The sequence below is a fragment of the Alistipes sp. AF48-12 genome (genome assembly GCF_003477565.1).
Classification (GTDB): domain Bacteria; phylum Bacteroidota; class Bacteroidia; order Bacteroidales; family Rikenellaceae; genus Alistipes_A; species Alistipes_A hominis.
The window spans coordinates 173015-230685 of record NZ_QUDJ01000003.1 but is presented as its reverse complement, the minus strand read 5'-3'; the positions used below and the strand labels follow the sequence as shown (position 1 = coordinate 230685).

The window sequence follows — 57671 nt, the reverse complement described above, 5'->3', positions numbered from 1 at the left end:
ATTCTCGTCTTCTTGATAATAGATTTTGGTCAACGGTTTGTCCGATTCGTAGCAGGCGACCGGATTGCCGTTCCAGTCGAAGACCATCAGGTAGTCGCAGTCGTCGACGCCGGCCCGGTGTTTCTCAATGGATTTACCCGAATAGATGGTGCAGAAACGGTCGTTCCCCGCCGATACGTCGTAAAATCCGTTTTTGTTGGTGCGGCGTATGCTGACTATCTCGCCTTCGATCACGACGTCCGCATAATGGAAATCGAGGCTGCATACGTTGACGATCGAGTCGTTGCGGATCGCGCTGATGTCGATCAGCCCGCCGTTGTAGTTGACGTAGACGAGACGCCGGTGGTCGGGGCTGATGGCGAGCCGACCGCTGAGACAGATCCTGCTTTTGATGTGGTTGTCCAGTTTTCGGTACTCTTCCCGCACCGGGTATTCGCCGAAAAACCGGACGCTGCTGTCGGCCGTATTATAATACAGGTACATTCCGCCGTCGACACATCCCGTGAAGATAACGCACCGGTCACCCCCGACGGCTGACGAATAAGGGCCGTATTTTTTCGGTAAAAGGGAAAAACGAGATGCAGAGTCGCTGTTTGCCGGAATTTCGATCAGGAATCGCTTGTTGCTTTCGACGGCCGTAATTTTCCCGTCTCCGGATGGAGAGAAAGCCGACATTTGCAGGACTTCGCCCGGCCCGTTGCCTTTCCGCAGCAGCACTTTCCGAGTGTTGTCCCTCAGATCGACCGAAATAACGACGTCCTTCGACCCCTGACACTGTACGAAAACCACCGAATCCCGTACGGCGATGGCTTTCGGCAGGAAAGCCTCGCTGCTATCCAAATCGAGCACTTCGGTTCCTGTAATCGGCATGACGGAACCGAAATACTCGACGGGGCTTCCCGGAAGCCTTTTATCGTTTTGACAGGCGGAAAATAAGGATGCGCACAGACCGGCGCAGACGAGGGTACGCAGGGTGATCATTTGTTTCGCATGCCTTCAATGAGATCCCCGTCATGTCCTCCTGTCCCATATATTACGCAATAACCAGACACATTTTCACATTCTCCGGAACCACCGCTCTCCGAATCGGCCAAAGCCTCTATATTTTTATGGAGCAGATTAACTGTTTCCGTGCTCTCATCCGACGAAAAAACGAAATAGGATACGACGGATACTACTAAGAACAAACTAACGATAGCTAAATACCAAGTTTTTTTCATTTTTTATTAAAATTGCACTACAAAAGTGCCTAAGACTCTGATCTTTTTTTATTCCTTTTTTGTTCCTTTTTTATGCCGTTCGGAATTTATATTATTACATTTGTCCTCACAGATATTATCTAATAACTTAAATATATGAAAATAAGGTTAAGAATAAGTTTAGTCGTGGCTATTATTGCCGTTGTGGGATTACTGTACCTGCAATATGTTTGGATTCAAAAGTTGTATTTGTCTGAACAAAAGCGTATTCGGATTACAGCTATTTCTGAGTTGGATGTTGTGATGGCTGATGAACTTATAAATAGTAGTCTCGAATGGCAAAAACGGTATTTTGACAGAGGTGAAATTCCTCCGCGCTCTACAATTTCTTATGACATTGAGGGTTTGGAAGTCGTTGTAATTCGAGAAGGTTTTCCTAAGATTAAGAAAAAGTATGAGTCAAAAGAGGAATATCTGCGTTTTCAGAGGTGGAGTTTGGCTAGATATAATATCAGCGGAATAAATCTTTCCCGATTGGATTCTGTTTATGCAAAACATTTGGCAAAGTACGATATCAAACTGCCGTATGTTATCGAAAAGATAGACTGTGCGACGCAGAAGCCTATCGGGGCGACTGTCAGTCGGGAGGTCAGCAAGAATTACGGGCTCGTGACCGATTCGCTGCCGTTGGGGATCGACGGCAAGGCCGCGCTGGTCGTCCGTTTCGACAATTCGTATTCGGCGATGTTCCGCCATATGCAGCGTTTTCTGGTGTCGTCCATCGAGATCGTCGTAATTCTCATTCTGATCCTGTACTTCTTGATCTATACGATATTTTATCAGAAACGGGTGTCCGAACAACTCAAGAACATGTCGCACGAGATGAGGAATCCGATCGCGTTCTTACAGCGGGTGCTGGATTCGCTGCCCGATGCCCAGCGGCGGAGCAGGCTCGTGAAGGTCGGCGAATTCAAAATCACGCTGGCCAATCTAATGCTCGATAAGTTGTTGACGATCAAGAAAGCGAGAATCGACATACATCCCGAAGAGTTCAGCGTCCGGCAGTTGCTCGACAACGTGATGATGCAGTACGAACTGATGCTGGAACCGACCGGCAAAATCAAGTTGGAGTACGAGACGACGCAGGAGTTGATCACTGCCGACAAACTGTGTTTTCTGAACGCGATCGTCAATCTGGTGGACAATGCGATCAAGTATTCGTCGGGAGCTCCGACATATTCGTGCGGTGCTTCACGGCCGGCGATTACTTGTGCGTTTCGGTGACCGATCACGGCGTCGGCATTCCGAAGAAATACCTCAAACGGATCTTCCGGCGCGAGTTCCGCATCCCGAAAGGCAAGACGGTACGGTGCACCGGATTCGGTATCGGCCTGAGCTACATTAAGATGATTGCCAAAGCCCACAAAGGTAAGATCACGGTCAGCAGTATTTACAAAAAAGGTAGTACCTTTACGCTATCGATACCCAAAAATAGATAAGGATTATGGATTCTCAAATTGCCAGTTATTCGTTATTGTATGCGGAAGACGACCAATGGTTGGCGGAACCGATTATCGCCAGTTTGCAAAAGGACGGGTATGAAGTGATCTATGCTCACGACGGTTTCGATGCGCTGGCCAAATACAGACGGTTGCATCCCGACATCATTTTGCTCGACATACGAATGCCCGGACTGGACGGATACGAGGTCGCCAAGGAAATCCGGAAGGAAGACCCCGGAGTGCCGATTTTGTTCCTGACCGTTCTGTCCGATCCGAAAGATGCGATCAAGGGATTGAGCGTCGGCGCAGACGATTACATCCGCAAGAGCGTTGCGGTGGAGGAATTGAAAGCCCGTCTGATTTCGAAACTGCGGAACCAGCGTCCGAAGTTGAAACGGATTCTCGATATCACACCGCGCACGACGCTCAATACGATCAGTCACGAGATTACCATCGACGGCGCCGTTCACAAGCTGACGCAGAAAGAATACGAGTTGATTTACCACTTCTGCCATCACATGAACGTGATTCACGAAAGACCGGCGTTGGAAGATCTGCTGTGGCCGGGAAATACGAACGGAAACAATTACCTGAATAAATGCATTTCGAGCGTCCGCGGGATTCTGCGCCGCGACGATGCGATCCAGATAATTACTTACAACCGGGCCGGCGTGATGTTTTGCATCAAGGATTCCGAAGAGACGGAGGAAAAGCAGGAAGGTTGTCTACAGGAGTGATCGGCTTGCGGATATAAAAATAAACGATACGGACGACGCGCGCGTCGTCTCGTTATTTCGTAATCGTTCGGTTTAATATTCCTCTTCGTTGAAGAAAAAGTCGTCTTTGCTCGGGTAATCGGGCCAGATATCTTCGATGCTTTCGTAGATCTCGCCTTCGTCCTCGATCTCTTCGAGATTTTCGATGACTTCCAGCGGGGCACCCGAACGCGTAGCGTAATCGATCAATTCGTCTTTAGTGGCAGGCCACGGAGCATCTTCCAGTTTCGACGCCAATTCTAATGTCCAGTACATGATCGTATGAGTTTTTGGTTATATATTCGGATTTTAGTTTGCAAAATTAAAAAAAAAAAAATTCATTTATCGTACACCCAGAGTATTTCTTTTACGTTAAAATCTTCGGTGAGCCTGCGGCCGAGGACGTAAAAGTAGTCCGATAAACGATTGATATACTGTCTAATGTATTCGTTCACAGTGTATTGTTCAGACAGGGTCAGGACGATCCGTTCCGTTCGGCGGCAAATCGTGCGGCAAATGTGGCACAGCGATACGGCCGGGTGTCCGCCGGGCAGCGTGAATTTCGCGATCGCCGGCAGCGTAGACTGCATGGCGTCGATCCGGTTTTCGAGAAACAGCGCTTTTTCGGGGCCGAATTCCGGCAGGTATTTAGGCGCTTCGCCTTCGGTCGCCAGGTGAGAGGCAGCCCGCATCAGATGGTCGAGCACCGCCAGCAGGTCGTCCCGGTAAGGCGACAGGCGGGGCGTGTCGTCCAGATTGTCGCGCAGGTAGGCGGTAAAGGACATCAGTTCGTCCACGGTGCCGTATGCCTCGAGGCGGGGGTGGTTTTTGGGAACCCGCTGGCCTCCGACCAAGGAAGTGGTTCCTTTGTCTCCTTTTTTCGTGTACACTTTCATCGTTCGGAATGTTTAATAGGTTATATGCGGTAGTGTTGGGGCGGAAGTTTGGGGTTGAAAAAGTAAATCGTCATGACGCGCCGGTCTACGCTGACGCACGGGTAATGCTGCCAAATCTGTTGCGCGAAGCGCCAGTGGCGCGCGCTCCGGTGCGGAGACAGGATGATCATGCAACCTTTGTCTTCCGAGACCCGGTGCGCCGTCGCCGCGATGGTTTCCAACGTCACGTCCGGAAGCAGTATGCAAAGGTTGCGCCCGGATGCCGGTTTCGGAGGGCCTACGTTCGGGATCAGCGTAAAACTGTCCAGCCGGCAATGCGTGTAAAGGTTCTGGATTTTCACCGCGTGCCGGTGCCCTACCCGCTTGCTGCGCAGCGCGTCGTAAAGCGTAGTATCGCAACCGGTAATCCGGTCTTTCATAAATACGTTCCGGACAATGCCGTACATGAACGGCGAATGGATGCCGTGTCCTCGCCAATGGCGGACATGGATGTGCGCCCTGACCCGGAAGTAGCCTCTGAAAAGGCGTTGTTTTATCTTTTTAATACCGTTCATAGCCTTTATTTATTTCCGAGCATCTGTCCGGCCAGATGTCCGGTCGAATAGGCGATCTGCAGGTTGTATCCGCCCGTATCGGCGTCGATGTCGAGTAATTCGCCCGCGAAATAGAGCCCTTTTACCAGACGCGATTGCATCGTTTGCGGATCGACCTCTGCGGTCGAGACGCCGCCGGCGGTGACAATGGCCTCCTCGAACGGGCGATAGTCGCTGATCGGCAGCCGGAAAAGTTTCAGTTGCCCGACGATTTTATCGAGTTCCGGAGCTTTTACGGCATTTAGCGGCAGCCGTTCGGGTATTTGCAGACTGGCTGCGAACGGACGGATCAATTGTGCGGGAAGCAATTTGCGCAACAGACTGCTCAGCGGCGCCTGCGGGCCGAGTGTTTCGGCTTCCCGGGCGATCCGTTCTCTCAACTGGGTCGGGTTCAGCGCCGGTTTCAGATCGAGGTCGACGGCGACTCGCTGTCCGTCGATTAGCGCGTCCACGGCCTGACGGCTCATCCGCAGGGTCACAGGGCCGCTGACGAAAGGGGTGAATTCGAGTTCGCCGAATTCCTGTTGAACGTAGCGGTCGTCGATCGCCAGGCGGGCGGATATGTTTTTCAGGCGCAAACCTTTCAGACTCTCCGCAAACGGGAGCGACGTTTCGAGCGGAGTCAGCGACGGCCGGATTTCGACGATGGCGTGGCCGAGCCGGTGCGCCAGCAGGTAGCCGTCGCCCGTGGAGCCGGTAGCCGGATAAGAAGCACCTCCCGTGGCGAGCAATACGCAGGAGGCCGTCACCCGTTCCGAGTCGTTTCGGGCCGTGCTTAGCGTAACTCCCGAAACCCGGCCTCCCGCGGTGTGCACTTCGGTCACCCGGGTATGGCATACGATCTGCGCTCCCTGTTCCCTGCTCCACCGCACATGGGCGTCGGCAATGTCCCAGGCGCGTCCGCTGGCGGGGAAAACCCGTTCTCCGCGTTCGATGGTCAGCGGAACGCCGATCCGTTCGAAAAAAGAGACCGTTTCCCGGTTGCCGAACCGTGCCAGCGCAGGGGCGAAAAAGTCGGAAGAGCTGCGGACTTTTTGCAGGAATTCCTCCGGCCGCCGCATGTTGGTCAGGTTGCAGCGGCCTTTGCCGGTGATCCGGACTTTCCGCTGCGGCTTTTCCATCTTTTCGCAGACCAGGACGCTGAATCCGGCCTGTGCGGCTATCCCCGCAGCCATGATCCCGGCGGCCCCTCCGCCCGCTATGATAAGGTCGAAATTCCTCAATTCCGTAAAATTTTCCACAAAGATAAAAATTTCGGAGTGTTTCTTTCCGGTTCCCGAAAAAATCCGTAGATTTGCGATCCCCAATAGCTCTAAGGAAGATGTTAAGCAGAAGATTATTAAGGATTAAGATTGTCAAAGCTCTTTATTCGCATTTTAAGTCGGAGTCGGACTCCCTGATCGTTTCGGAAAAAAATCTGCTGTTCAGCATCGATAAGACCTACGAGCTTTACCATCAGTTGCTGTGGCTCGTCGTAGACGTGGCGAATTACGCCGAAAACCGGATCGAACTCGGGCGCCGCAAAAAACTGCCTACCCCCGAAGAATTGAATCCGAATACCCGATTCGTCGATAACCGCGTGATCGCGGCGATCCGGGACAGCGAAGAGCTGACCGATTACCTGCAACGTAAAAAGCTGGGATGGGTGCAGTATCCCGAACTGATCAAGAAGCTCTATATACTGTTGATCGACAGCGATTTCTACCGACAGTACATGAACGGTTCGACGGGGTCTTTCAAAGGAGACGCCGCTCTGGTCGAAAAGTTTTATACCCGGATCGTTTGCGAGTGCGAGGCGCTGGAAGAGGTGATCGAGGAGCAATCTATTTTCTGGACGGACGATGTCGATTTTGCGACGATCATGGTGCTGCGCACGTTGTCGGACATGCGGGAGGGCCGGCAGGAACTGCCGTTGCTACCCCAGTATAAGAGCGACGACGACAGGGAGTACGTCCGGGAGCTTTTCCGACATGCGCTGGTGCACTTCAGAGAATACGCCGAATACATCGGCCGTTATACCAGCAATTGGGAAGTGGAGCGGATCGCATTCATGGACAACGTGATCATGGTGGCCGCGATGTCCGAGCTGATCGCTTTCCCGTCGATTCCCGTAAAGGTTACCCTGGACGAATTCATCGAAATAGCCAAATATTACAGTACGCCGGGTAGCAGTACGTTCATCAACGGCGTGCTGGACAAGGTGGTCGAAGCGCTTACGGCCGAAAAGCGCATCCAAAAGACGGGACGCGGATTGCTGGACAAATAGCCGTGAATGGCACTCATATTGCTTCCGTTCTCATGCGGAAACCGATCGTCGTGGAAAAACAGTTTTTGATCATAGGTTTGTTATGCTTCGCTTGTTCCTGCGGAACGGGCGGCAAGAAGGTCGTCCCGGACAAAGCCGGTGCGACTGTGATCGCGTTGACCGATTCCGTAAGAACGGATACGGTCGATTTGGGGCGGATTCACGCCGGAGAAGTTATCCGCAGGGATTTGTCGCTGCGTAACGGGAGCGATCGTCCGATGATCATTCTGTCGGCGGCGACCAACTGCGGATGCACGACGGTTGATTTCGAACGGGAACCGGTGCAGCCCGGCGCGGAGGCGGGATTCGTTTTCGAATTCGACAGCAAAGGCTTCTCCGGATACCAGCTCAAACACATCACCCTGCGTACCACGCTGTCCAAACAGCCTTTTACGCTGGTCGTCATCGGGGAAGTCGAATGATTTTCCGGATAAATAAAGCTGAATTTGTTCCGGAATAAGGTTGCGAAATTCCGAGAATCCGTTAACTTTGCAGAAAACTTTTAATATTGATTATTATGAATTTGACAACAATTATGCTCCAGGCTCCGGCTGCCGGAGGATCGGGCGCGTCTCTGCTGATTATGATGGTGCTGATTTTTGCGGTGATGTATTTTTTCATGATACGTCCGCAGCAGAAACGGCAGAAAGAGCTGGTGAAATTCCGTAACGCACTCGAAAAAGGACAAAAAATCATCACCGCCGGCGGAATCTACGGTACGGTCAAGGAGGTGAAAGACGTATATGTGTTGGTCGAAGTCGACAACAACGTGACGATTCGCGTCGACAAAAATATGGTGATGCGCGATCCGGCCGATCTGGCTCAGCAGGGCAAATAAGCGGGTTTTCCGTATAAAATACAAAAAAGCAGGGGATTCCCTGCTTTTTTTGTAAAGAGCGATGACGGAACCGTAATTCTTGCGAAGGGGCGTTTCATGCGATCGCCTGCCGTTGTCCAGCCAATAAAAACAGGGAGGCAACCGTTCGTTGCCTCCCTGAAAAGCAGATTTCGAAATCCTATTCCATTTCGATCATCAGCGCGTGATTCGGAATATTGTCTCCTTCCTTCACGTCGATCTTTTTCACTTTGCCGGCGAAAGTGGCTTTGATGTTGTTGTTCATTTTCATTGCTTTGAAAACGATCAGCAGATCGCCGACTTTCACTGCCTGTCCCTCGGCTACGCATACCTTCACGACCGTTCCCGGGATGGAGGATTTGATGTGCTTCGGGTTCTCCGGCTCCCACGGCTTACGTGCCAGATGCTTTTTGGTAAGCGTCGTCTGGAACGTTCCGTGCATGGTTTCCAACGTATCGTAATGATTTTTTTCCATACTTACCGGGGTTTAGAACGGAGGATTGCCGTGCTTTTTGTTGGGCTGCGAACGGTTCTTATGAGCCGATACCTTCAACGCGTGTTCGATGAACATGCGGGTTTCGGCCGGGGCGATCACCGAGTCGATGTAGCCCTTTGCCGCCGCAACGTACGGATTGGCGAATTTCTCCTTATATTCCTGAATTTTCAGTTTACGCATTTCGGCCGGATTTTCGGCGCCGACGATGTCTTTCTTGAAGATGATGTTGGCGGCGCCTCGGGACCCATCACGGCGATTTCGGCCAGCGGCCATGCGAATACGAAGTCGGCGCGCAGGTGGCGCGACCCCATGGCGATATAACCGCCGCCGTAGGCTTTACGCAGCACGACGGTGATCGACGGAACGGTCGCCTCGCTGTACGCGTACAGCATCTTGGCGCCGTGGCGGATTACGCCGGCATGCTCCTGGTCCACACCCGGCAGGTAGCCCGGCAGGTCTTCGAGCGTTACGATCGGAATATTGAAGCAGTCGCAGAAACGGATAAAGCGGGCGGCCTTGTCCGAAGAGTCGCAGTCGAGCACGCCGGCCATCACCAGCGGCTGGTTTGCGATGAAACCGACCGTTTCGCCGGCGACGCGTCCGAAACCGACCACGATGTTGGCTGCGAATAGTTCCATCACTTCGAGGAATTCGCTCTCGTCGACCAACGCCTTGATTACGTCGCGCACGTCGTACGGTACGGTCGGGTCGTTCGGAACGATCGACGTGATGTCGTACTGCGGCAGCGGAGCCGCCGGAGCGATCTTTTCGGCTTTGGTCGTGTTGTTCATCGGGATCATCGAGATCAGCTTGCGGATCTGGACGAAGCACTCTTCCTCGCTCGTGGCGAAAAAATGAGCGTTGCCGGTCATTTCGCTGTGTACGCGCGCGCCGCCGAGTTCCTCCATCGAGATCTCTTCGCCGAGCACGGTTTTGATTACTTCGGGGCCGGTGATAAACATTTTCGAAATGTTTTCGACCACGAATACGAAGTCGGTCAGCGCGGGCGAATAAACGGCGCCGCCGGCGCAGGGACCCAGGATCACCGAAATCTGCGGGATCACGCCGCTGGACAGCGTATTGCGGAAGAAAATCTCCCCGTAGCCGGCCAGCGCGTTGACCCCTTCCTGAATACGCGCTCCGCCGGAGTCGTTGATTCCGATCAACGGAATGCGCATGTTCAGGGCATAGTCCATGATTTTGGTGATCTTACGTGCATGCATGAAGCCGAGCGAACCGCCGGCAACCGTAAAGTCTTGTGCGAATATGGCGATCGGTTGGCCGCAGATCATTCCGGTGCCGATAATCACGCCGTCACCTGGAAGCGATTTGTCCTGCATACCGAAATCCCGGCCGTCGTGTTCCACGAAAATGTCGTATTCATGGAACGATCCCTCGTCCAGCAATGCGATGATACGCTCACGCGCGGTGAGTTTTCCCATCGCCTTTTGCTTTTCTATGGCTTTGGCTCCGCCGCCATAAAAAATTTTCTCTTTCCGATGCTGGAGTTCGAGAACTTTTTCATCCTCTACTGACATAGAATAATTGATTAGGTTAATACTGTAAAGTCTCTTTCAAAATAAACCAATTCGTATGTTTGGGCGTGGCAAGTTTACGAATTTTTTTCCCAAATCGAAAACTTATCCCCGCTTTTCGCATTCGCTCAGATCATATCTTCCTGATATACAAACATTCCTTCGAATGCCGGTAGATCCGGCGTCCGCTCTTCGAAAATTCCGTAGACGGCAGATCCCGAACCGGACATGGAAGCATAAAGAGCCCCCGCCCGATAGAGTTCTTCTTTGATCGCCGCGATCGTCGGATGAATGCGGAAAACGGATGTCTCGAAGTCGTTGACGATGCGTCCTTTCCATTGCCGGAGCGGCAGCCCGAACAAATCGCCGAGCCGGCTTTCGGGCCGTGCGGGCGCGACGCCTGCGTAGGCTTCGGCCGTACTGACCGATTCGTCCGGTTTGACGATGACCAGCCTGTGTCCGATCGGCGAACCCGCTACGGGAGCGAGGATTTCTCCCCGGCCGGTAGCGAGCGTCGGCCGGCCGTCGATAAAGAACGGAACGTCGCTTCCCACCTGCGCCGCCAAACGGATCATCTGTTCGGCCGTCAGCGGAACGCCGAACAGTTCGGCCAGCCCTTTGATCGTAAGAGCGGCGTCGGCCGAACCTCCGCCGAGACCCGCTCCCATCGGGATCGTCTTGTGTAGGTGCATTCGCACGCCGCCGATCGGACAGGCTTCGCGGAATGCCCGGTAAGCCCGGACGCAGATATTGCGTTCGGGATCGACGCCCGTTTCCAGTCCCGACGAAGTGAACGAAATGTCGTCCGTCGCATCCGGCAGTATTTCGAGGGCGTCGCACAGTCCTCGCACCGGGTACATGACGGTTTCGATATCGTGATAGCCGTCGGTCCGTTTCGCAACGACGCGCAGGCCGATGTTGATCTTACAGTTCGGAAAAAGTAGCATATCCAGACATTTTGGGGTAAAAATAGGGAAAAGTATCCGGAAACGGGCATTTCGTCCGCCGTTTTTCCTACGGAATTTTGCTATCTTTGTAACACGATTGTCGTACTATGCAGTTTCGTACACCTATAAATATAACACCGTGCGGTTTCCGAATCGGGTATGCGCAGCGGGGATTGTTGCTCGGCTCCTGTTTTGCGGAAAATATCGGGATGCGGATGAAACGTTATAAGTTGCCCGTCGTCTTCAATCCGTTCGGAATCCTGTTCAATCCGGCTTCCGTGGCCCGGACGCTGACCCGTCTCGATTCGGGGAAGCTTTACGAAGCGAACGACCTGACCCGAAGCGGCGACCTGTGGGTCAGTTTCGATCATCACGGTTCGCTGGCTTCGGTCGACCGGGACGAAGCGTTGAAAACGATCAATCAGGCGGTACAGTCCGGCGCCCGGGCGCTGCGCGAGGCGGGATATCTGATCCTGACGTTGGGTACGGCATGGGTTTACCAACTCCGGGAGACCGGAGAAATCGTTTGCAACTGTCACAAACGACCGTCCGGCGAATTTTTACGGCGGCGATTGTCGGTCGACGAAGTGGTCGGGGGGTTCGTCCCGTTGCTGGAAGGGCCTTTGAAAGACAAGCCGGTAATCTGGACGGTCAGCCCGGTGCGTCATCTGGGAGACGGCCTGCCTGAGAACGCGCTGAGCAAATCGACGCTGATCGTGGCCATTCACCGGTTGATCGAACGTTATCCGCAGTGTTGTTATTTTCCGGCTTTCGAAATCATGACGGACGACCTGAGGGATTATCGTTTTTATGAAAAGGACATGGCCCACCCTTCGGAAGTAGCGGTCGATTATATCTGGGAACAGTTCTGCTGCGCGGCGCTCGATCCTTCCTGCACGGGGGTGTTCCGGAAGATCGATGCGCTGAATCGAGCGCTCGCACACCGTCCCTTGAACCCGGAAAACCCGGCCTATCGAGCCTTCCGGCATCAGAAAGCCGCGGAAGTCCGCGCATTGCAGCAGGCGTATCCGGATCTCGATTTTTCCCGCGAATTAAATTTTTTCGAGTCATGAAACGCAGCCTGACATGTCCGCAGTGCGGCGCCAGGGTGCGCATACCCTGGTTCTGGGCGATCGGGATCGAAGGAATTTTCCGTTGCCGGCAGTGCCGGTTGCCGTTCAAGACCGGTTACAAGACGGGCGCTATCCTGTCGGCGGTTTCGCTGAGCCTGAGCATGGCGCTCGTACAACTGATGGTATACGTATTCAGCATCTATTCAATGATTTTTTTCGCGCTGCTGCTGATTCCGTTGTGGATTTTTATCGCATTTCACCTGCGCCGCGCATATATGATCCGCAAAATAAAAAGAAGGATTAAATCGATTGAAAAACAGAGTGTTGATGCTTCCGAAGCGTCCGGCTTCGAATAAACGCCGCATTCGTGCGTAAGACAGCGTATCCGATTCGGAAACTTTTTATACTTTTGTGAGTCTAAACGATTTTCCGGAGATGAAATTAAACCGATTTTTTATTCCCGCCTGCCTGATCCTGTTGGTTCATACCGGTGCCGCCGCCCAGAGCGTCGGAAAACCCAAATTAGTGATCAATATCGTTATCAGCCAGATGCGGTACGAATACCTGGAACGTTTCCGCGATAATTTCTCGGAAAACGGCTTCCGCACCTACCTCGACAGCGGGGTCAACTTCACCAATGCCCGTTGCAATTACATGCAGACCAATACGGTCGCCGGACTCGCCACGCTTTCGACGGGCACCAATCCGGCCGGGCACGGAGTCGCGTCGGAAAGTTGGTACAACTATACGACCAACGACAGCATTAACCTGATTGCGGACGACAAAGTGAAGGGATTGGATTGCGAAGAGGGCGAAAACCGCTTTTCTCCGTTGAACCTGACTGCCGCCACGTTGGGAGACCGCCTGCATGAAAGCGATCCGAAATCGAAAGTCGTGGCCGTTGCCGAAGATCCTTATTCGGCCGTAATCAGCGGCGGTTCGACCGGGAGCGCTTTCTGGCTCGATCCGGGAAAGGGGCAATGGGTGTCGAGCAGCTATTATTTCGAGAACCTGCCTTTCTGGGTCAAGAAATACAACGAAAAACGTTTCGCGTCGAGCCTGCTCGACCGGGAGTGGGTGCCCGACAAATCGTTCGCCGCATATAAGAATACCGATACGACCGTGCTCAATTTCAGCGCCCGGCCGTCCGGTTTCAAGAATTTCTTCCGCAGCATCTTGAAGATATTTAAAAAAGAACCCGAAAAGTACGATCTGCCTCGCTGCTCTATACGCCGTTCGGCAACATGTTGGTGACCGATTTCGCGCGCGAAGCGATCATCCTGGAAGAACTGGGCAAGGACGACCATACCGATCTGCTGACCGTTTGCTACGATTCGCCCCGGTTGATATGCGAGTATTTCGGACCGCAGTCCATCGAAGTGGAGGATATGTATTACAAGCTCGACCGGGAAATCGGCGAACTGACGGGCTTCGTACAGGCGCAGTTCAAGCCGGGAGAGGTCGTGCTGGTGCTCACTTCCGACCATGGGAGCAGCAATACTTACCGGGAGCAGAGCCGGATCCCCGGGGGACAGTTCAACGTCGATCAGTTCAAGCTGATCATGAACGGTTTCCTCAGCGCTCAGTACGAACCGGGCAACTGGATTCTCGGATACAGCAGCAGGCAGTTGTACCTGAATCGAGAAATGATCTATAAGTACGGATTCAATCTGGCGGAAGTCCAGGCGCGCGCGGCAGCGTTCGCCCTGCAGTTCCGGGGCGTATCCGGCGCGCTGACCTCGACCGATCTGCAGAGCGGCGCGTTCGGGAGAGGATACGGCGAAAAAATTCAGAACAGTTTCTACCCGAAGCGGTCGGGCGACGTTGTGATCAACTTGATGCCGGGCTGGATCGAACAGCGCGAGCACGCCGTATCGTTGTCCGGATCGCTTTATGAATACGATACGCACATTCCGTTGCTGTTTCTGGGTAGCGGCGTTCCGGCGGCGGCTGTGGAACGGGATGTGGAGTTGTCCGACGTCGCGCCTACCCTGGCACGCATCATGCAAATTCCGCTTCCGGACGCCGTAACGGGAAAAGTGCTCGAAGAAGTTGTTAAATAGTTTGAAGAGATGACGATTAACGAAATGCAGGACGAGATCGTCGAAGAGTTTTCCGTATTCGACGAGTGGCTCGACAAATACGAGTACCTGATCGAACTGAGCCGGGAGCTGCCGGCGATCGACGAGAAGCACCGGGTCGAACAGTATCTGATAAAAGGATGTCAATCCAGGGTGTGGGTCGACGCCGAGTTGAAGGACGACGGACGGATCTATTTCACCGCCGACAGCGACGCGATTATTACCAAAGGGATCATCGCGCTGCTGATCCGGGTGATGAACGGCCGGACGCCGGATGAGATCATCGACGCGGATCTTTATTTCATCGACCGGATCGGGTTGCGCGAGAACCTGTCCCCTACCCGGGCGAACGGGTTGCTGGCGATGATAAAGCAGATGAAACTGTACGCGCTGGCGTACAAAAGCAAAATGTAAGTCAACCGTTATGACGACACCTCAGGATATCATGCGGATGGAACAGGATATCGTTCTGACGCTGAAAAATATTTACGATCCGGAAATCCCGGTCAACATTTACGACTTGGGGCTGGTTTACGAAATCGACGTCGAGCCGGACGGAACGGCTAATATCCGAATGACGCTGACGGCTCCGAACTGTCCGATGGCGGATCAGTTGCTCGAAGAGGTCAATGAAAATGTCGCCAAAGTGGAAGGAATCACTTCCGTCAACGTCATTCTGACGTTCGATCCGCCTTGGGATCGCAGCATGATGTCGGAAGAAACCCTGCTCGATCTGGGCTTAATGTAAACCGGCGTTATGGCATCGTCCGCAGGCAAAATCGAAGAACTGATCCGATTGGTCTGGTGCAGGCAGCTCTACACCGGCGTCGGGGGGCCTACGTTCGGCGTCATCGGGCACGGCAGGGCCAATCCCGACGAAGGGATGGAGTTGCTGGACGTTCGGTTCGAATTGGACGGAACGGTTTATCGTGGTCCCGCAGCGATCCATGAATACGCTTCGGACTGGTATAAGCATGCCCATCACGAAGACCCCGGTTACGATCACTGCGTGTTGAACCTGGTCGTTCACGACGACGCAGTTATCTGTCGCGCCGACGGTTCGGTGATTCCCAACGCGGCGATCGTTTTCCCGCGGGAACTGGCCGAACGCTACGAACGGTTGCTTGGCGAAAGCGGTTCATACAGGTGCGGCGCCTTGTTGGCCGGAATGCCGGAGGTAAAGCGGTACAACCTGCTTACGGAATTGACCTGCGAGCGTCTCGAGCGTAAATACGACGAGTTTCTGCAACGTTACCGGCAGGCGGATAACAACTGGAACGAAGCGTTTTACGTTTCGCTGTTCAGGGCGGTCGGGGCCGGGTCCAACCGCGAATCCTATGAGCGACTGGCGCGAACGGTATCTTTTACGCAAATCTGTCGGGTGCGGGAGTCCGTCGCGTCGGCCGAAGCCCTGTTGTTGGGTGCGGCCGGATTGCTGGAGGCGGAGCCTTCGGACGACTATTCCGATAAACTGCGATACGAATTCAAACATCTGAGCCGGCGTTTCGGGATCGTTCCGATGCACCGCAACGCATGGAACCTCCGCTCGGGACGTCCCGATCAGAAACCGGTGTTGCGTATTGCCGAACTGGCCGCGCTGCTGGTTTCCGGCGAGTTTTTTTTCTCCCGTTTGGTCAATTGCAAAACGCAGCGCGACATCCGGCAGGTCTTTTCGGCCTCCGCTTCGGAATACTGGACGACTCATTACTGTTTCGGGCAGCCTTCGGGACGCAGTGTGAAACGGTTCGGCGATATGATGCTGGATAACCTCGGTATCAATCTGGTCGTCCCGATGATTTTCGCATACGGCAAAATCACCGGAAACGAAGAGCTGAAAGAGAGGGCGATCGGGATTCTGGAGGAGATCCGCGCAGAAAACCATATCCGGATCGTCAGGGAGTGGAAAACGCACGGCGTCGCCGCCGACAACGCTTTTTTCTCGCAGGGGTTGCTCGAACTGACCCGGGAATATTGCGAGAAAAAACGTTGCGCGTACTGTAATATCGGGAGAATCGTGCTGTGTTCTCAATAAAAAACATTAAATTTACGCGTTATTTTTCAACGTCTTAATCAATAAGAAAGGAATATGAGTGTAGTAACCGGATTAATTAAATTGTTTTTCGGAACGAAGAGCGAGAAAGACCGCAAGGCGATTCAACCCTATGTAGACAAGATCAAAGCGATATATCCGTCCATCGAACAACTTACCGTCGATGAATTGCGAGCGAGAAGCGCCGGCCTGAAAGCCGCCATCGCCGAATATATCAGCGCAGAGGAACAGCAGATCGCCGAACTGAAAGTGCAGCTTGAGAACCTGGACACCTCTTTGGACGACAAGGAGCGCATCTCGAAACAGATCGATACGCTGACCGAAGAGATCGACCGCAAGATCGAGGAGAAACTCGACGAAATCATGCCGGAGGCTTTCTCCATTATGAAGGAGACCGCCCGCCGGTTCAAAGAGAACGAGGAGATCGTCGTGACGGCGACCGATTTCGACCGGGAGCTGGCCGCCGCCGGCAAGGATTTCATCCGGATCGACGGCGACAAGGCCGTTTACAGCAATTCGTGGGTAGCCGGAGGGAACAAGATCGTGTGGGATATGGTGCATTACGATTGCCAGCTTTTCGGCGGCGTCGTGCTGCATAAAGGAAATATCGCCGAAATGGCGACCGGCGAAGGTAAGACGCTGGTGGCGACGCTGCCCGTGTTCTTGAACGCGCTGGCCGGGAAGGGCGTGCACGTGGTGACCGTCAACGATTACCTGGCGCGCCGCGACTCCGAATGGATGGGGCCGCTGTATCAGTTCCACGGATTGTCGGTGGATTGCATCGACCGACATCAGCCCAATTCGAAAGCGCGCCGCAAGGCTTATATGTCCGATATTACGTTCGGGACGAACAACGAGTTCGGTTTCGACTACCTGCGCGACAACATGGCGTTCTCGCCGGACGACCTGGTGCAGCGCAAGCACCACTATGCGATCGTCGATGAGGTCGACTCGGTGTTGATCGACGATGCGCGGACGCCGCTGATCATTTCTGGGCCGGTTCCCAAAGGAGACGACCAGATGTTCGAGCAATACCGCGGGGCGGTCGAGAACCTGTTCAATCTGCAACGGAATCAGGTGACTCAGCTCGTCGCCGATGCGAAGAAGCTGATTGCGGAGGGTAAAACCGAAGAAGGGGGTATTCTGCTTTACCGGGCCCATAAAGCGCTGCCGAAGTACAAGCCGCTGATCAAATACCTCAGCGAACACGGTATCAAGGCGCTGATGCAGAAGACTGAAAATATTTACATGCAGGATAATAACCGGCGTATGCCGGAAATCGTCGACGACCTGTTTTTCGTGATCGACGAAAAACTCAATTCGGTCGAGCTGCAGGATAAGGGGCAGGAAGTGCTGTCGAAAAGCGTCAACGAGGAGAAATTTTTCGTGCTGCCCGATATGGGTTCCATCGTCGCCGACATCGAGAAAAGCGATATGAGCCCCGAAGAAAAGGCGGCGAAAAAGGACGAGGTGCTGAACGACTATGCGATCCGTTCGGAACGTCTTCATACGGTCAGTCAGTTGTTGAAGGCTTACAGCATGTTCGAAAAGGATGTCGAATACGTGGTGATCGACAACAAGGTGAAGATCGTCGACGAACAGACGGGGCGTATCATGGAAGGCCGCCGTTATTCGGACGGGCTGCACCAAGCTATCGAAGCGAAAGAGCGCGTGAAGGTCGAAGCTGCCACGCAGACGTTCGCGACCGTTACGTTGCAGAATTATTTCCGTATGTACCACAAGTTGGCCGGTATGACCGGTACGGCCGAAACCGAAGCCAGCGAACTCTGGAATATCTACAAGCTGGATGTCATCGTCATTCCGACCAACCGTCCGGTGATCCGCGACGACAAGGACGACGTAATCTATAAAACCAAGCGGGAGAAATATGCCGCCGTTATCGAAGAGATAGCCAAATTGGTCGAGGCCGGACGTCCGGTGCTGGTAGGCACTACTTCGGTCGAGATTTCCGAGTTGCTGAGCCGTATGCTGAAACTGCGCGGGATCAAGCACAATGTTCTAAATGCCAAGCAGCACCAGCTTGAGGCGCAGGTTGTGGCCGAAGCCGGACGCAAAGGACAGGTGACCATCGCCACCAACATGGCCGGTCGCGGTACCGACATCAAGCTGACCGACGAAGTGAAGGCCGCCGGCGGTCTGGCAATCATCGGTACCGAACGGCACGAGTCACGCCGGGTCGACCGTCAGTTGCGCGGACGTGCCGGACGTCAGGGAGACCCCGGTTCGTCGCTGTTCTTCGTATCGCTGGAAGATAACCTGATGCGGCTGTTCGGTTCGGAACGGATCGCCGGACTGATGGACAGAATGGGATTGAAGGAAGGCGAAGTGATCCAAGCCGGTATGATGTCGCGGGCGATCGAACGCGCGCAACGTAAGGTAGAGGAGAACAACTTCGGTATCCGTAAGCACCTGCTCGAATACGACGATGTGATGAACGCCCAGCGCGAAGTGATTTATACCCGCCGCCGCCATGCCGTTTACGGCGAGCGGATCGAGGTCGATCTGAACAACATCATGGTCGATTTCGCCGAAAGTTTCGTCGAGACGTACGGCGACGGCGAATACGAGGACTTCAAGTTCGAGATGATCCGCCAGGTGGCCGTGCAGCCTTCGTTCAACGAGAACGAGTTCGAAGAGGCCAAGAAAAAGCGCGAGGTGTTGGCCGGTATGGTCGTTAAGGATTTCCAGGACGCCTATGCCCGTCGCATGGCGAGCATTGCGGCGACTACCTATCCGGTTATCAAAAACGTGTACGAAAAGAACGCCGCTCAGTACGAGAATATCTACGTTCCGGTGTCCGATGGACGTCGTGTGTTCAATGTGCCGGTAGACCTTAAAAAAGCTTATGACAGCGAAGGCAAGGAGGTATTCAAGCATTTCAGCAAGGTGATCATGCTGGTCATCATCGACGAAGACTGGAAAGAGCACCTACGCGAAATGGACGATCTGCGCCAGAGCGTCCGGAATGCTTCGTACGAGCAGAAAGACCCGTTGTTGATCTACAAGTTCGAGTCTTACAACTTGTTCAGCAAGATGCTGGAAAAAGGGAATCGCGAAATTCTTTCGACGTTGTTCAAAGCTTTCGTTCCCGTCAAGGAAAATCCGGACGTGACCAAGCAGCAAATGCCGCAGCCCAAAACGGATCTGTCTCAGTTGCAGACCTCGCGGAACGAGGCGGCCGCAGCCGCCGGTTCCAGGGAGAAAAGCAAGCCTGCTCCCGTGCATGTCGAGAAGAAGGTGGGACGAAACGATCCGTGCCCCTGCGGCAGCGGGAAGAAATACAAACACTGCCACGGCAAGATGGAAGCCTAAGCGCGCTTCCTTATTACGAACAGAGACGATCCCCTTTGGGGTCGTCTCTGCTTTTATATGGCCGAATCGGGAAGTTTTCCCGCAAAACGGGCGGCACTTTACAAAAGGGGCCGCCCGTTTTCGAAGTATGTTTCGTTATTGCCTGTCCGATAAAAATCGTTTGAACGTATCGAAGTCGGACGGAAGTCTTACCGATAGTTTCTGCCCTTTCATGAATTCGGCCAGCCGCTGCGGAACGGCAACAGGCTGCCCGATGATCGGCTCTACCGTATCTTTGAATTTGGCCGGATGCGCCGTTTCGAGGAAGACGCCCGTTTCGCCCGCTTGCAGTCCCTCTTTCAATGCCTGATAACCGCAGGCTCCGTGCGGGTCGAGCAGGTATCCGGTTCGTTTCAGCGTGTCGGCCAGGATCGAACGGATCCGGTCGTCGCTGTACCGTGCGCCGCTGATGTCGGCCCGGATCGCGTCGATCGACTGGCCGTACAGATCCAGCACGCGCACGAAATTACTCGGATCGCCCACGTCCATCGCATTGGCCAGCGTAGCGACCGACGGCCGCGGCGTGTAAACGCCCGTAATCAGGTATTGCAGGAAAATGTCGTTGCTGTTGTTGGCCGCGATGAAACGTTTTACCGGCAATCCCATCCGTTTGGCGAACAGGCCGGCGTGATGTTGCCGAAATTACCGCTCGGAACGCTGACTACGATCTCCCCGTTCTCCCCTGCCCTGCGCATCTGCGCGTAAGCGTTGAAGTAGTAGAATGCCTGCGGCAGGAAGCGGGCTACGTTGATCGAATTGGCCGAAGTCAGCCGGAAACGTTCATTCAGTTCCCGATCGAGGAAAGCGCTTTTGACCAGCCGTTGGCAGTCGTCGAACGTGCCGTCGATCTCAAGGGCCGTAATGTTCCGGCCGAGCGTCGTAAACTGTTTTTCCTGGATCTCGCTGACCTTGCCTTTCGGGTAGAGCACCACGACGTCGATGCCCTCCACGCCGAGGAAACCGTTGGCCACGGCGCTGCCGGTATCGCCCGACGTGGCGACCAGCACGGTCACCCGACCGTTGTCGCGACCGATAAAGTGGGACAGCATTCGGGCCATGAAACGGGCTCCGACGTCTTTGAATGCCAGAGTCGGCCCGTGAAACAGTTCGAGCGAATAAATTCCCGGTTCGACCCGGACGACCGGCGTTTCGAAACTCAACGTATCGCAGACGATCTTTCGCAGCGTTTCATGCTCGATGTCGTCTCCGAAAAACGCCTCCGCTACACGGCAGGCGATCTCGTGGAACGACATGGATGCGATTCCGTCGTAAAACGAACGGGGCAGTTTTTCAATTCGTTCGGGCATGTAGAGTCCCTTGTCGGGAGCCAGGCCGCGGACGACCGCTTCGCCGAGCGCAACTTCCGGCGCCGTATGGTTCGTGCTGTAATATTTCATCGTTTTTTGCTTTTACCGACGGCCCGCTGGCCGCTTTTCGTACTATTTTCTTAAAATAAATCGTTCCATAAACTGATCGCCCGAAAGGTCGCCATAGCTGCCTTTCCGGGCTGCGAATTCGTCGAACGCCTGCACCTCGTCGCCCGGTTCGTTCGTCCGGTAGATCGTGAACGGGATCGGTTTCGACGTGTGGGTGCGGAGCGCGCACGGAGTCGGGTGATCCGGCAGGATGGCGATCGAAACCGGCTCGTTCCAGGTCGAAACGGCGTCGAGGATCGGTTTGACGATGCGCCGGTCGAGGTATTCGATCGTTTTCATCTTCAGCGCGACATCGCCCTCGTGCCCCGCTTCGTCGCTGGCTTCGATGTGCAAAAATACGAAATCGTGCGTGCGGAGCGCTTCGATGGCAGCCTGCGCTTTCCCCTCGTAATTCGTATTGTAAAGCCCCGTAGCGCCTTCGACATCGATCGATTCGAGGCCGGCATAGACGCCGATTCCTTTAATCAGTCTACCGCCGAAATCACTACGCCGCTGCCGATTCCGTAACGCTGCATCAGCGTCTGCATCTGCGGGCGATAGCCCGGCGACCATGGCCAGATGCTGTTCGCCGGATCTTTTCCGGCCGCTTTGCGGGCCAGGTTGACCGGATGGTTTTCCAGCAATGTCATCGAACGTTCGATCAGTTCGTTCAACTGCCGAGCGGTCGGCTCTCCGTCGGTGTCGGCGGCCCTGACCAAAACGTCTTTGTAAGGAGTGCCCGGCACGTCGTGCGGAGGCGTCGTAACGATGCGTTTGCTTCCTCCCTTGATTTTCAGCAGGTGCCGATATGAAACTCCCGGAAAGAAGTTGACGTCCTCGCCGCCGAGTTCTTTTTGCAGGAAGGCGATCAGTTCGGCGGCTTCCGCATTCGAGATGTGTCCGGCCGAATGGTTTTTGATTTTTCCGTCCTCGATCGTAATCAGGTTGCAGCGCATGGCCATTTCCCCGTCTTCGATCTTGACTCCCATACTGGCGGCTTCCAGCGAGCCGCGTCCCTCGAAAACTTTCGGAACGTCGTAGCCGAGTACTGACAAATTGGCGATTTCGCTGCCCGGAGCGAATCCGGCAGGAACCGTAGCGAGCATTCCGCTGCGACCGTGCGCCGCCACCCAATCGATGGCCGGTTTGGAAACCGCTTGCAGCGGAGTTTTGTTTTCCAGGGCTTCGATCGGCTCGTCGGCCATGCCGTCGCCCAAGACAATGATGTATTTCATATGTCGTATTTTAAAATTTCAAATCATTCGGGGCTAATGAACTCCGTCGAAACGGACATCAACCGGACGTCTTTCAGCGTTACGAATCCGAACCGGAACCCTTCCTGCGGCAGCGGTGCCGTGAAAGTCCCCTTTTCGCGGTTCAACGTCCCCCCGACCGTGTGCCATACCCGGTGCGCGTTGTCCGACAGCGTATCGTTCGTATAGTAAAACTCGGCCGAATAGGGAAATATGCCTGTGCGGAACGAAACCCGCAGACTGTCGTCCAGGCTTACGTCCGTTATCCGGATCGGCGGATATCCGTCGCCGACCGCGCTTTCGAAAAAACACCGGATTTCGGCCGGTTCCCACCCTTCGTAATGTCCGTGCCGCATACCGGGACGGATGCAAACTTCGCGGAAATGTTGCGGAATCAGGCGGCAGCTTTTCTGGTACTGGGGCACATCGAAAGCGGTATCGGTGTTTCCGTTGACCATCAGCATCGGGATGCCGACGTACGGGAGATACACGGACGGGTCCAGATCGCGTATCCACCGTGCTTTTCCGTCGGCCGACAGTTTGCTCATGCCGTAGTCGAAGAATTTCAGTTCGTCCATGTATCCGCATCCGTACACCGGCGCCGCGGCTTTGAAGCGGTTATCGAGCGCGGCGACGATACAGGTCAGGTAACCGCCCCAACTGATGCCCGTCAGGCACGTCTTGTCCGCGTCCACCTGTTTCATGGAAAGTAGCAGCGAGTGCGCCAGAATTGCGGACGAGACGGCGTGATAAGTCCACGAACGTTTCATGTCTCCGTTTTCTGCCTGCATGAATACGGCTTCGTCGTCGCCGAGATTCGGCCCTCCGTCGGGCAGCGGCCGGATCTCCGGCCCGTTGCCGCACAGATCGATCGCAATGGCGGCATACCCTTCGGCCGCCCATTTTTCGACCCATTGTCGGAAAGCCCATCCGGCGCCTCCGTGAAGCAGTACGACGCCCGCATACTTCTTTTTCCCGTGCGGGCGGTTCGCTAGTAAATCGGGGTCGGAGTAATAAGCGAAAACCCGGGTCGGTTTGCCCTGATAATCGACACTGCGCAACAGCAACGAACGCACCGCGTCGCCGGGCGCATCGTCCAGCCACTCGACTTGCGGAACCCGACTCAACAGGGCGAGGTCCCACAGCCGGTTAACCTCGCCCACCGGTTCGTTGTCGATAACAGGAACCGTTTTCCCCCCCGCAAGGCCCGTGCTCAAGCACCCCAGCAGCAATATGGTAAAAAACGCTTTCATGTCGGCTCGTCGTTTTCGTGATCGTTTTAATCCCGGCGTATCATTAACGCCGACGTATCGGCATCGATGCAATCGGGGGCGGGAGTTACATGGAAATTGGCGGCGATCCGGCACACCACATCCGTAGACGGCGCGCAGCGCATACCGCCGGCGGCCATTGCCTTCAGGTAGATACCCGCCGCCTTGTCGGCCATGTGGATCAGGCCGAACGCCGCGTCCAGGTTGCGTCCCCGGGCGAATACCCCGTGATGCTGCCACATGGCCATCGACCGTTTGCGGAAGGCTGCGGCCGTAGCGTCGGCGATTTCGTCGCCGCCGGCCATCATCCACGGGATGAATTCGATACCCTGCGGAAATCCGACGACGCACTCCACATGCGACTGCCAAAGCAGTTTGCTGAGCAGCGGGGTCGTCAGCTCATGCAGGTAAGTGAGCGCGATCAGGTTCGGCGTGTGAGTATGGATCACGACGTGATCCGCTCCCTCCGAGACCTCTTTGGCTACGCTGTGCGATTTCAAGTGGGCTGGCAGTTCGCTGGTGGGCCGTCCTTCCGGTTCGAATCCCCACAGTACCCGGTAGTTCTCCCCCTTGGAATCCATTTCGATCACGCCCAGGTTTTTTTCGGGAGCGATGCTGATATTCCTCAAAAAACGGGTAGTCCCCGAAAACATGAATTTTTCGCCGGCCAGGTTCGGCAGCGAAACGCGCGCCGGGGTCCAGTCCGATTTGACCGCGAGTGGTAGGCCCGCCATCTTGTCGGGTTCCAGACGCTGACTGATATTGCCGCCGTTGGCTTCGCACCAGCCCAGAAACCACATGTCGGAACTGGTTTTTATCGCTTCCTTTATGAATATCGGATCATTCGTCGTCTTCATATCATTCTTCGTATTTCTATTTATTCAGTACTGCGGAAACCGGTTTGCCCGTTTCGTCGAACTTCGGTATTTTCCAGTATCCGTATCCGATGTGCCGGGGCGTATGCCCGATCGAATTTCCTTTGATGGCGTCGTAAACCAGCAGTAGGGTTTCGTCGTCGACCCTGAGCACCGAAGGGAAACCGATCGCTCCGGTCGCCCATCCGTCTTTGGTGCACTTTGCATCCACGACTACGGCACTGTTGCGGTCGTCCCAGTGATCGACGTCTTTCGTCCAGTACACGACGTTGCAATCGGTCGCGTTGTAGCTCTGGTTGAATTGGTTGGTGAACAGAAAATGGTAACCCGAAACGGGGTCGAAATAGTAATTCGCATTTTCGGGGGCCGTCTTGTTCTGACGGTCGTTGGGAATCCTTTCCCAGCTCGCCGGCACGCCGGCGAATCCGCCCGGGATCTCGATCAGGGGTCCCAGTATCGGCTTGTCGACCCGCCATCCTTGCGGATTCGGATCGCCGTCCCAATCCTGCACCGCTTCGAGGTCGTTCGAACGGACAATCGCGATATTCGCCCCGCAGGTCGCGAACATCATGTATTTCAGGTTGGCCGTATCTTTTTTGCCCTGCCATTTCGGGTTTACGATCACGGGGCCCGGAACGGTGATCCCCTGCGGGAAAGTGCCGTTAGTGCCTTTGTAGAAAAGTACCGATTTCTCTTTCCCCGGTTCCCTGTTGATTTGTTTCCATTCGCCTTCGATTCCTTTCGGGCCTTTGGTTTCGGCTTTCGCCAGACAACTCGAATAATAGACGGCCGGCGTCCCTACGTCGTCCCCGACCGGGGCGGCTCCGTCCGCCCCCAGGTAGTAGGCGTACCAATACTTCGTGTCCCGGTCGTAATAGAGCCATGCGCTCGATGCGCTCCAAAAGTCCTTGTAGCCCTTTTCGGCGCCTTGCGGATCGTCGTCGACGCCGCATTTGAGTTTCGGCCCCAGCCGTTCCCAGTTTTTCAGATCCTTGCTTTTGGCCAGGTGGGTACGCCACAGGTGATTCTCCGCATCCGTATCGCCCGGCTGATGTCCCTCGTGCGTAGCGGCCCCATCGTAAAACAGGTAATAGGTGTCCCCGACCTTGTAGATATTGGGTTCGCGCATACCCCGACCGTCCGATTCGTAATACCGCTCGCCGGGCTCGCTCGGCGAAATAAGGATTCCCCAGTCGTCGATAGGCATCCGGTAAGTGGCCACCGCGTGCTGCCCGAACGAAACGCCCGGCATCAGCGCCCATACGAATAAAAGAAAACGGAAATTACTCATCATCTGTTGCTCTGTTTACCGGATATTCGCAATGCTGATAATGTCCGCGAAGACGCCTGCGGCAGTCACTCCGGCTCCGGCTCCGTATCCTTTGATCTGCATCGGATACTCCTTATAGCGTTCGGTTGTCAGCAGGATTACGTTGTTGCTGCCGGCCAGGTGGTAGAACGGGCTTTCGCTGTCTACCTCGCGCAATCCCACTTCGGTCTTGCCGTTTTCCATCGTGGCGATGAAACGCCAGCGCTTACCGCTCGCTTCGAGCTTTTTGCGGCGCTGTTCGAATTCGGCGTCGATCTCGGGAATTTTACGCCAGAAATCCTCGACCGATCCTTCGAAATATTTTTCGGGGATGAACAGGTGCTTTTTCACGTCGGCTTGTTCGACTCGGTACCCGGCTTCGCGGGAGAGAATCACCAGTTTGCGGATTACGTCCATGCCGCTCAGGTCGATCCGCGGGTCGGGTTCGGCATAACCGGCTTCCTGTGCCATTTTGATCGCTTTGCTCATCGGCACGGTCGCGCTCATCTCGTTGAAAATATAATTTAGCGTTCCGGAAACCACCGCTTCGATTTTCAGGATGCGGTCGCCGCTGTTGATCAGATCGCTGATCGTATTGATGATCGGCAGGCCCGCTCCGACATTCGTTTCGAATAGGAACTTGACTCCCCGTTTACGGGCAATCGATTTGAGTTCGTGATAACGGTCGTATTCGGACGACGCCGCGGTCTTGTTGGCGGCCACGACCGAAACGTTGTGCTCCAGCAGATCCTTGTAGATATCCGCAACCTCGGCGCTGGCCGTGCAGTCCACGAAAACGGAGTTGAAAATATTCATCGACAGGATCGCATCCCGGAATGCCGCCGGCGTCGAGACGTTTTCCGAACGCCGGAGTTCGTCGCGATAGGTCTTCAGGTCGAGACCGTCGCGGTCGACGATATACCGTTTGGAGTTGGTCGCGCCGACCACCCGGATCTGCAAGGAATTTTCCTTCATCAGCTTGGCCTGCTGCAGGCGGATCTGTTCCAGCAAGTTGCTTCCGATCAGCCCCACTCCGGCGATAAAGATATTCAACACCTGGTAATCGGACAGGAAGAACGAATCGTGAAGCACGTTCAACGTCTTGCGCAGGCTGTCGAGCGACACCACGAACGAAATGTTGGTTTCCGAAGCCCCCTGCGCGCAGGCGATCACATTGATCCCGCTACGGCCGAGCGTGCCGAACAGTTTTCCGGCGATACCCGGCGTGTGTTTCATATTTTCGCCGACGATCGCGATCGTGGCGAGATTCGGTTCTTTTTTGATCTTATTGATTTCCCCCAGCGCGATTTCCTGCGCGAACTCTTCAGTCAGCACTTCCATCGCGAGATCCGCGTCGTCGTTGCGCACGCCGATCGAGGTCGTATTTTCGGACGCCGCCTGCGAGACGAGGAATACGCTGATTCCCGATTTGGCGAGCGTTTTGAAAATCCGGTAGTTGACGCCGATAACGCCGACCATGCCCAAGCCCTGGATCGTGATCAGGCAGGTGTCGTTGATCGACGAGATTCCTTTGATCGCCCGGCTGGCATCCCCCGACGACTCCCGGGAAATGGCCGTGCCTTTCGAATCCAGGTTGAACGTATTGCGGATCACGATCGGAATATTTTTGTGGTAAGCCGGGAAGATCGTCGGCGGATAGATCACCTTCGCTCCGAAATTGCATAGCTCCATCGCTTCGACGTAACTCAGGTGTTCGATCACGTACGCATCGTTGATAACCTTCGGGTCGGCGGTCATAAAGCCGTCCACGTCCGTCCATATCTCCAGCGCGGACGCTTTCAGCGTCGATGCGAGGATGGCTGCCGTATAGTCCGATCCGCCTCGGCCGAGATTCGTCGCGTCGCCGTTGGCCAGGTCGGTTGCGATGAAACCGGGGACGATCGCCACGTGAGGCATCTTTTCGAAACGGCGTTCGATCAATTTTTCGGTGGATGCGAAATCGACCACATGGCGGTTGAACAGCGGTTTGGTTTTGATGAATTCCCGCGCGTCGTACCGAACCGAACCGGCAACCGCGCCGCATACGATCTCCGACGAAAGCCGTTCTCCGTAGCTGAGGATCATGTCGGTCGTTTTCGGGGAGAGATCCCGGATCAGGTAAACCCCTTTGAAAATATTGCTCAGTTCGTCCAGCAGTTCATCCAGCCGGTTTTGAACTCCCGGCCGGTTTTCGGGCAGCACGATCTTTTCGACGAGTTCGTTGTGGCGGGCGATCATGGCCGTACACTGGGGCATATAAGCTTCGTCGCCGGCAGCAGCCAGACGAGCCGTAAGCAACAGTTGATCCGTTATGCCTCCCAAGGCCGATACCACTACGATCACATCCTCGGAACAGGATTCCACGATTTTCTTTACTTGCGATAGCCCTTTTTCGGAACCGACCGAAGTCCCGCCAAATTTCAATACTTTCATCGGTTTATTTTTCATAAATTACGTTTAGTCTTTCGGCACCAACCGGACGATCCGCCTTTTTGCCGTTCGGCGAGCTTCCGGCGCGGAAAATTTCTCCGCGCTTTTCAACCTGCAATAATAGGGAAAAAAACCGCAAAAACCTAATTTCGACACCGATCCGGGGGCATTTTATCGGTTTGTTTCGTGTGCCGAAGGCTCGTTTACTGGGGCTCCGGTTTGCAGCGACAGCTCCGCAACGAAACGGCGTTCCCCGGGAAAGCCTCGGGAGCCGTCGCTGCGAACCGGTATGCAAATTATAGCGAGCGGATGTTACCGGAATATTTAATTTGTGCGACATTTCCGAAAAGCAATGCATTTTCGGTTTTTTATTGTACTTTTGGAACCGCAAAACCAAAAACAAGTTTTATGAAGTTGAAAGATGTTCTGGCCATCTCGGGTCAGGGAGGATTGTTCAAGTTCGTGGCGCAGAGCCGCAACGGCATCATCGTCGAATCGCTGGCCGACGGAACGCGCACCTGCGCCCCGGCGACCGCAAGGGTCAGCTCGCTCGGAGAGATCGCTATTTTCACCGACGGGGAAGACATGCCGTTGGCCGAGGTTTTCCAAAAGATTTATGAGAAATGCGAAGGTAAGCAGACGATCGATCCCAAGTCTCCCGCCGAAGCGCTGAAAAAATATTTTGCCGAAGTGCTGCCCGAATACGATCGCAGCCGGGTTCATGTTTCCGACATGAAAAAAATGGCGACGTGGTATAACCTGCTGGTCGCTTCGGGAATGACCGAATTCAAAACCGGGAACGAAGAGTCTCAAGAAGAATCCGGCGAAAACGGCCAACAATCGTAACGCGGCACACCCGGATGTTATAAAACGAAAACGGATCTCGTCGAGATCCGTTTTCGTTTTTTGTCGAGTGTTCACTTCCCCGTTTCTCGGGCATATTTTTCGTTGTATTCCCGGATCAGGCCGAATAGGTACTGTCCCCGAGGCTCCGTCGCCGTGAAACTATGTTCGACATCTCCTCTCAACGCGAAATTCCACAGCAGGGTGAGTTGTACTCCCGCGTCCAGGAAAGCGTCGTAATACTTGCGGTAAGCCTCTTCGGACTGCAACACGCCTGCGAATTCGCCGACCACATATGCTTTGTTGAGCGTTCGTGCGGCATACATCGCTTCCCGGAGCTGCCGGTCGAGCGACACCTTTCCGCAGTCGGAAAATTTTCGGCCGGTTTCGTAAACGTGTTCGGTTACGGTATTGATCGGATACGGATTGAACAGGTTCGTAATCGCACGGTACTGTCCGGTATCGTCCGTATCCCAGGAGTTTTCGACGTACTGATGGTACTGGGAAGGCCTGAGGGTCGCGTTGCCCGACAGGATCATCCGCGAGTCGGGATCCTTCGCCCGGACGATATCGGCGAAAGTACGGAATGCGAAATGAATGTCGTCCCCTTTCGTCCAATTGGCGGGATCTTCCGTATCGAACCGCTCCTGCCAGTTCGGCAGGTCGGCCTGCAAATTCAGTTCGTTGCCGAATTCCCAACCGAAAATACTCTTGTATTCCCGCAGAGCCGTTACGACGTCCTCGGTGTACCGCATGAGGAAACCGACTGTCCGGCTACCTGCTTTTCCCCAGCAGCGGTAAGGTTCGCCGTAGTAGAGCGAAACGGCCGAGTAGTTCCAGAAAAAGCTCGGGATCAGGCCGATTTCGCACTGCTGGGCATAAGCGGCGACTTTGCGAAGCGCAGCCAGGTAGTCGTCCCGGTGATCCGTATAGGCGGGGAGTTCCTCGCTGTAAAAGACGCCGCAATTGAAACGGACGACGCCGACGCCCTGTTCTTTCAGTATATCCAGCGAAGCGTAGGCGTCGGTAAGGTCGATTCCGCCGTCTTTCAGGCAATACGAAAAAAGGCCGTAGCAGTTCACTCCGGTAGCATGGTATTCCCGGCCGGCCAGGCAAATGACCGCTTCCGAAACGGCATTTACGCCCGTTGCGGGCACATTTTTTACATAGAGTCCTTTGCGGACGCTTTCGTTGTTCCAGTAACGGGTTTGCAGGTCGGAAATACCGGCTCCGTTGTCGGACGGACGATTGCAGCCTGCGGTCGACAGTACGGACAGCAGCAGTAGGGCGGATCGAAAAAATCGTTTCATAAATTCGGGGTTGGATTGCACCGGCAAAAGTAATATCCCGGTCGGAAAATAAAAAATTTAACCCGTATTTTACCGGTAAAGGCCGGCGGTTCGCACCGTCGGCCTTTACGTTTTGTCCGGAATGATCCCGGTCGGTTACCGGATGTCGACGACCAGCGGAGCGGCGAGTCTGGCGGATTCGTTTTTCACCTCTTCGAACCACGCTTTCGCATCTTCCGTACCGGCTTTGCTCCAGCCTGCGCCGGTGTAATAGGTGAACGGTTCGTTCGCTTTTACGGACGTAAGCGCCAGCAAGTGACCGCAGTTCTCGACGCTCTGCGCGATGCCCTCGGGAAATACTACGCCGATGCCGGTATTTCCGTCGTTACCGGCCGCCGGTTCCCAATAGGCGATGCAATGTCCGTCCTGCATCCGTTCGCCTCCGTCCCGCAGTACGATGCCCGCTGCCGCTTCCATCGACCGGTCGTAGATCTCGGTCACCCGGTTGAAGCGGGTGTTGGCATCCAGCGAGATGATCCGCTTTTCGGTTACCGGCCGGTCGCCGACCCGGTACGGAGCGTAGGTCAGTTCGAACGTGATCCGGATCGGGCCGTTGTCCAGAATCCTGGATTCGACGAAATTGTTTCCGAGCCAGACCGTATCGTTCAGGTAAGGAGCCATCGCTCCGGCGCCGAGCGTCCGGCCTACTTTGTAGCAGTCGAGCCCTTCTCCGTGGTCGGTGTGGTAATCGCCGTTTTTATACCATTTATCCACGACCAGGTCGCGCGTGCGTTTTTGCCAGATGTCGATCCCGTTGCTGATCTCGCCGGTTGCCTGCAGGGCCGGACCGTACATACGGAAACCGATCAGGTTGTTTTCCCAGGCGAAATCGTCCATTCGTTCAGGCACCAGTCGCCCGAATACCTGCGGTGTCGGCGGAGCCGGACGACCTTTGCGGATCTGGTATTTTTCCGAAGCGTCGCCGATCAGAGATATCTGGAAAATCAGGCTCTGCGGCGTTTCTTCGCCGAGCGTCACGGCCTGGCACGGCAGCGTATCCCCGTCGGGCGTCAGTACCACGACTTCCTGCGGCGCGACGCCCGGCAGCGCGGATTCGACTTTTGCCAGGGAATTTCCACCGTTTCGTAAATTCGTTCCAGACCGGTCGGATTCGTTACCTCGACGACCAATTCCCGCGTGCACGACGCCCATGTCAGCGCGCACGATGCGACAGCCAATAAAATCAGTTTCATATGCGATATCATTTTAGTTTTCATTGGCGGCCCGCCCCAGCGAAGCCAGGATACCGCCGTCGACATACAGAATGTGTCCATTTACAAAATCCGACGCCCGCGATGCGAGGAACACGGCCGCTCCGGCCAGGTCCTCCGGATCGCCCCAGCGCGATGCCGGGGTGCGGCTGACGATGAATTCGTTGAACGGATTACCGTTCACGCGGATCGGCGCCGTCTGTTCGGTCGCGAAATAGCCGGGGCCGATGCCGTTGACCTGGATGTTGTGTTTCGCCCATTCGGTTGCCAGATTTTTCGTCAGCATTTTCAATCCTCCTTTGGCCGCGGCGTAAGCCGTTACGCTGCTGCGCCCGACCTCGCTCATCATCGAACACATGTTGACGATCTTGCCGTGTCCGCGGCGGATCATTCCGGCGGCGACCGCCCGCGACATCAGAAAAGGCGACGTCAGGTCGGTCGCAATTACCTCGTTCCACTCCGGCAACGTCATTTCCAGCGCCGGAATCCGCTTGATAATCCCCGCATTGTTGACCAGGATATCGATCGGGCCCGCTTCCCGTTCGATCCGGGCGACACCTTCGGCGACGGCCTGCTCGTCGGTCACGTCGAACAAATAGCCTTTTGCGTCGATTCCTTTGTTCTCATATGTTTTCAGCGCCTTGTCGAGCCGGTCGGCCGAATGTCCGTTGACCGCCAGCGTAGCCCCGGCTCCTGCCAGCGCCGTCGCCACTGCCATGCCAAGACCGTGTGTGGCTCCGGTTACCAGCGCCACACGTCCTTCCAGGGAGAAAAGTTTTCGTATATCCATCGCTTCGTTATTTTAGATCGGTTACGGCGCAGGTGTCCATATCCCCGTAATCGAGGTTTTCGCCGGCCATGCCCCAAATGAACGTATAGTTATGGGTCGCGCAGGCCGAATGGATCGACCAGGCCGGGGAGATCACCGCCTGGTGCTTCCGCATCCAGATGTGGCGGGTCTGTTGCGGCTGCCCCATAAAATGGCATACGGCCGCGTCCGCCGGAAGTTCGAAATAAAAATAGGCTTCCATGCGCCGGTTGTGCGTATGGGCCGGCATCGTGTTCCACACGCTGCCCGGTTCGAGTTCGGTCATTCCCATTTGCAACTGACAGGTCGGAAGCACCTGTTTGACAATCAGTTTATTGATCGTACGCGCGTTCGAATCTTCGAGCGAGCCCATTTTGGCGACGACCGCGTCGGACTTGGTTACTTTCCGATCGGGATAGTTCCGGTGGGCCGGTGCGGAATTGATGTAGAACAGGGCCGGTGCGGAAGCGTCCGCAGAACGAAACGTTACCGTCCGGTCGCCGCTGCGAGGTAGAGAGCCTCCTTGTAATTCAGTTCGAACGTGTTGTCGCCGGCTTGTACCGTGCCTTTTCCGCCGACGTTGATGATCCCGAGTTCACGGCGATGCAGGAAAAAGGGAGCTTTCAGCGGGTCGATCGGCGTCAGTTCGAGCGGTCGGCCGACTGGCATGATCCCTCCGACGATCAGTCGGTCGTAAGCCGAATAGACGAGCCGGATATCGTCCGGTTCGAACAGTTTTTCGATCAGGAATTCCCTGCGGAGCCTGTCGGTGTCGTACCCCTTCGCATCGTCCGGGTGTGCGGCATAGCGTTCTTCGTATTGCATATCGTTTTTCAAATAATAAATTTGTTATTCGGTTCTTTTCCGTTGCGAGGATTCGCGGACGATCAGTTTAGGGGGAATCACGATGTCCATGTAAGGCCCTCCGTCGAGTTTATCCAGCAGCATCTGCGCGGCGGCGCTTCCCATCCGGTAACCGAATTGTTCGACCGAAGTGAAACTGGGGGTGATCAGCTCGCAGAACGGTTCGTTGGCAAATCCGGCCAGCGCCATGTCGTCCGGGACGCGGAGTCCGTGTTCGCGCAGCGACCGGTAGGCCCCGAGAGCCGCATAATCGCCGGCGAAGAAGACGGCTTCGGGCAGCGTCTCCCCGGCGGCAAACAGTCGTTCCATCGCTTTATAGCCTCCTTCTTCGGTCGTCGCACCTTCGGCGATCCAGTCGGAGAGCGGTTCGATTCCGTGACGGCGCAGCGCGTCCTCGTAACCCGTCCTCCGGTTTTTCCAAATGCTGACGCGTTGCGATCCGGCATAGTGATAAATCCGGCGGTATCCCTGTCCGATCAAGTGCTCGACCGTATCGAAGGCCCCTTTGTAATCGTCCAGCAAAACGGTGCCCGCGTCCAGCCCGGGAGCGTAACGGTCGAAAAGCACCAGCGGCATACCGTAACGGGATAATGCCCGGTAATGCGTATAATCCCCGGCGCCCGATGCCAACGAGGCGATCACGCCGTCCACCTTGCCGTGCAGAAAACTGTTCAGTATCCGCACTTCCCGTTCCGGATCGTTCCGGGACTGGTAGATCATCACGTCGTATCCCCGCTGCGAAGCGGCTTCCTCGATGCCGTCGATCGCCACGGAGAAAAAGTTTCGGCTGACCATCGGCACCACGACCCCGATCGTTCGGGTGCTGCCCCGCTGCAAGTTGACGGCGAATACATTGGGTTTGTAGCCCATTTCTTCGGCCGTTTTCCGGATCCGGTCGCGCATTTCGACGCTGATCGCGGGGTTATCCTGCAGCGCCCTCGATACCGTGGAAGTCGAAACCCCCAGCTTCCGCGCGATGTCGTAAATCGATATTTTTTTCGTCTTCATAAACGGTTTCTTCGCTTCTTTCGTGCAACCGATTGCAAATATAATCATTCCTTTTTACAGATCGTATCTTTCCCCGAATTTATTTGCGCTACACGCTTTGTTGTTACTATGCTTTCCCGATATTTCCTACCGGAACGGTTTGCTTTTCCGGAAAAAACGCTTTACATTTGTGCAAACGGTTGCATTGGCGGCCGAACAGTTGTAAAACCGAAAATCTGACCTGAAACTATGAAAAAGAACAAATGGGTGCCGCTGCTCGGCATCGCGGCTCTGCTGTCGGTGAATGGCGCATGCTGCAAAAGCAAATCGCCGCGAATCGATGTGAAAAAATATACGGAATCGGCGGCGCGGCAAACGGCCGGACTGTATGACAAACTGATGGCTACCGGCGAACGCAAATCCCCGCAAAATTTCCAGAACGGGGTGAACCGTTACTGCGCTTACGAAGGGTGGATCAGCGGTTTCTTCCCCGGTTCGCTGTGGTTTCTGTACGAGCTGACCGGTGATCCGCAGTGGAAAACGCGCGCGTCGGAACAGACCGAACGACTCGAACGGATCAAAAACCTGACTTCGGATCACGACATCGGATTCCGAATGGGATGCAGTTACGGCAACGGTTACCGAATCACCGGCGATCCGGCATACCGGGACGTGCTGATTCAGTCGGCGCGTTCGCTGGCGACGCGGTTTCAACCCGAGGCCGGCGTGATTATGTCGTGGAACCCGAACAAACGCTGGAAATGCCCGGTTATCATCGATAACATGATGAATCTCGAACTGCTGTTCAACGCTGCGATTTACAGCGGCGATTCGAGTTTCTATAAAATTGCGGTGTCGCATGCCGATAAAACGCTCGAAAACCACTACCGTGCCGACCACAGCTCTTTTCACGTCGTCGACTACGATCCGCAGACGGGAGCCGTGCGGATGAAAAATACGGCGCAGGGATACGCCGACGGTTCGGCCTGGGCGCGCGGACAGGCATGGGGACTGTACGGATTCGTGACCTGCTACCGGTTCACCGGAGACGAACGTTATTTACAGCAGGCAGAAGCGATTGCCGACTTTATTCTGAATCATCCGCGCCTGCCGGAAGACATGATCCCCTATTGGGATTTCGACGCTCCGAACATTCCGGACGAACCGCGCGACGCTTCGGCCGGAGCCATCGCCGCTTCGGCTCTGTACGAACTCGCTTTGTACAGCGACCCGAAGTATGCCGACGCGGCCGACCGGATGCTGGCTTCGCTCTCATCGGACAGTTATACGGCCCCTGTCGGGGAAAACGGAAATTTTATCCTGATGCATTCGGTGGGTAGCAAACCGGCAAATTCGGAGGTAGATGTTCCGATCGTTTATGCTGATTATTATTATCTTGAAGCGATTTACCGACACCGGCAGTTCAAGAAGTTGAAAAAGCATTTATGGGACGGGCGCCTACCTGCTTTGGGGAAATAATTGACATTTGTAAATGTTTAGGGACAGGTTTTCCGCCTACGGAAGATTCGGTTCCGGTACACAAACAACAGGAATTAATGAATAAAAAATCTCGATGGCTGGCGTGGTTCGTCGCGATCGCAGCGACCGCCGGCCTGTGATCGGATACCATGAAATACGACGGTAACAATCAACTTTTTATTGCCCGGTTCGAAGGCGGCGTTTGGAAACGGATGCGACTGATCCGCTGGAATTGCCGTTGGCACATTCAGGGCTGGGATTCCAGGCCGACCGAACTGGGCATCGGCACCCCGAAGGTTGCCGAAGACAGAAAAATCGCTTTCGGATACGATCATATCCGGGAAAGGAAAAGCCGGGTGCTGATCGACGGGAAAAGCCTGCAGCCGGTCGGAACCCGGGAGGTTTCGGATCGGGTTTCGGCGCAACTTCGTGCCGTCGCGTCTTCGTTCCCGGGTATGCGGGTACATACGCTTCTGCGCGACAATCACCTATTGCGCTGGGAGACGTCGCCGACAAACAACGACCGCAAGCCTGCGGCGATTCCGCTGCCTTCGGAGTTGGTGCTCTATAAAATTCGTTAAAATTCAAAATCGTCCAAAATGAATGCGAAAGGTATCGTACTTGTAGTCGTAATTTCTTTCTTTGCAACGTTATCCGGCGCCGATAATAAAGTTTCGATAGATATCGGGAAACTTCCTCCGCATCCGCGCATTCTGTTATGCAAAGGGGCCGAGAAAGCTTTGAAAAAACAAGCGAAACTGCCGGTATGGAACGGGTTGTACGAATCCATTTTGCAGGCATGCGATACGATGCTCGGGCTTCCCGTCAACGAACGGGTCGTCGTGGGACGGCGTTTGCTGGCAACCTCCCGTGAAAACCTGCGGCGCATCCTTTTCCTCGGATTTGCCTACCGGATGACCGGTGAAAAGAGGTATTCCGACCGGGCCGAGGCCGAAATGCTGAAAGCGGCTTCATTCTCGGACTGGAATCCGTCCCACTTTCTGGATGTGGCCGAAATGACCGCCGCCCTGGCGATCGGTTACGACTGGCTTTATCCGAAACTGTCCGAAACATCGCGGCGAACGATCCGTACCGCAATTCTCGAAAAGGGACTGAAACCTTCGTTCGGGAAAGAGCATGACGCGATCCTGAACGCGCCGACCAATTGGAATCAGGTGTGCCATTGCGGCATGGCTTACGGGGCGCTGGCGGTCGCCGAGACGGAACCCGACCTGGCCCGGCGGACGATCGAACGCGCTGTCGAAAAAGTACGTATCCCGATGCGCCATTACGCGCCGGACGGGGCTTATCCGGAAGGATACGCTTACTGGGAATACGGAACTTCTTTCAATGTATTGCTCATCAGCGCTATGGAGAATGCTTTCGGGACGGACTTCGGGTTGTGCGATGCTCCCGGTTTTCTGGAGTCCGGGAAATTCATGCTGCACATGGTCACTCCGCAGTTGCGTTCGTTCTGTTATTCCGATTGCAGCACCGACGCAGGATTGCTCCCGGCTCTGTTTTGGTTTTACCGAAAAACGGGAGACGCATCGATTCTTTGCAATCAGGGCCGGTTATTACAGGCGGACAGCCGCAAAAATCACCTGCAAGACCGGCTGCTCCCGTTGCTGTTCGTCTGGGGGCAGGGAGCGTCGCTCGACAAACCGACCGTGCCGGAAACCCTATATTGGAAAGGCGGCGGCGATAATCCCGTTTTCTTAATGCGTTCCGGCTGGAACGATCCGGACGCTCTGTATGTGGGGGTTAAAATGGGAACGCCGGGAGCCAGTCATGCCCACATGGATGTCGGCAGTTTTATTTTCGAGGCCGACGGGGTGCGCTGGGCGATCGATATGGGCGGAGAGGATTACGACCGGCTTGAAAAACGCGGGGTGGATCTGTGGAACGGAGCGCAAGGGTCGCAGCGATGGGAAGTTTTTAGATATAATAATAAAGCGCATAATACGCTTACGTTTAATGATAAACCGCAGTCGATTAAAGGAAAAGTGCAGATAAAGGATTGGCGCGATTCGACCCGGCTCCGTTACGTTGCGATGGATCTGACCCCGGTTTACGAAGGCCAGGTGCGGTATGCGGAGCGGGCCGTAGCGATGGTGGACGACTCTTATGCGGTTATCGAAGACCGAGTGGAGCCGGGACTCTATTATACCCAGATGCGCTGGACGCTCGTCACGGAAGCCACGCCCCGGATTTTGTCGGACAGCGTTCTGTTGCTGGAAAAGGGGGGGAAGCGGTGCTACGTGCGGATCGCTTCGCAGACGCCCGTCCGGTGGATAATCCGCCCGGCCGTTTCGGAAAATACTTACGATTCTCCGAATCCGGGTGTTACGATCGTCGCATTCGATACGGATCTGACATTGCGGCAAGCACAGCGGATATGCGTGTTTCTGATGCCCGGCGAAATGAAGGAGACGGCATATACTTCTGTCTTATAGTTTGCTGAAAATAAGCATTGTATTCAATCCGAACGAATCCGATACGTTAGGCGACGCAACTACATTCCGGAATGCGGTAATTCCAGATGCAGGATCGGATAGGGTCTGCCGGAACCGTCGGTTTCGCTACGGGAAACGTATCGGAATCCCAGGCGGGCGTAAAAACCCGCCGCCTGTTCGTTCTGCTCGTTGACGTCCACACGGGTAACGTGCAGGCGGTCGATTGCATATTCTACCAAATGCCGACCCAGGCCCATCTCCCGGAAGGCGGGATCGACGAACAGCATTTCGATTTTACGTTCGGATACCCCCATGAAAGCCACGATCGCGCCGTCGTTCCCGCGCAAGCCGTACAGTTCGACGCTTTTCAGGTATTCGTTCCGGATCAGCGGTTTCAGGTAGCGGATATACGCCTCGTCCAAAAAGTGATGCGTAGCGCGCACCGATGCTTCCCAGAGTGCTGTCAAGGCGTCGAAATCGGTGGCGGCGGGACGAAAAAATGTCGGATCCATCGGAAGATGCGGTTTGGATTATTCGACTGAAATGCCGATCATTACGGTCGTTTGATCGGTATGATTCCAGACGGCGTGCGCAATGCAGCCCGGTACCCGACACGATTCGGTTGGATTCAGAATTCGTTCGGAATCGCCCAATCGGATGCGGACTTGACCGCTGGTTACGATAAACAGATGGTCGTGCCGATGAGTATGCATTTCAACGGGGCCTCCGCCGCCCGGTTCGAGGTAAGCGATCGCGGCGTCGATTATTTTCCCTTCCCTGCCGAACAGTTTTTTCGCCCGGAAAAGAAGGTGGTCGGCAGGAGTGATAAAATCTTTTAAATCATTGAAATCCATCAGTTCGATTCATTTAACGATTCATTCTGGTCAGCACGAGGGCCGACCGGCACAGGTTGTAGATGCGGATGTATGGCCGCGTACTGCCGTCGCTGTCGGTCTGCGAAAAACTGAACGCTTTCACAGCCGGGTCGATCCGGCCGTAACCGCCGAATTCGGGAGCGTCGGAAGTCAGTACGATCCGGTAACGGCCCGGTTCCGGAACCGGGATCGCATAGTCGGGAATACTGTTCCGAGGGTGCCAGTTGAATACGAAAACCGTTGTCCCGTGACTGAATGCGAGTGTTTGGTTCGCCGTATCCATTAGGTGGTTATAAGCGTACCCGCTGCCGAGAATGTCGTATTTCCGCACCAGTTTCAGCATGGCCCGGTCGAAAGCGCCCAAGTAACTGTAACGCAGAAATCCGTTCTCGGCAAGACTCCACAGACGCCGCGCGTGAGCATAGCTCCAGCCGTTCCCTTCACGCGGGAAATCGATCCATTCGGGATGTCCGAATTCGTTGCCCATAAAATTCAAATAGGCCTGTCCCGCCAGCGAGATCGTAAAAAGCCGGATCATCTTGTGCAGCGCCATGCCGCGGTCGATCACGACGTTCTGTGCGGCGCGGTTCATATCGGTGTACATCTGCTTGTTCATCAGCCGGAACGCAATGGTCTGGTCGCCGACCAATGCCTGGTCGTGCGACTCGCAGTAGGCCACCGTTTTGACATAAGGCAGCCGGTCGGTCATCATGTTCCACATCTGCCAGATGTCCCACTGTTCGTCAGGCACTTCTTTCAGCAGTTTGATCCAGAAGTCGGGCACGGCCATGCCGAGCCGGTAGTCGAACCCTACCCCGCCCTCTTCGGCCGCGGCGCACATGCCGGGCATACCGCTGACGTCCTCGGCAATCGTGACGGCGTGCGGATACAGGTCGTGGATCAACCGGTTGGCCAGCGTCAGGTAACATAGCGCCTCTTCGTTGACCTCCGGGCTGAAATATTTCTCGCGGCTGTCGAACTCCGTATAACCGTGGTGATAATAGATCATCGACGTGACCCCGTCGAAACGGAACCCGTCGAAATGAAACTCCGTCAGCCAGTATTTGATGTTGGAGAGCAGGAAATGACGCACTTGCTCCTTGCCGTAATCGAACAGCTTCGAATCCCAGTACGGATGATCGCCGGCTTTGCCGGCCGGCGAATAGAGGTGATCCGTGCCGTCGAGCTCGTTTAGCCCTTCGTTGATATTTTTCACGTAATGCGAATGTACCAGATCCATAATCACCGCCAACCCCATCGTATGCGCCTTGCGCACCAGGGCTTTCAGTTCTTCCGGAGTGCCGAAGCGCGACGACGGGGCGAAAAAATTGCTGACATGGTATCCGAAACTGCCGTAATAGGGGTGTTCGGCGACCGCCATCAATTGAATCGTGTTGTAGCCCGCTTTTTTGATATGCGGCAGGATCGTTTTGATAAATTCGCAGTATGTGCCGACTCCTTCCTTTTCCTGGGCCATCCCGACATGGCACTCGTAAATCAGCAGACTGCCTACGGAGGCGATATCGAACGAATCGCCGCGCCAGTCGAACGGCTCGGCGGGAGCCCATAATTGCCCCGTGTAATCTTTGGTATGTTCGTCCTGCACGACCCGCCGGATGTACGACGGAATGCGTTCGAGCCAGCCGTTGTCGCCATGCACCAGCATTTTGACCTTCGAACCGTGTACCAGGCGTTCCCCATAGGTCTCGTCCGGCAAAAAGACGCTCCATACGCCGCAGCCGTCCTTTTTCAGCGGTAACTGCGTGCGCTGCCAGCCGTTGAAGTCGCCGAACAGGTACACATCCTTCGCGCCGGGCAGCCATTCGCGGAACCACCAGCCCCGCAGCGCGTCGTCATACTGAAATCCGAAATAAAAATAGCCGTTGGCATACTCGGTCAGCGAACCGCATTCCTTCCCGATGGCGGACAGCCGCTCCCGGTAACGGTCGTAACGCCGCAGCATATCCTCCGCATTGGGCTCAAGCCACGGATCCTTTTTCACGATCGGTAATTGCGCTATGGTTTCAGTCTTCATAATTACGGTCTGTTTCCACGTTAAAGTTAATCAAAATCCGACGAAGGGCAAATCAAACGAAAAATTTGCCCTATCTTTGCGTATCCGGACATACGGCTCCGGAGACCGGCAGGGCTGCCGGCGCCAACCTAAACCACTGATGTATTATGTTTAAAAACCACCCTAAGGGATTGCTTCCCGCTGCGCTGGCCAATATGGGCGAGCGCTTCGGATTTTATACCATGATGGCGATCCTCACGCTGTTTTTGATGTCCAAATTCGGACTCGACAAAACCAATGCCGGACTGATCTACTCGGTATTCTATTTTTCGATCTACATTCTCGCCTTCGTCGGCGGCTGATCGCCGATAAGACCCGGAATTACAAGGGAACCATTCTGGTCGGGCTGATCGTTATGGCGCTGGGATACCTGCTGATCGCCGTCCCTACGCCGACTCCGGTCCGGAACGTACCGTTGTTCCTGACCGTCACCTGTGTCGGCCTGTTTACGATCGCCTTCGGCAACGGTCTGTTCAAAGGCAACTTACAGGCTCTGGTAGGACAGATGTACGATAACGAGAAATACGAAAAAATGCGGGATTCGGGGTTTTCGCTGTTCTACATGTTTATCAACGTCGGAGCTATTTTCGCGCCGCTCGCCGCCGTGGGCATGAGAAACGGCTGGTTGTCCTCGCAGGGATTCCTGTACGACCCGGATCTGCCGGAGTTGTGCCACGGTTTCCTGAGAAACTCGCTTTCGCCGGAAGCTACGGCGCGGTTTCAGGAGCTCGCCGCAACGGTCAGCAAAAACGGCGCTCCGACCGACATGACCGCATTTGCCGACGGGTATCTGGCGCTTTCGCCACCGGATTCCATTTTGCTTTCGGGATCGCTATTTTCGCCATGTTGATTTCGCTGGTCATTTACCTGGCCAACAAACGGAAGCTGCCCGACCCCCGCAAATTGACCGCTTCCGGAGCGACTTCCGACCCGCATACGGTGCGTATGGCCGCCGCCGAAGTGAAAAAACGGATATGGGCTTTGATCGCCGTTTATGCGGTCGTTATTTTCTTCTGGTTCTCTTTTCACCAGAACGGGCTGACGCTTACTTTTTTCGCAAAAGATTACACGCTGCTGAAAATCGGTTCGCTCGATCTTTCCGCAGAGATATTTCAGTCGATGAATCCGTTTTTCGTCGTATTTCTGACGCCTGCGGTGCTGGCGTTTTTCGGATGGATGCGGGCCAACGGCCGGGAACCGTCCACGCCGGCTAAGATCGCCATCGGGATGGGAATCGCCGCGACGGCCTACCTGGTCATGATGCTCGGCTCGCTGAATCTTCCGTCGGCGGCCGAGGTCGAAGCGATGGGAGGACTGCCCGATTCGGAAAGCGTCACCCCGTTTCTGCTGATCGGCACTTACCTGATACTGACGATCGCCGAACTATTCATCAGTCCGCTCGGCATATCGTTCGTGTCGAAGGTGGCTCCGCCGCAATACCAGGGATTGATGCAGGGCGGGTGGCTCGGTGCCACGGCCATAGGCAATCAACTGCTGTTTATCGGGGCCGTTCTTTACCAGACGATCCCGATCTGGCTCACCTGGGGAATGTTCGTGGTCGTTTGCCTGATCTCGATGATCGTGATGTTCTCGATGCTGAAATGGCTGAACCGGATCACCAAACAATAGAGTTTAAACTTCCGAATAACCATAAAGCTACGAACTCATGAAAATGACAAAGTATTTGTCGCTGCTGCTCGGCATTCTGCCGACAGCGCCGCTTTGCGCGCAATGGGAACTGAACGAGGCGGACGGTTACCGGCTGATTGTTGTCACCGACCGCCCGGATGCCTTGTATGCCCAAGGGGATGAGATCTGTTTCATCGTCACGCTCGAAAAGGACGGCGCTCCCGTTAGCGGCGACCGGGTGGCGTGGTGCGTCACCAAAGACACCTGGGATCCGAAAACCGAGGGACAAGTGGCGATGCGGGACGGGAAAGCGGTGCTGGGCGGCAACGTATTGCATGAACCCGGTTTTTTCCAGTGCATGGCGCGTTACGCGACGCCTCAGGGAACCGAACTGCATGCGATGGCCGGCGCGGCCGTCGATCCGGAGCAGATCGCGCCCAGTATGCCGGAGCCTAAGGATTTTATGAGCTATTGGAAACGCGAGATAAAGAAGCAAGCCAAAATACCGATGAACATCCGGGTGACCCGGGTGCCGTATCCGGAGGATCCGTCGGTCGAAATGTTCGACATTCAGGCCGACTGCCAGGCCGGAAACTTTTCCGCCTGCTATGCTTACCCGAAAGGGGCTGCGGACAAATCCCTGCCCGCGCTGGTCACGCTGAACGGGGCCGGAGTGAAAAGCTCGCGGCTGTACTGGGCGGCCTACTGGGCTAAGGACGGGTTGTGCGTCCTCGACTTTAACGTGCACGGGCTGCCGAACGGTCGGCCGGACTCCTATTACCGCCAATTGGAAGACGGCGAATTGCATAACTATTTTTTGTTCGGACGCGACGACCGCAATACGATGTTTTTCCACGAAATGATCATGCGTCTGCTGCGAGCCATCGACGTAATCACCGTCCAACCGCAGTGGGACGGCGAGAACCTGATCGTGCAGGGTTGCAGCCAGGGCGGAGCGCAGGCGATCATCGCCGGAGCCCTCGATCCCCGGGTAGACCTGGTTTGTTCTGAAATTCCGGGGATGTGCGACCATACCGGTATGCTGGTCGGCCGGGTCAGTTGCTGGCCGAAGCTGGTTACGAATACTCCGAACGGGAAACCCGATCCGAAACGACTGGAAGCGGCGCGCTATTACGACCTTGTCAACTTCGCTCGTCACGTCAAGGTTCCCACGTACGTGACGGTAGGCATGATCGATTCGGTGTGTCCGCCGACGACGGTTTATGCGATGTTCAACCAACTGCCCTGCGACAGGCATATTCAGCAGTTGCCTTTGGGGCACGTTCAATCCGGAGAGGGCGAGAACAATTCGCGCAGGGCGATGCAGGAATTCCTCCGCAGGAAGCGCGAATAAGGATGCGGTCACTGTAAACCGATCGGAAAGGCCCGGAAATTTTCCGCGCCTTTTTCCGTTTTGCCGGCCGCCCGTTCGACGGGGATAATTTTTTGCTATCTTTGAAGTTAAATTTGCGAGACGATTTATGATCAGACTTACTTTTTTAGGAACGGGGACTTCTCAGGGCGTGCCGGTTATTTCGTGCGGCTGCTGGGTCTGCCGTTCCGACGACAGCCGCGACAAACGGTTGAGAACATCGGCCCTCGTGGAAACCGGCCGGACTACCCTGCTAATCGATGCTGGGCCGGATTTCCGGCAGCAGATGCTCCGCGAATCGGTCGGTAAGCTCGACGGCATCCTGCTGACACACGAACACAAAGATCATATAGCCGGGCTGGACGACGTGCGCGCTTTCAATTACGTTACCGGCAAGCCAGTCGATATTTATGCCGAAGAGCGGGTGCAACGGCGGGTGAAACAGGATTTCGACTATGCGTTTTCCGAAAATCCCTACCCGGGGGTTCCCGAGATCCGGCTGCATACGATTCTGCCGGACGCTCCGTTTCGGATCGGCGACGCCGAAATCGTTCCGATCCGCGGCATACATTATAAGTTGCCCGTTTTCGGATTCCGGATCGGCCGGCTCGCCTACCTGACCGACATGAACCGCATCGACGACCGCGAGCTCAAAAAGATCGAAGGAGTGGATACGCTGGTTATCAACGCCCTGCGAAAAGAACATCACCTGTCGCATTTCACGCTGGACGAAGCGTTGCATATCTGTTATCGGGTGTCGCCCCGTGCCGCCTACCTGACCCATATTTCCCACCAAATGGGCCGTCATGCGACCGAGGAAAGGGCATTGCCGGAAGGGGTGCATTTCGCCTACGACGGACTGACGGTCGAGATACCCGATTAACCGCATGGAAAGACTGTTATTGATTACGCCGCCGTTTACCCAGGTCAACTGTCCCTATCCGGCAACGGCTTACCTGAAAGGATACCTGGAACGGAAAGGTTTCCCGGTCGATCAGTTCGACCTGTCGATCGAACTGATCGGCGCGATCTTCACGAAAGAATTCCTGCAACGGCTTTTCGATCGTTATCCCGGCAGCGAGGACGAAAATATTCGGCTGATTTACCGGATGCGGGAGCGCTACACGGCGACCGTGGACGCCGTAACGGATTTTCTGCGGGGAAAGGACGGCACGCTGGCCACCCGGATCTGTACCGGAGAGTATCTGCCGCAAGCCGCCCGGTTTGGGGCCGTCGAGGACCTCGGCGATTATTTCGGAACGCTCGGCACGACCGAATGCGCCCGGTTTCTTTGTACGCTTTACATGCAGGATATCAGCGACTTCATCCGCGCGACGGTTACCGGAAATTTTGAGATCGTCCGTTACGGCGAACGGATTTCGCTGGCAATCGAATCGTTCGCGCAATTGGAGGCCGAACTGGCGCTTCCGCCGAATCCGATCGAAGAACGGATGAACGAATTATTAGGCGAGAGGATCGAAGTCCTGCGACCGTCTTTCGTCGGATTCACGGTGCCGTTTCCAGGTTGCCTGCTCGCCACGTTGCGCTGCGCCCAATTTATCCGCAACCGCTATCCCGGGATCCGGATTATCGTCGGCGGAGGATATCCGACGACCGAACTGCGCAGTATGAGCGACAAAAAGATTTTCGACTACGTCGATTATGTGATTCTGGACGACGGGGAAGCGGCGCTCGAAAGAATCCTCGTTTCCGGAGAGCTGTTGCATACTTATACGAGAGAAGGGTATCACGACGGAGACGAAACGATTACGCACCTGCAACGCGGTTGTCCCGATTTTGCCGACCTGCCGCACGACCGTTACCTGTCGCTGTTGGAGGTGACCAATCCGATGCATCGTCTGTGGAGCGACGGCCGCTGGAACAAAATGATGATCGCGCACGGTTGTTATTGGGGGAAATGTGCGTTCTGCGATACTTCGCTCGATTATATCCGCCGGTACGACAGCGTTCCGGCCGAATGTTTCGTGGACTGGATGGAGCAGGTAATCGCTCAGACGGGCAGTCGCGGTTTCCATTTCGTCGACGAAGCCGCCCCGCCCCGGTTGCTGAAAGAGATTTCGATCGAAATCCTGCGCAGGCGGCTGAACGTCGTCTGGTGGACGAACGTGCGCTTCGAGAAGAGTTTTACCGGCGATCTGTGCCAACTGATGGCCGCAGCGGGTTGCATCGCGGTGTCGGGCGGCCTGGAGGTCGCTTCGAACCGTTTGCTGAAGATGATGAACAAAGGCGTCGATATCGAACAGGCGACCCTTGCCATGCGGAATTTATGCGACGCAGGAATCCTGGTGCACACGTACCTGATGTACGGTTTCCCGACCGAGACACTGCAGGAAAGCGTCGATTCGTTGGAAGTCGTGCGGCAGTTGTTTCGCGCCGAACTGGTGCATTCGGCATTCTGGCACCGTTATGCGATGACCGTCCACAGCCCGAGCGGGCGGAATCCCGAAGAGTACGGAGTCAAACGGCGCAACGCCCATGTGCATCTGTTTGCCAATAACGAAGTGGCGTTCGTCGAAAACCGGGGATACAACATCCGCCAGGTAGGAGAAGCGCTGAATGAAGCGTTGGCGAATTACATGTACGGCAGTGGCATCGACCGGCCGGTGCACAAATGGTTTGCCGGGAAAGTGCCTCCCGCGACGGTGGACGCGACCCTGGTCGCCGACCAACTGATTAAACCCGACGCCGCCAGACTATACAACGAAAAAGCGCGGATAATCTGGATCGGCCTGCCGCCGGAACGCAGCGAAGAAGGGATTGCGCTGTACGGAGCCTCCGGTGCCAAAGTCGTCCGGTTCAAACCGCACGAGACCGCTTTTCTGTTGCGAATCATGTCGCTTGCTGCAGATCTGTCGCAGACCGTTACGTTCGGACAGGCCTCCAAACTTTTCGGTACGTATAGCGACGAATCGTTCGTCGCATTCTACCTGTCGAAAAAGTGGGATATATTGCGCTCGTTCGGACTGCTTCAGGTGTAGATTGCAAACGGCATTTTTTTATATAAAGAATTTGTTTATGTAAAATAGATTAATACGATGAATTTTAAAGATAAAGTAGTAATTATTACCGGGGCATCGTCCGGAATCGGATATGCGCTGGTTTATGAATTCGCTTCGCACGGCGCAAAAATCGCGCTCGGAGCGAGATCGGAAGGGAAGTTGGCCCGGATCGCCGAAGATTTGGAGACGCGCGGAACGGAAGCCGTTTATGAGGCGACCGACGTGACCCGGGAAGCGGATTGCAGACGGCTGATCGAACGGACGGTCGAACGATTCGGCCGGATCGACATTTTGATCTGTAATGCGGGGATCTCGATGCGCGCGTTGTTCGACGACGTCGACCTGGATGTACTTCGTCAGCTGATGGACGTCAATTTTTGGGGAGCCGTTTACTGCACCAAATATGCCCTACCCTATCTGCAAGCCTCGAAGGGATCGATCGTCGGCGTATCGTCGGTGGCCGGTATCCACGGTTTGCCGGGACGCACGGGCTATTCGGCTTCGAAATACGCGATGACGGGATTTATGGAGACTATCCGTATTGAAAACCTGAAAAAAGGCGTGCACGTAATGATCGCGGCCCCCGGCTTCACGGCGTCGAATGTCCGCTTCTCGGCATTGACGGCCGACGGATCGGTTCAGGGCGAATCTCCGCGCGAGGAAGAGAAGATGATGAGCGCGGCCGAAGTCGCGCACCGGATCGTTCGGGGAATCAGCCGTCGCAAACGCACCCTGTTGATGGAATTCAACGGAAGGGCTACGATGTTGATTAAAAAATTTGCGCCCGGATTGCTGGATAAGCTCTATTACAACCACATGGCCAAAGAGCCGGACTCTCCGTTCAAATGACGGACGGTAGTTATCGACAGGTTGTAAACATTCTGTCGACCGATTTCGATAAAACTACAAACAACAAAAGAGCGCTTATAAACATAAAGCGCTCTTTTGTTTATAGTTTGTCAACTTGTTTTCAACAATGAGAATAGGATCGCGGACAGCCGCGAATCGCATTGTCCGCAACAGCGACAGAAGGTTAACGTTTCAATAACGGTTTCAGGAATTGTCCCGTATAGCTTTTCTTAACGGAGGCGACCTGTTCCGGCGTTCCGGTTGCGATCAGGCGCCCGCCTCCGGAACCGCCCTCCTGGCCGATGTCGATCAGGTAGTCCGAGACCTTGACCACATCCAGGTTATGTTCGATCACAATCACGGTGTTCCCTTTGTCTACCAGCTTGTTCAGTACGTCCAGCAATACGCGCACATCTTCGAAATGAAGCCCGGTAGTCGGCTCGTCCAGAATGTAGAGCGTCCGGCCGGTATCGCGTTTGGCCAGTTCGGTCGACAGCTTGATCCGCTGGCTTTCGCCGCCGGACAGCGTCGTACAGGGCTGGCCGAGCCGCAGGTATCCGAGGCCCACGTCCTGGATTGCTTTCAGTTTCATGTGAATCGACGGGATCGCTTCGAAAAATGCGGCCGCCTGGTTGATCGTCATGTTCAGCACGTCGTCGATGTTCTTCCCTTTATATTTTACTTCGAGCGTCTCGCGGTTGTAGCGGTGTCCGCCGCAGACGTTGCACTTGACGTAGACGTCGGGCAGAAAATTCATCTCGATCGTTTGTACGCCGGCTCCTCGGCAGGCTTCGCAACGGCCCCCTTTCACGTTGAACGAGAAACGTCCGGCTTTGAATCCGCGGATCTGGGCGTCGGGAGTCGATTCGAACAATTTGCGGATATCGCCGAAGACGTTCGAATAGGTCGCCGGATTGCTGCGCGGCGTCCGCCCGATCGGCGATTGGTCGACGACGATCAGTTTGTCGATGTGCTCAATACCCTCGATCCGGTCGTGTTCGAGCGGCTGTTCATAGGAGTTGTAGAGTTCACGGGCAATGGCATACCGCAGCGTGGCGTTTACCAGCGAGGATTTGCCGCTGCCGCTGACCCCCGTCACGCAGATCATCTCGCCGAGCGGAAAATCGACGGTTATATTTTTCAGGTTATTTCCCCTCGCCCCGTGTACCACGATGTGTTTTCCATTCCCCGTGCGGCGTTTTTCGGGCAGTTCGATCCGCCGGCGGCCGGTCAGGTAATCGGCCGTGATTCCGCCGGACTCCATAACCTGTTGCAACGTTCCGGATACCACGACCTCTCCGCCGCGGACACCGGCTCGCGGCCCTACGTCCACGACCCAGTCGGCATTGCGGATCATGTCTTCGTCGTGTTCCACGACAATTACCGAATTCCCCGCGTCGCGCAATGCCTTCAGACTGTTGATCAGTTTGATATTGTCGCGCTGATGCAATCCGATGCTCGGTTCGTCGAGGATATAAAGCACGTTGACCAGTTTCGACCCGATCTGAGTCGCCAGCCGGATCCGCTGGCTCTCCCCGCCGGACAGCGAACGCGAGCTGCGGTTCAGCGACAGGTAGCCCAGTCCGACGTCCAGCAGAAAACGAAGTCGTTCGCGGATCTCTTTCAGAATTTCGTGTGCGATCTGCTCCTGTTTTTTCGAAAGGCGTTTTTCGATGCCTTCCATCCAGAGGGCGAATTCCTCGATACTGAGCGCCGACAATTCGGCGATGTTTTTTCCGTCGATTTTGAAATAGAGCGCTTCCTTGCGTAGCCGGCTGCCTCCGCAGACGCTGCATACGCGCCGGACGACGAATTGTTCCTTCCATTTGTCCCCTTTGCTGGACGCAGAATCGTCGCGCTGCTTCTCTATATAATCCGCTACGCCTTCCCACGAAACCATGTAATTGCCCGTACCGCCCAATTCGCGCGCATCGATTCGCAACGGTTCGCTGTCTCCGTACAACACGGCATTCAACGCCTCCTCGTTCAGCGATTCGATCGGATCGTCGATCGTAAAGTCGTATTTCCGTCCCAGGGCTTCCAATTCGGCGAAAAGCAGGTTGTTGCGGTAGCGCCCCAACGGTTCGACCCCGCCGTCGCGGATCGATTTGCCGCCGTCGGGAACGATCCGCTCCATATCGAACACGGCCTCTTCGCCCAGCCCGTTGCAGTGCGGGCAGGCCCCTTGCGGCGAATTGAACGAAAAAGAGTGCGGAGCCGGCTCGTTGAACGCGATTCCGCTGGTGGGGCACATCAGGTGCCGGCTGTAAAACCGGACGTTGTCGTCGTCGTAATCGTACACCATCATCGTGCCCTTCCCTTGCCGCATCGCCTCCTGCAAGCTTTTCAGCAAACGGCTGCGGACATCCGGTTTCACGACGAGCCGGTCGACGACCAGTTCAACGTAGTGGATCTTATAACGATCGAGTCGCAACCCCGCGAAAATTTCTCGGATTTCGCCGTCGACCCGGGCATACAGATAGCCTTTTTTAGCCAATCCTTCGAACAATTCCCGGTAATGTCCTTTGCGACCGCACACCAGCGGAGTCAACAAGGCGATTTTCCGACCGTCGAAGTTCCGAAGGATCAGATTGCCGATCTGATCGTCGGTATGGTGTACCATCTTTTCGCCCGTTACCGGAGAATAGGCATCCGACGCGCGGGCGAACAGCAGCCGTAGGAAGTCGTTGATTTCGGTTACCGTTCCGACCGTCGAACGCGGATTTTTGTTCGTAGTCTTTTGCTCGATGGAGATCACGGGACTCAGCCCGGTGATCTTGTCCACATCGGGACGCTCCATCGTTCCGACGAACTGCCGCGCATAGGTCGACAGCGTTTCCAGATAGCGGCGCTGTCCTTCGGCATAGATCGTATCGAAAGCCAGCGACGATTTCCCTGAGCCCGAAAGCCCCGTTATGACGGTCAGCGAATCGCGGGGAATCTCCACATCCACGTTTTTCAGGTTGTGTACCCGCGCTCCGTATATTTTTATCGTATTGTTCTCAGACATTGTATTTTCTTCACGCCCCGCGTCCGGATTAATCGTCGGTACGGAATCCTCCGTTGGGCACCTTGATAACGAAACTGCGGCGCGCTTTATTATCGTAATCGTAATCGCGTATCCAGTGGTTCAGTTCCCGCAACATCTTGTAGGTCGTCCCGTTGCTGCGCGCTACGGCGGACCAGTCGATGGCCGCATTGTCCACGGTGACCTCGTGGTAATCGGTCAACGGTTGATAATAGTCCTCCCGTGCGATCCGGTATCCGTAGGTTTCCGGGTCGGAAGCGATCAGTTTGAAAGCGAGTACCCGGAAAACATACCGCATGGTCTCGTCGGGCAGAAACAGGTCGTAATAGGAATTCACGCCCTGTTTTTCGAGACGCCTGGAGATGCCGGCTATCCCCGCGTTGAACGATGCCGCCGCCAGCGTCCAACTGCCGAGACGGGCTTTCGCATCCGCCAAATACTTGCAGGCGGCTTCGGTCGCCCGTTCGATATGGTAACGTTCGTCGACGCCGCCGGACATGAACAGTCCGGCCGATTTGGCATAAGGAGGCATCAATTGCCACAGTCCGGCGGCCCCGGCTCCGGAACGGACATCCGGATCCAGTCCGCTTTCGGCCATGCAGAGGTATTTGAAATCGTCCGGGATACCGTATTTTTTCAGGATCGGTTCGATCACCGGAAAGTAGCGCGTCGTCGCCAGCAGCGTTTGCGTCGTCCGCGAGTGCAGGTACATCGTCGTCAGCACTTCGCGCAGCAGGCTCTCACGGGTATCGTAATTTCCGAGCGGCACCGGCTCGCCGGCAAAATTCAATTCGCGGGGAAGCGACGGAACGACGACCGGAGCGCACGGATCGGTCGTCGCAGGCATCAGCGGAGGTTGGGCGCAAGCCGCGACGGAAACCGTCAGCAGGAGCGTACAGATAACGTATTTCATAGGTGTTCGATTTCTGATTAACATACAAAGATACGAAAATATTCGCTACCGGAAGCCCCGGCGAAGCCGCGCAATCCCGATTTAACGGTAACGCCGGCAAGTTTATTGAGCTAAAAAAGATGATATGTGCCGGAAATAACTTATTTTTACGAAAAATAATTTCCATCATGTTGGTAGCAGGTCATTATTATACGCTCAAAGTCAATCGGATTTCGGACTACGGACTCTATCTCGCGGACGAAGACGGGAACGAAGTGCTGTTGCCGAATCGTTACGTATCCGTCGATTACAAACCCGGGATTTCGCTGGAAGTTTTCGTTTACCACGATTCGGAAGACCGGTTGGTGGCTACGACCGAACGCCCGCTGGCGACGGTCGGCCAGACGGCCTGCCTGAAAGTGGTCGATAAAACGGTTCACGGAGCATTTCTGGACTGGGGGCTCCCGGCCAAAGACCTGTTCCTGCCCAACCGGAATCAGTCGTCGCGCCTGGATATCGGGAAAAAGTATCCGGTCTACCTCTATACGGACAACATTACCGGACGCGTCGTTGCGACGACTTACCTGAAAGGATTTATCAACAACGTCGAGCTGACGGTATCCCCGCGCGAGGAAGTCGATATCCTGATAGCCACCGAGACTCCGATCGGATTCCGCGTCGTGATCAACGACCGGCATTGGGGTATGATCTACCGCAACCAGATTTTCCAGCCCGTAGCGGTCGGCGATCGAATGAAAGCTTACATCGTTCGCATTACCGACGACAATCGGGTTGACCTCGCCTTGCAGGGCCAGGGGTACGACGAAGTTAAAAAATCGGCCGAACGGCTGTTGGAGATCCTGCGTAAAAACGGAAATGCGCTGCCGGTGAATGACGACAGTAAACCCGAAAAGATCCGGCAACTTACTCAGATGAGCAAAAAAACGTTCAAGCGCAGCGCCGGTTACCTGATGAAACAGGGGAAGATCGCCATGGACGGACAACAGATCCGTCTGACCGAATCCGACTGACGGGCGGGTTTACAATAAATCTATTTTAAAAATCGTTAATTATAACGGTATTTTTAGTCCATTTGGATAATTCGGAATTGTCGGAGGCATGACAAATGAACTGGGTCTCGATGCTGTTGCACGCCTTGTTGAATTTGCACACCATAACAGGCTTTTTTCCGTCGTTTCCGGGATTCGGCTTAGACTGCAGCAGTACGTTGTACTTCAGCGTGCGATCGTCATCCCGGACTATAACGGCGCTCGCCATGTCATTACCGGACGGCAAATGATAAATTTCCAAAATGACATATCTTTCCATAACCGCAAAACCGATTTACAACCGGCGCCCCTCCGGTTTTTTGCAACAAAAGAAAAGCGTGGGCCTGTAGACTTATTCAAGCTGATAAGGTTCTGGCAAACCTGCGAATGTTAAATAAGCAACAGCCCACGCTATACTTAACAGTATAGGACGTGAGAGAATTTTGCTTATTCTCCATTCTTTTGAATTTACCAGATTCTATCAACGAGAATAAAGCCTAACACTTTCCGTGTTCAAACAAGCTCGTCGCCCGAAAGCAACGAGACAAAATTAACATTTTTTTCAAACACTCCGTGCAAAATTCCTTTTTTTGGGCTGTTGCTATAATAAAAATAGCACAATCTTTCGAAAAATCCGCTATTTTATATTTATAAGATCATTGTAAATTAAATAAATATTGTCCGATATTTTGTTAAACTGAATCCTCGATTTTCCCGAAACGGCTCTTCCCGCCAGTCAACGGCCTCATTGTATTATTTGTCAGCCGGTTGCCCGGGCGATACCGGATGCTTCCTTTCCGTCGAAAACGAATACGGAAAATCTTCCGGGGCGATTCCCCGCTTTTTATTCGGAACGCGATCCATCTTCACCTGCAATTTACCTCCCCGCAGCAGATTGCCGTGGGTAAGGTAATTTTTCGTATATTTTTCTCCGTTCAGCGACGCGGAGCGGATGTAACGGTTCCCGGGGCCGTTCTCCGGCGCCTCGATCGTGAACAACTTCCCGTTTTCGAATCGGAGCACCGCCTTGCGGAACAACGGCGCTCCCATTACATACTGGTCGGTACCCGGACAGACCGGATAAAAACCGAGGGCGGAAAAGACATACCAAGCCGAAGTTTGCCCGTTATCCTCGTCTCCGCAGTAGCCGTCCGCCCGGCTGTTGTACAAACGGTTCATCACCTCGCGGAGCCAGTACTGCGCCTTCCACGGCTGGCCGGCATAATCGTACAGGTAGATCATGTGCTGCACCGGCTGATTGCCGTGAGCGTAGTTTCCCATATTCATCACCTGCATCTCCCGGATCTCGTGGATAATTCCGCCGTAATAGCTGTCGTCGAACAGCGGCGGAACGTTGAATACCGAATCCAGCATCTGCACGAAACCGTCCGGACCGCCCATCAGATCGACCAACCCCTGCGGGTCGTGAAAAACGCTCCAGGTATAGTGCCAACTGTTCCCTTCCGTGAAAGCGTCGCCCCACTTCAGCGGCGAGAACGGGCTCATAAACGCCCCGTTGCGGTTGCGGCCGCGCATCAGACGGGTCTCCGGATCGAACAGGTTCCGGTAATTCATCGCCCGCTTCTCGTACAACTCGACTTCTGACCGGGGCTTTCCCAATGCTGCGGCCAGTCGCGAAATGCACCAGTCGTCGTAAGCATATTCAAGCGTGCGCGCGGCGCTTTCATTGATTTTGACATCGTAGGGAACGTATCCCAGGCGGTTGTAATATTCGTATCCGAGGCGTCCGGTAGAAGACACTTTCGGATGAACGGCCTGCGTGCCATGCACCAACCCTTCGTACAGCATTTCCGCATCCCCGACCTTCACGCCTTTGAGGTAAGCGTCCGTTAGTACGGAAGCCGAATTGTTCCCCACCATGCAGCCGCGGTGACCGGGACTCGCCCACTCCGGGAAAAAACCGCTCTCGCGGTAGGTGTTCAGCAATCCTTCCTGCATCTCCCGGCTCTGCGACGGATACATCAGGTTCAGCAGCGGAAACAGGCTGCGGAACGTATCCCAAAAACCGGTATCCGTGTACAGGTAGCCGGGCAACACCTTCCCGTTGTACGGACTGTAATGAACGACCGTTCCCCGCGCGTCGATCTCGTAAAATTTCCGCGGAAACAGCAGCGACCGGTACAGGCAGGAATAGAACGTGCTCAGTTGGTCGTCGCTGCCGCCCTCTACGTATATGCGGCTCATCGCTTCGTTCCAGGCCGATTTCCCCTGCGCGACGATCCGGTCGAACGAGTTACGGCCGAGTTCCTGCAGGTTCAGCTGCGCTTGCTCGAAACTGATAAAAGAAGAGGCTACCCGCGCATGCACGACCTCTCCGCGCCGGGTGCCGAATCCGATGACGGCTCCCGTATGATCACCGGTTTGCTCCGAAGCATCGGTCATCGAACCGTTGACGACCGTTTTGCAGAACGTGAAAGGCTTGTCGAAAACGATAACAAAGTAGTTCTTGAAATTTTTCGGAACGCCGCCGCTGTTGCGGGTCGTATAGCCGATGATCTTGTTCTCCTCGGGAATGACGCGCACGAAGGAACCCCGGTCGAAAGCATCGACGACTACGTACGAGTCCCCTTTCGGAAACGTAAAACGGAACATGGCGGCCCGGTCGGTCGGGGTGATTTCCGTCGTTACGTCGTAATCCGCCAGATAAACGCTATAATAGTACGGCTTGGCCGTTTCGGCTTTGTGCGAAAACCAGCTTGCCCGTTTGTTCTCATCGAATTCGGGGCGGCCGGTCAGGGGCATCAGCGAGAACTGTCCGTAATCGTTGATCCACGGACTGGGCTGGTGCGTCTGTTTGAATCCCCGGATCTTATCGGCCGTGTAAACATAAATCCAGCCGTTTCCCATTTTGCCGGTCTGGGGCGTCCAGAAGTTCATGCCCCACGGCCTGGCGATCGCCGGATAGGTATTGCCGGTCGACAGTTCGTAAGTAGACTGCGTTCCGATCAGCGGATTGGCGTATTCTACCGGATCGAAAGCGCGCTCCTCGCCACGGGTGTGCATCGTAACAAGCACGGCCGTCGCCGTGAGGCACAATATCTTCGTTATCTTCATATCGTTATTACTTTTTGTCCGGCACGGAAAACGTCGCCGTGGCGCAGTCCGTCCGGCTCATCAATCTCGTCTTTGAATACGCCGTCGGCATTCGCTTCGCGCACGATAGTTTCTTTTTCGTACCGGAGCGCTACGTACTCCGGTCTGCTGCCGGTATCAAATATAGGATATTTTTCCGAAATAACACAATCGAACACGGCCGACTGTCGTTCGAAATCTTTCTGCCTTTTTACGGAACGGCTCGTTTTACGCCCTTTAAAAACGAAAACGGATCGCGGATTCGGCCGGTACGGAACATAATTTGCACAGGCGTACCGAAAACGACTCGATGCAAAAAGGAAGACAGGAAGCGTTTAGCGGCGGGGTGCTGTTTGCGAGCGCCGTTGCCTTCCGGATGCGGGAACGCGCCCTGATCCGGTCGCCGTGACGCTGAACAACGGCAGGAAAAAAGCGCTCTACCAACTCAGTATCGCGGCGATCTTCGTCCATATCGCGGTCTCGATCGGCTGCTACGTCGTCGTAGCGACCGCCTGGGCGGTTCCGGCGAAAAAACTGGAACGGTCGATTGAAAAATAATGTTACCGAATCGCCCTTTCGCAAACGAAGCGAATCTAAAATCGTCCGTCGAACGGAATACGTAAAAAGGACGCTGAAAAGCGTCCTTTTTATGACCGTGAGCTGTTTACGAGACTTGAACTCGTGACCTCTTCCTTACCAAGGAAGTGCTCTACCACTGAGCTAAAACAGCAATATTTCATATCGAAACCTCGGGTGCGGCACCTTTGGTTTTGCGGGGACAAAAGTAATATTTATTTTTAAAATACCAAAACTTAGCCCGAATTATGTACGAAGAAATTCGATTACCGCCGACATTGCCGTTCTTTCCGGAGCGGAACGCTGAGCCCGAAGTACAGATTGGCCGCGGAAGCTTTGATCGGAATGAACTGCGGATTCACCTTGGTAAACATATAATCGCTGCCGACAAAGAAGTTGATCCACGACGGGCTGAAGTTAAGCGCGAAACCGAACGTCTTGAAAGCGCTGTGAACGAACGAATAGCTGACCGTCGCGGCGAACCAGTCGATCGGACGATAATTGACCGAAGCGGTCAGTTCGGTATAGATTTTCGGCTTGTAGATGCGGGTGCTGGAAAGCAGGCCGAAGCCGACCCGGTTCTGCGCTACGGAATACTCGGCGCCCACGTTGATCGTACTGCGCAGCAATGTAGTGCGACTCCGCGAAGGGGTCTCCGAAAAATGAAACAGGTTTTGCAGGTTGCCGGTCAGGTCGTCCATCTGGTCGCTCATCGAGTTGTCCGGCTGATCGTCTCCGATCGGCAGGTCGAAACCGTCGAAATCGAAATCGCCCTTTGCCGCGCCGTTGACCGTCGAGCGTTTGCTCCACGTAATGAATCCGAAATCGATCACCGCTCCGGAAACCGTAAAATTGTCCAGTACTTTAAAGGTCGCTCCGAAATCGATGGCGCTTCCGTAACCGGCCGCTCCGGGCGAATGATAGTCGAACCCGTCGATGTATTCCCGGTCGTTCTTGTCGGTGCTGAATTTCGGGCGCAGCCCCTGTACCGAAGCGGACATATA

At 54.9% G+C, this 57671-nt stretch carries 49 protein-coding genes, 1 tRNA gene and 5 pseudogenes (2 of these 55 running past the window's edge); 26 read left to right on the top strand and 29 right to left on the bottom strand.

Features of this window, described 5'->3' with window-relative positions; all coding sequences use genetic code 11:
* A protein-coding gene (locus DW082_RS03295; protein WP_182424077.1) for a BF3164 family lipoprotein crosses the window boundary here: on the bottom strand, nucleotides 1–870 show its 5' portion. 63 nt of this gene lie to the left of the window's left edge; the window shows 870 of its 933 coding nt (coding positions 1–870); its start codon is at nucleotides 868–870; its stop codon lies off the left edge, out of view.
* A gap of 107 nt (nucleotides 871–977) precedes the next feature.
* Nucleotides 978–1220, bottom strand: a complete 243-nt coding sequence (locus tag DW082_RS15405) for an NVEALA domain-containing protein (RefSeq protein ID WP_118457294.1) — start codon at nucleotides 1218–1220, stop codon at nucleotides 978–980.
* Nucleotides 1221–1757: 537 nt separating this feature from the next.
* Here DW082_RS15405 and DW082_RS03285 point away from each other — a divergent pair.
* From DW082_RS03285 to DW082_RS03275, 3 genes are read left to right on the top strand one after another with little or no spacing between them, the layout of a single operon-like run.
* Nucleotides 1758–2483 (top strand): HAMP domain-containing sensor histidine kinase, encoded by a 726-nt coding sequence (locus tag DW082_RS03285; protein WP_118457292.1) that lies wholly within the window; start codon nucleotides 1758–1760, stop codon nucleotides 2481–2483.
* Nucleotides 2441–2698, top strand: coding sequence for a sensor histidine kinase KdpD (locus DW082_RS03280; protein ID WP_182424076.1), 258 nt, complete (start codon nucleotides 2441–2443; stop codon nucleotides 2696–2698). Before DW082_RS03285 ends, DW082_RS03280 begins: the two co-directional genes overlap by 43 nt.
* Before the next feature lie 5 nt (nucleotides 2699–2703).
* Nucleotides 2704–3438, top strand: a complete 735-nt coding sequence (locus DW082_RS03275; RefSeq protein ID WP_101573180.1) for a response regulator transcription factor — start codon at nucleotides 2704–2706, stop codon at nucleotides 3436–3438.
* A gap of 72 nt (nucleotides 3439–3510) precedes the next feature.
* On the opposite strand, the gene DW082_RS03270 is transcribed toward DW082_RS03275, so the two are convergent.
* The 4 genes from DW082_RS03270 to DW082_RS03255 form a co-directional block, all read right to left on the bottom strand.
* Nucleotides 3511–3732 carry a DUF2795 domain-containing protein gene (locus tag DW082_RS03270; protein ID WP_055206276.1) on the bottom strand — a complete coding sequence of 74 codons (222 nt, stop codon included), beginning with the start codon at nucleotides 3730–3732 and terminating at the stop codon, nucleotides 3511–3513.
* 62 nt (nucleotides 3733–3794) lie between these two features.
* Entirely contained in the window at nucleotides 3795–4352 is a 558-nt protein-coding gene (locus DW082_RS03265; RefSeq protein ID WP_101573182.1) for a cob(I)yrinic acid a,c-diamide adenosyltransferase, read from the bottom strand.
* A gap of 20 nt (nucleotides 4353–4372) precedes the next feature.
* Nucleotides 4373–4906 carry a histidine kinase gene (locus DW082_RS03260; protein ID WP_101573184.1) on the bottom strand — a complete coding sequence of 178 codons (534 nt, stop codon included), beginning with the start codon at nucleotides 4904–4906 and terminating at the stop codon, nucleotides 4373–4375.
* A 5-nt stretch (nucleotides 4907–4911) separates the two neighbouring features.
* Complete coding sequence (locus DW082_RS03255; protein ID WP_101573429.1) at nucleotides 4912–6186, bottom strand: NAD(P)/FAD-dependent oxidoreductase; 1275 nt, start codon at nucleotides 6184–6186, stop codon at nucleotides 4912–4914.
* 80 nt (nucleotides 6187–6266) lie between these two features.
* On the opposite strand from DW082_RS03255, the gene DW082_RS03250 reads away from it, so the two are divergent.
* The 3 genes from DW082_RS03250 to yajC all read left to right on the top strand — a co-directional run bounded on the left by DW082_RS03250 (nucleotide 6267) and on the right by yajC (nucleotide 8088).
* Entirely contained in the window at nucleotides 6267–7211 is a 945-nt protein-coding gene (locus DW082_RS03250) for a transcription antitermination protein NusB (RefSeq protein ID WP_118457288.1), read from the top strand.
* A 50-nt stretch (nucleotides 7212–7261) separates the two neighbouring features.
* Nucleotides 7262–7672, top strand: a complete 411-nt coding sequence (locus DW082_RS03245; protein ID WP_182424075.1) for a DUF1573 domain-containing protein — start codon at nucleotides 7262–7264, stop codon at nucleotides 7670–7672.
* Nucleotides 7673–7767: 95 nt separating this feature from the next.
* Entirely contained in the window at nucleotides 7768–8088 is a 321-nt protein-coding gene (gene yajC, locus DW082_RS03240) for a preprotein translocase subunit YajC (protein ID WP_055206285.1), read from the top strand.
* A gap of 178 nt (nucleotides 8089–8266) precedes the next feature.
* On the opposite strand, the gene DW082_RS03235 is transcribed toward yajC, so the two are convergent.
* The 3 genes and pseudogenes from DW082_RS03235 to ispE form a co-directional block, all read right to left on the bottom strand.
* Nucleotides 8267–8581 (bottom strand): biotin/lipoyl-containing protein, encoded by a 315-nt coding sequence (locus DW082_RS03235; protein WP_055206287.1) that lies wholly within the window; start codon nucleotides 8579–8581, stop codon nucleotides 8267–8269.
* A 12-nt stretch (nucleotides 8582–8593) separates the two neighbouring features.
* Nucleotides 8594–10140, bottom strand: a pseudogene (locus DW082_RS03230) (acyl-CoA carboxylase subunit beta).
* Between the two features lie 125 nt (nucleotides 10141–10265).
* Nucleotides 10266–11084, bottom strand: coding sequence for a 4-(cytidine 5'-diphospho)-2-C-methyl-D-erythritol kinase (ispE, locus tag DW082_RS03225; protein WP_118457286.1), 819 nt, complete (start codon nucleotides 11082–11084; stop codon nucleotides 10266–10268).
* 107 nt (nucleotides 11085–11191) lie between these two features.
* Between ispE and DW082_RS03220 the strand changes: the two genes are divergently transcribed.
* The 8 genes from DW082_RS03220 to secA all read left to right on the top strand — a co-directional run bounded on the left by DW082_RS03220 (nucleotide 11192) and on the right by secA (nucleotide 19621).
* Nucleotides 11192–12157: a GSCFA domain-containing protein gene (locus DW082_RS03220; RefSeq protein ID WP_118457284.1), complete on the top strand. Its 966-nt coding sequence runs from the start codon at nucleotides 11192–11194 to the stop codon at nucleotides 12155–12157.
* Nucleotides 12154–12513, top strand: coding sequence for a hypothetical protein (locus DW082_RS03215; RefSeq protein ID WP_055206295.1), 360 nt, complete (start codon nucleotides 12154–12156; stop codon nucleotides 12511–12513). The genes DW082_RS03220 and DW082_RS03215 overlap by 4 nt, the downstream gene beginning before the upstream one ends.
* A 79-nt stretch (nucleotides 12514–12592) precedes the next feature.
* A complete protein-coding gene (locus DW082_RS14895) occupies nucleotides 12593–13411 on the top strand; it encodes an alkaline phosphatase family protein (RefSeq protein ID WP_259335487.1) in 819 nt (272 codons plus the stop codon).
* Nucleotides 13402–14220: an alkaline phosphatase family protein gene (locus DW082_RS14890; protein ID WP_259335486.1), complete on the top strand. Its 819-nt coding sequence runs from the start codon at nucleotides 13402–13404 to the stop codon at nucleotides 14218–14220. The genes DW082_RS14895 and DW082_RS14890 overlap by 10 nt, the downstream gene beginning before the upstream one ends.
* A 9-nt stretch (nucleotides 14221–14229) precedes the next feature.
* A complete protein-coding gene (locus DW082_RS03205) occupies nucleotides 14230–14652 on the top strand; it encodes a SufE family protein (protein WP_101573194.1) in 423 nt (140 codons plus the stop codon).
* Between the two features lie 10 nt (nucleotides 14653–14662).
* Entirely contained in the window at nucleotides 14663–14986 is a 324-nt protein-coding gene (locus tag DW082_RS03200) for an iron-sulfur cluster assembly protein (protein WP_055206301.1), read from the top strand.
* A 9-nt stretch (nucleotides 14987–14995) separates the two neighbouring features.
* Nucleotides 14996–16270: a DUF2851 family protein gene (locus DW082_RS03195; protein ID WP_118457282.1), complete on the top strand. Its 1275-nt coding sequence runs from the start codon at nucleotides 14996–14998 to the stop codon at nucleotides 16268–16270.
* 54 nt (nucleotides 16271–16324) lie between these two features.
* Nucleotides 16325–19621, top strand: coding sequence for a preprotein translocase subunit SecA (secA, locus tag DW082_RS03190; protein WP_055206305.1), 3297 nt, complete (start codon nucleotides 16325–16327; stop codon nucleotides 19619–19621).
* A 135-nt stretch (nucleotides 19622–19756) separates the two neighbouring features.
* Here secA and thrC read toward each other — a convergent pair.
* The 6 genes and pseudogenes from thrC to thrA all read right to left on the bottom strand — a co-directional run bounded on the left by thrC (nucleotide 19757) and on the right by thrA (nucleotide 28216).
* Nucleotides 19757–21057 (bottom strand): annotated as a pseudogene (gene thrC / locus DW082_RS03185) (threonine synthase).
* Between the two features lie 42 nt (nucleotides 21058–21099).
* Nucleotides 21100–22310 (bottom strand): annotated as a pseudogene (locus DW082_RS03180) (cofactor-independent phosphoglycerate mutase).
* Nucleotides 22311–22333: 23 nt separating this feature from the next.
* The gene (locus tag DW082_RS03175) at nucleotides 22334–23581 is read right to left on the bottom strand and encodes a S9 family peptidase (protein WP_118457280.1); all 1248 of its coding nucleotides are present in this window, start codon (nucleotides 23579–23581) and stop codon (nucleotides 22334–22336) included.
* A 26-nt stretch (nucleotides 23582–23607) separates the two neighbouring features.
* Nucleotides 23608–24456 (bottom strand): rhamnulose-1-phosphate aldolase, encoded by an 849-nt coding sequence (gene rhaD / locus DW082_RS03170; protein WP_101573204.1) that lies wholly within the window; start codon nucleotides 24454–24456, stop codon nucleotides 23608–23610.
* 16 nt (nucleotides 24457–24472) lie between these two features.
* Nucleotides 24473–25768 carry a hypothetical protein gene (locus DW082_RS03165; protein ID WP_118457278.1) on the bottom strand — a complete coding sequence of 432 codons (1296 nt, stop codon included), beginning with the start codon at nucleotides 25766–25768 and terminating at the stop codon, nucleotides 24473–24475.
* A gap of 12 nt (nucleotides 25769–25780) precedes the next feature.
* The gene (thrA, locus tag DW082_RS03160) at nucleotides 25781–28216 is read right to left on the bottom strand and encodes a bifunctional aspartate kinase/homoserine dehydrogenase I (RefSeq protein ID WP_055206317.1); all 2436 of its coding nucleotides are present in this window, start codon (nucleotides 28214–28216) and stop codon (nucleotides 25781–25783) included.
* A 405-nt stretch (nucleotides 28217–28621) separates the two neighbouring features.
* Here thrA and DW082_RS03155 point away from each other — a divergent pair, with 405 nt between their 5' ends.
* Nucleotides 28622–29059, top strand: coding sequence for a DUF5606 domain-containing protein (locus tag DW082_RS03155; protein WP_101573208.1), 438 nt, complete (start codon nucleotides 28622–28624; stop codon nucleotides 29057–29059).
* A gap of 71 nt (nucleotides 29060–29130) precedes the next feature.
* On the opposite strand, the gene DW082_RS03150 is transcribed toward DW082_RS03155, so the two are convergent.
* The 6 genes and pseudogenes from DW082_RS03150 to DW082_RS03130 form a co-directional block, all read right to left on the bottom strand.
* Nucleotides 29131–30366: a cellulase family glycosylhydrolase gene (locus tag DW082_RS03150; protein WP_118457276.1), complete on the bottom strand. Its 1236-nt coding sequence runs from the start codon at nucleotides 30364–30366 to the stop codon at nucleotides 29131–29133.
* Between the two features lie 135 nt (nucleotides 30367–30501).
* Nucleotides 30502–31425 carry a DUF4861 domain-containing protein gene (locus tag DW082_RS03145; RefSeq protein ID WP_259335485.1) on the bottom strand — a complete coding sequence of 308 codons (924 nt, stop codon included), beginning with the start codon at nucleotides 31423–31425 and terminating at the stop codon, nucleotides 30502–30504.
* Nucleotides 31416–31598, bottom strand: coding sequence for a hypothetical protein (locus DW082_RS14885; protein WP_259335484.1), 183 nt, complete (start codon nucleotides 31596–31598; stop codon nucleotides 31416–31418). Before DW082_RS14885 ends, DW082_RS03145 begins: the two co-directional genes overlap by 10 nt.
* A 13-nt stretch (nucleotides 31599–31611) precedes the next feature.
* Nucleotides 31612–32406, bottom strand: coding sequence for a gluconate 5-dehydrogenase (locus DW082_RS03140; protein WP_101573215.1), 795 nt, complete (start codon nucleotides 32404–32406; stop codon nucleotides 31612–31614).
* Nucleotides 32407–32413: 7 nt separating this feature from the next.
* Nucleotides 32414–33249: pseudogene (kduI, locus tag DW082_RS03135) on the bottom strand (5-dehydro-4-deoxy-D-glucuronate isomerase).
* Nucleotides 33250–33273: 24 nt separating this feature from the next.
* Nucleotides 33274–34296, bottom strand: a complete 1023-nt coding sequence (locus tag DW082_RS03130) for a LacI family DNA-binding transcriptional regulator (RefSeq protein ID WP_101573431.1) — start codon at nucleotides 34294–34296, stop codon at nucleotides 33274–33276.
* A gap of 228 nt (nucleotides 34297–34524) precedes the next feature.
* Here DW082_RS03130 and DW082_RS03125 point away from each other — a divergent pair, with 228 nt between their 5' ends.
* The 3 genes from DW082_RS03125 to DW082_RS03115 all read left to right on the top strand — a co-directional run bounded on the left by DW082_RS03125 (nucleotide 34525) and on the right by DW082_RS03115 (nucleotide 38210).
* Nucleotides 34525–35754 carry a glycoside hydrolase family 88 protein gene (locus DW082_RS03125; RefSeq protein WP_101573217.1) on the top strand — a complete coding sequence of 410 codons (1230 nt, stop codon included), beginning with the start codon at nucleotides 34525–34527 and terminating at the stop codon, nucleotides 35752–35754.
* A 149-nt stretch (nucleotides 35755–35903) separates the two neighbouring features.
* Complete coding sequence (locus DW082_RS03120) at nucleotides 35904–36335, top strand: hypothetical protein (protein ID WP_101573219.1); 432 nt, start codon at nucleotides 35904–35906, stop codon at nucleotides 36333–36335.
* 159 nt (nucleotides 36336–36494) lie between these two features.
* Nucleotides 36495–38210, top strand: coding sequence for a heparinase II/III family protein (locus DW082_RS03115; protein WP_259335483.1), 1716 nt, complete (start codon nucleotides 36495–36497; stop codon nucleotides 38208–38210).
* A gap of 59 nt (nucleotides 38211–38269) precedes the next feature.
* Here DW082_RS03115 and DW082_RS03110 read toward each other — a convergent pair whose 3' ends face one another.
* Genes DW082_RS03110 through DW082_RS03100 form a run of 3 tightly spaced genes read right to left on the bottom strand, consistent with a single transcriptional unit; the run spans nucleotide 38270 to nucleotide 41120 of the window.
* Entirely contained in the window at nucleotides 38270–38722 is a 453-nt protein-coding gene (locus tag DW082_RS03110; RefSeq protein ID WP_101573223.1) for a GNAT family N-acetyltransferase, read from the bottom strand.
* A gap of 18 nt (nucleotides 38723–38740) precedes the next feature.
* Nucleotides 38741–39064, bottom strand: coding sequence for a cupin domain-containing protein (locus tag DW082_RS03105; RefSeq protein WP_101573225.1), 324 nt, complete (start codon nucleotides 39062–39064; stop codon nucleotides 38741–38743).
* Between the two features lie 13 nt (nucleotides 39065–39077).
* Nucleotides 39078–41120, bottom strand: coding sequence for an alpha-amylase family glycosyl hydrolase (locus DW082_RS03100; RefSeq protein WP_118457271.1), 2043 nt, complete (start codon nucleotides 41118–41120; stop codon nucleotides 39078–39080).
* Nucleotides 41121–41266: 146 nt separating this feature from the next.
* On the opposite strand from DW082_RS03100, the pseudogene DW082_RS03095 reads away from it, so the two are divergent.
* The 5 genes and pseudogenes from DW082_RS03095 to DW082_RS03075 all read left to right on the top strand — a co-directional run bounded on the left by DW082_RS03095 (nucleotide 41267) and on the right by DW082_RS03075 (nucleotide 48029).
* Nucleotides 41267–42788: pseudogene (locus DW082_RS03095) on the top strand (peptide MFS transporter).
* Nucleotides 42789–42831: 43 nt separating this feature from the next.
* Nucleotides 42832–44142 carry an acetylxylan esterase gene (locus tag DW082_RS03090; protein ID WP_182424074.1) on the top strand — a complete coding sequence of 437 codons (1311 nt, stop codon included), beginning with the start codon at nucleotides 42832–42834 and terminating at the stop codon, nucleotides 44140–44142.
* Nucleotides 44143–44269: 127 nt separating this feature from the next.
* The gene (locus DW082_RS03085) at nucleotides 44270–45043 is read left to right on the top strand and encodes an MBL fold metallo-hydrolase (RefSeq protein ID WP_153498401.1); all 774 of its coding nucleotides are present in this window, start codon (nucleotides 44270–44272) and stop codon (nucleotides 45041–45043) included.
* Between the two features lie 4 nt (nucleotides 45044–45047).
* On the top strand, nucleotides 45048–47159 hold the full coding sequence (locus DW082_RS03080) for a radical SAM protein (RefSeq protein WP_118457268.1): 2112 nt from the start codon (nucleotides 45048–45050) through the stop codon (nucleotides 47157–47159).
* A gap of 57 nt (nucleotides 47160–47216) precedes the next feature.
* Nucleotides 47217–48029 carry an SDR family oxidoreductase gene (locus DW082_RS03075; protein ID WP_055206342.1) on the top strand — a complete coding sequence of 271 codons (813 nt, stop codon included), beginning with the start codon at nucleotides 47217–47219 and terminating at the stop codon, nucleotides 48027–48029.
* 184 nt (nucleotides 48030–48213) lie between these two features.
* Here the strand turns inward: DW082_RS03075 and uvrA are convergent, their stop codons facing one another.
* Together uvrA and DW082_RS03065 are read right to left on the bottom strand one after the other, a co-directional pair.
* On the bottom strand, nucleotides 48214–51039 hold the full coding sequence (uvrA, locus tag DW082_RS03070; RefSeq protein WP_118457266.1) for an excinuclease ABC subunit UvrA: 2826 nt from the start codon (nucleotides 51037–51039) through the stop codon (nucleotides 48214–48216).
* Nucleotides 51040–51067: 28 nt separating this feature from the next.
* Complete coding sequence (locus DW082_RS03065) at nucleotides 51068–51970, bottom strand: lytic transglycosylase domain-containing protein (RefSeq protein ID WP_118457264.1); 903 nt, start codon at nucleotides 51968–51970, stop codon at nucleotides 51068–51070.
* A 167-nt stretch (nucleotides 51971–52137) separates the two neighbouring features.
* On the opposite strand from DW082_RS03065, the gene DW082_RS03060 reads away from it, so the two are divergent.
* Nucleotides 52138–52980: a S1 RNA-binding domain-containing protein gene (locus DW082_RS03060; RefSeq protein ID WP_118457262.1), complete on the top strand. Its 843-nt coding sequence runs from the start codon at nucleotides 52138–52140 to the stop codon at nucleotides 52978–52980.
* A gap of 88 nt (nucleotides 52981–53068) precedes the next feature.
* The gene (locus tag DW082_RS14245) at nucleotides 53069–53392 is read left to right on the top strand and encodes a hypothetical protein (protein ID WP_125147263.1); all 324 of its coding nucleotides are present in this window, start codon (nucleotides 53069–53071) and stop codon (nucleotides 53390–53392) included.
* Between the two features lie 359 nt (nucleotides 53393–53751).
* On the opposite strand, the gene DW082_RS03050 is transcribed toward DW082_RS14245, so the two are convergent.
* On the bottom strand, nucleotides 53752–56022 hold the full coding sequence (locus DW082_RS03050; RefSeq protein ID WP_253906365.1) for a GH92 family glycosyl hydrolase: 2271 nt from the start codon (nucleotides 56020–56022) through the stop codon (nucleotides 53752–53754).
* A 474-nt stretch (nucleotides 56023–56496) separates the two neighbouring features.
* On the opposite strand from DW082_RS03050, the gene DW082_RS14440 reads away from it, so the two are divergent.
* Nucleotides 56497–56649: a hypothetical protein gene (locus DW082_RS14440; protein WP_180951570.1), complete on the top strand. Its 153-nt coding sequence runs from the start codon at nucleotides 56497–56499 to the stop codon at nucleotides 56647–56649.
* Between the two features lie 100 nt (nucleotides 56650–56749).
* On the opposite strand, the gene DW082_RS03040 is transcribed toward DW082_RS14440, so the two are convergent.
* Both DW082_RS03040 and DW082_RS03035 read right to left on the bottom strand, forming a co-directional pair.
* Nucleotides 56750–56821: transfer RNA gene (locus tag DW082_RS03040), tRNA-Thr, on the bottom strand.
* 112 nt (nucleotides 56822–56933) lie between these two features.
* A protein-coding gene (locus DW082_RS03035; RefSeq protein WP_257937104.1) for a DUF5723 family protein crosses the window boundary here: on the bottom strand, nucleotides 56934–57671 show its 3' portion. It continues 654 nt past the right edge of the window; the window shows 738 of its 1392 coding nt (coding positions 655–1392); the start codon falls outside the window, past its right edge; the stop codon is at nucleotides 56934–56936.

Coding starts and splice junctions, on each gene's coding strand:
- DW082_RS03165 (WP_118457278.1), bottom strand. CDS start 25,768: ATGATGAGTAATTTCCGTTTTCTTTTATTCGTATGGGCGCTGATGCCG.
- DW082_RS03200 (WP_055206301.1), top strand. CDS start 14,663: ATGACGACACCTCAGGATATCATGCGGATGGAACAGGATATCGTTCTG.
- DW082_RS03215 (WP_055206295.1), top strand. CDS start 12,154: ATGAAACGCAGCCTGACATGTCCGCAGTGCGGCGCCAGGGTGCGCATA.
- DW082_RS03090 (WP_182424074.1), top strand. CDS start 42,832: ATGACAAAGTATTTGTCGCTGCTGCTCGGCATTCTGCCGACAGCGCCG.
- DW082_RS03265 (WP_101573182.1), bottom strand. CDS start 4,352: ATGAAAGTGTACACGAAAAAAGGAGACAAAGGAACCACTTCCTTGGTC.
- DW082_RS03220 (WP_118457284.1), top strand. CDS start 11,192: ATGCAGTTTCGTACACCTATAAATATAACACCGTGCGGTTTCCGAATC.
- DW082_RS03250 (WP_118457288.1), top strand. CDS start 6,267: ATGTTAAGCAGAAGATTATTAAGGATTAAGATTGTCAAAGCTCTTTAT.
- DW082_RS03235 (WP_055206287.1), bottom strand. CDS start 8,581: ATGGAAAAAAATCATTACGATACGTTGGAAACCATGCACGGAACGTTC.
- DW082_RS03080 (WP_118457268.1), top strand. CDS start 45,048: ATGGAAAGACTGTTATTGATTACGCCGCCGTTTACCCAGGTCAACTGT.
- ispE (WP_118457286.1), bottom strand. CDS start 11,084: ATGCTACTTTTTCCGAACTGTAAGATCAACATCGGCCTGCGCGTCGTT.
- DW082_RS14885 (WP_259335484.1), bottom strand. CDS start 31,598: ATGAAACTGATTTTATTGGCTGTCGCATCGTGCGCGCTGACATGGGCG.
- DW082_RS03105 (WP_101573225.1), bottom strand. CDS start 39,064: ATGGATTTCAATGATTTAAAAGATTTTATCACTCCTGCCGACCACCTT.
- DW082_RS03060 (WP_118457262.1), top strand. CDS start 52,138: ATGTTGGTAGCAGGTCATTATTATACGCTCAAAGTCAATCGGATTTCG.
- DW082_RS03125 (WP_101573217.1), top strand. CDS start 34,525: ATGAAAAAGAACAAATGGGTGCCGCTGCTCGGCATCGCGGCTCTGCTG.
- DW082_RS03155 (WP_101573208.1), top strand. CDS start 28,622: ATGAAGTTGAAAGATGTTCTGGCCATCTCGGGTCAGGGAGGATTGTTC.
- DW082_RS03075 (WP_055206342.1), top strand. CDS start 47,217: ATGAATTTTAAAGATAAAGTAGTAATTATTACCGGGGCATCGTCCGGA.
- yajC (WP_055206285.1), top strand. CDS start 7,768: ATGAATTTGACAACAATTATGCTCCAGGCTCCGGCTGCCGGAGGATCG.
- DW082_RS03120 (WP_101573219.1), top strand. CDS start 35,904: ATGAAATACGACGGTAACAATCAACTTTTTATTGCCCGGTTCGAAGGC.
- DW082_RS03110 (WP_101573223.1), bottom strand. CDS start 38,722: ATGGATCCGACATTTTTTCGTCCCGCCGCCACCGATTTCGACGCCTTG.
- DW082_RS03130 (WP_101573431.1), bottom strand. CDS start 34,296: ATGAAGACGAAAAAAATATCGATTTACGACATCGCGCGGAAGCTGGGG.
- DW082_RS14890 (WP_259335486.1), top strand. CDS start 13,402: ATGTTGGTGACCGATTTCGCGCGCGAAGCGATCATCCTGGAAGAACTG.
- DW082_RS03260 (WP_101573184.1), bottom strand. CDS start 4,906: ATGAACGGTATTAAAAAGATAAAACAACGCCTTTTCAGAGGCTACTTC.
- thrA (WP_055206317.1), bottom strand. CDS start 28,216: ATGAAAGTATTGAAATTTGGCGGGACTTCGGTCGGTTCCGAAAAAGGG.
- DW082_RS03270 (WP_055206276.1), bottom strand. CDS start 3,732: ATGTACTGGACATTAGAATTGGCGTCGAAACTGGAAGATGCTCCGTGG.
- DW082_RS15405 (WP_118457294.1), bottom strand. CDS start 1,220: ATGAAAAAAACTTGGTATTTAGCTATCGTTAGTTTGTTCTTAGTAGTA.
- DW082_RS03065 (WP_118457264.1), bottom strand. CDS start 51,970: ATGAAATACGTTATCTGTACGCTCCTGCTGACGGTTTCCGTCGCGGCT.
- DW082_RS03085 (WP_153498401.1), top strand. CDS start 44,270: ATGATCAGACTTACTTTTTTAGGAACGGGGACTTCTCAGGGCGTGCCG.
- DW082_RS03175 (WP_118457280.1), bottom strand. CDS start 23,581: ATGAAAGCGTTTTTTACCATATTGCTGCTGGGGTGCTTGAGCACGGGC.
- secA (WP_055206305.1), top strand. CDS start 16,325: ATGAGTGTAGTAACCGGATTAATTAAATTGTTTTTCGGAACGAAGAGC.
- DW082_RS03205 (WP_101573194.1), top strand. CDS start 14,230: ATGACGATTAACGAAATGCAGGACGAGATCGTCGAAGAGTTTTCCGTA.
- rhaD (WP_101573204.1), bottom strand. CDS start 24,456: ATGAAGACGACGAATGATCCGATATTCATAAAGGAAGCGATAAAAACC.
- DW082_RS14895 (WP_259335487.1), top strand. CDS start 12,593: ATGAAATTAAACCGATTTTTTATTCCCGCCTGCCTGATCCTGTTGGTT.
- DW082_RS03275 (WP_101573180.1), top strand. CDS start 2,704: ATGGATTCTCAAATTGCCAGTTATTCGTTATTGTATGCGGAAGACGAC.
- DW082_RS03050 (WP_253906365.1), bottom strand. CDS start 56,022: ATGCACACCCGTGGCGAGGAGCGCGCTTTCGATCCGGTAGAATACGCC.
- DW082_RS03140 (WP_101573215.1), bottom strand. CDS start 32,406: ATGGATATACGAAAACTTTTCTCCCTGGAAGGACGTGTGGCGCTGGTA.
- DW082_RS03100 (WP_118457271.1), bottom strand. CDS start 41,120: ATGAAGACTGAAACCATAGCGCAATTACCGATCGTGAAAAAGGATCCG.
- DW082_RS14245 (WP_125147263.1), top strand. CDS start 53,069: ATGACAAATGAACTGGGTCTCGATGCTGTTGCACGCCTTGTTGAATTT.
- DW082_RS03195 (WP_118457282.1), top strand. CDS start 14,996: ATGGCATCGTCCGCAGGCAAAATCGAAGAACTGATCCGATTGGTCTGG.
- uvrA (WP_118457266.1), bottom strand. CDS start 51,039: ATGTCTGAGAACAATACGATAAAAATATACGGAGCGCGGGTACACAAC.
- DW082_RS03150 (WP_118457276.1), bottom strand. CDS start 30,366: ATGAAACGATTTTTTCGATCCGCCCTACTGCTGCTGTCCGTACTGTCG.